At 68.8% G+C, this 57,671-nt stretch carries 42 protein-coding genes, 2 tRNA genes and 2 pseudogenes; 35 read left to right on the top strand and 11 right to left on the bottom strand.

Features of this window, described 5'->3' with window-relative positions; all coding sequences use genetic code 11:
* Positions 1-134 precede the first annotated feature (134 nt).
* From HND91_RS20805 to HND91_RS20795, 3 genes are all read left to right on the top strand, one after another.
* A complete protein-coding gene (locus tag HND91_RS20805; protein WP_181708526.1) occupies positions 135-560 on the top strand; it encodes an acyl-CoA thioesterase in 426 nt (141 codons plus the stop codon).
* An 84-nt stretch (positions 561-644) separates the two neighbouring features.
* Entirely contained in the window at positions 645-1,055 is a 411-nt protein-coding gene (locus HND91_RS20800) for a ketosteroid isomerase-related protein (RefSeq protein ID WP_181708525.1), read from the top strand.
* Between the two features lie 73 nt (positions 1,056-1,128).
* A complete protein-coding gene (locus tag HND91_RS20795) occupies positions 1,129-2,055 on the top strand; it encodes a carbon-nitrogen hydrolase family protein (RefSeq protein WP_181708524.1) in 927 nt (308 codons plus the stop codon).
* A gap of 23 nt (positions 2,056-2,078) precedes the next feature.
* Here the strand turns inward: HND91_RS20795 and HND91_RS20790 are convergent, their stop codons facing one another.
* Both HND91_RS20790 and HND91_RS20785 read right to left on the bottom strand, forming a co-directional pair.
* Positions 2,079-2,810, bottom strand: coding sequence for an SIMPL domain-containing protein (locus HND91_RS20790; RefSeq protein ID WP_181708523.1), 732 nt, complete (start codon positions 2,808-2,810; stop codon positions 2,079-2,081).
* Positions 2,811-2,871: 61 nt separating this feature from the next.
* Positions 2,872-4,098: an MFS transporter gene (locus HND91_RS20785; RefSeq protein WP_181708522.1), complete on the bottom strand. Its 1,227-nt coding sequence runs from the start codon at positions 4,096-4,098 to the stop codon at positions 2,872-2,874.
* 268 nt (positions 4,099-4,366) lie between these two features.
* On the opposite strand from HND91_RS20785, the gene HND91_RS20780 reads away from it, so the two are divergent.
* From HND91_RS20780 to HND91_RS23265, 4 genes and pseudogenes are all read left to right on the top strand, one after another.
* Positions 4,367-4,442: transfer RNA gene (locus tag HND91_RS20780), tRNA-Ile, on the top strand.
* A 589-nt stretch (positions 4,443-5,031) separates the two neighbouring features.
* Complete coding sequence (locus HND91_RS20770) at positions 5,032-6,606, top strand: recombinase family protein (RefSeq protein WP_181708520.1); 1,575 nt, start codon at positions 5,032-5,034, stop codon at positions 6,604-6,606.
* Positions 6,598-6,703 (top strand) — tRNA-Ser (locus HND91_RS20765). Before HND91_RS20770 ends, HND91_RS20765 begins: the two co-directional genes overlap by 9 nt.
* A 346-nt stretch (positions 6,704-7,049) precedes the next feature.
* A pseudogene (locus HND91_RS23265) lies at positions 7,050-7,190 on the top strand (SDR family NAD(P)-dependent oxidoreductase); the annotation flags it as partial.
* A 93-nt stretch (positions 7,191-7,283) separates the two neighbouring features.
* On the opposite strand, the gene HND91_RS20755 reads toward HND91_RS23265, so the two are convergent.
* Complete coding sequence (locus tag HND91_RS20755) at positions 7,284-7,952, bottom strand: GntR family transcriptional regulator (protein WP_210272818.1); 669 nt, start codon at positions 7,950-7,952, stop codon at positions 7,284-7,286.
* A 132-nt stretch (positions 7,953-8,084) separates the two neighbouring features.
* Between HND91_RS20755 and HND91_RS20750 the strand changes: the two genes are divergently transcribed.
* The 16 genes and pseudogenes from HND91_RS20750 to HND91_RS20675 all read left to right on the top strand — a co-directional run bounded on the left by HND91_RS20750 (position 8,085) and on the right by HND91_RS20675 (position 31,723).
* Entirely contained in the window at positions 8,085-9,392 is a 1,308-nt protein-coding gene (locus HND91_RS20750) for an FAD-dependent oxidoreductase (RefSeq protein WP_181708519.1), read from the top strand.
* Positions 9,393-9,446: 54 nt separating this feature from the next.
* Positions 9,447-11,045: a CoA-transferase gene (locus tag HND91_RS20745; RefSeq protein WP_181708518.1), complete on the top strand. Its 1,599-nt coding sequence runs from the start codon at positions 9,447-9,449 to the stop codon at positions 11,043-11,045.
* A gap of 104 nt (positions 11,046-11,149) precedes the next feature.
* Positions 11,150-12,193: a TRAP transporter substrate-binding protein gene (locus HND91_RS20740; RefSeq protein ID WP_181708517.1), complete on the top strand. Its 1,044-nt coding sequence runs from the start codon at positions 11,150-11,152 to the stop codon at positions 12,191-12,193.
* Positions 12,194-12,274: 81 nt separating this feature from the next.
* Positions 12,275-12,772, top strand: coding sequence for a TRAP transporter small permease subunit (locus HND91_RS20735; protein ID WP_181708516.1), 498 nt, complete (start codon positions 12,275-12,277; stop codon positions 12,770-12,772).
* Positions 12,762-14,075, top strand: a complete 1,314-nt coding sequence (locus HND91_RS20730; protein ID WP_181708515.1) for a TRAP transporter large permease subunit — start codon at positions 12,762-12,764, stop codon at positions 14,073-14,075. The genes HND91_RS20735 and HND91_RS20730 overlap by 11 nt, the downstream gene beginning before the upstream one ends.
* 24 nt (positions 14,076-14,099) lie before the next feature.
* Entirely contained in the window at positions 14,100-14,843 is a 744-nt protein-coding gene (locus HND91_RS20725) for an enoyl-CoA hydratase/isomerase family protein (protein ID WP_181708514.1), read from the top strand.
* Between the two features lie 23 nt (positions 14,844-14,866).
* On the top strand, positions 14,867-16,006 hold the full coding sequence (locus HND91_RS20720) for an acyl-CoA dehydrogenase family protein (RefSeq protein WP_181708513.1): 1,140 nt from the start codon (positions 14,867-14,869) through the stop codon (positions 16,004-16,006).
* Positions 16,007-16,158: 152 nt separating this feature from the next.
* A pseudogene (locus HND91_RS20715) lies at positions 16,159-17,326 on the top strand (transposase); the annotation flags it as partial.
* A 200-nt stretch (positions 17,327-17,526) separates the two neighbouring features.
* Positions 17,527-17,838 (top strand): Rossmann-fold NAD(P)-binding domain-containing protein, encoded by a 312-nt coding sequence (locus tag HND91_RS20710; protein ID WP_246329617.1) that lies wholly within the window; start codon positions 17,527-17,529, stop codon positions 17,836-17,838.
* Between the two features lie 326 nt (positions 17,839-18,164).
* Positions 18,165-19,235: an NAD-dependent epimerase/dehydratase family protein gene (locus tag HND91_RS20705; RefSeq protein ID WP_181708512.1), complete on the top strand. Its 1,071-nt coding sequence runs from the start codon at positions 18,165-18,167 to the stop codon at positions 19,233-19,235.
* 140 nt (positions 19,236-19,375) lie between these two features.
* Positions 19,376-21,037 (top strand): caspase family protein, encoded by a 1,662-nt coding sequence (locus tag HND91_RS20700; RefSeq protein WP_181708511.1) that lies wholly within the window; start codon positions 19,376-19,378, stop codon positions 21,035-21,037.
* Positions 21,038-21,096: 59 nt separating this feature from the next.
* Positions 21,097-21,795 carry an SUMF1/EgtB/PvdO family nonheme iron enzyme gene (locus tag HND91_RS20695; protein ID WP_181708510.1) on the top strand — a complete coding sequence of 233 codons (699 nt, stop codon included), beginning with the start codon at positions 21,097-21,099 and terminating at the stop codon, positions 21,793-21,795.
* Positions 21,785-22,630: a formylglycine-generating enzyme family protein gene (locus tag HND91_RS20690; RefSeq protein WP_181708509.1), complete on the top strand. Its 846-nt coding sequence runs from the start codon at positions 21,785-21,787 to the stop codon at positions 22,628-22,630. The genes HND91_RS20695 and HND91_RS20690 overlap by 11 nt, the downstream gene beginning before the upstream one ends.
* Before the next feature lie 133 nt (positions 22,631-22,763).
* Complete coding sequence (locus HND91_RS20685; protein WP_181708508.1) at positions 22,764-23,162, top strand: hypothetical protein; 399 nt, start codon at positions 22,764-22,766, stop codon at positions 23,160-23,162.
* Positions 23,163-23,589: 427 nt separating this feature from the next.
* A complete protein-coding gene (locus tag HND91_RS20680; RefSeq protein ID WP_181708507.1) occupies positions 23,590-26,832 on the top strand; it encodes a glycosyltransferase family 2 protein in 3,243 nt (1,080 codons plus the stop codon).
* Positions 26,825-31,723, top strand: coding sequence for a glycosyltransferase (locus HND91_RS20675; protein ID WP_181708506.1), 4,899 nt, complete (start codon positions 26,825-26,827; stop codon positions 31,721-31,723). Before HND91_RS20680 ends, HND91_RS20675 begins: the two co-directional genes overlap by 8 nt.
* 26 nt (positions 31,724-31,749) lie before the next feature.
* Here HND91_RS20675 and HND91_RS20670 read toward each other — a convergent pair whose 3' ends face one another.
* The gene (locus HND91_RS20670; protein WP_181708544.1) at positions 31,750-33,087 is read right to left on the bottom strand and encodes a TadA family conjugal transfer-associated ATPase; all 1,338 of its coding nucleotides are present in this window, start codon (positions 33,085-33,087) and stop codon (positions 31,750-31,752) included.
* 420 nt (positions 33,088-33,507) lie between these two features.
* Here HND91_RS20670 and HND91_RS20665 point away from each other — a divergent pair, with 420 nt between their 5' ends.
* From HND91_RS20665 to HND91_RS20615, 11 genes are read left to right on the top strand one after another with little or no spacing between them, the layout of a single operon-like run.
* Positions 33,508-33,711 carry a hypothetical protein gene (locus HND91_RS20665; protein ID WP_181708505.1) on the top strand — a complete coding sequence of 68 codons (204 nt, stop codon included), beginning with the start codon at positions 33,508-33,510 and terminating at the stop codon, positions 33,709-33,711.
* An 8-nt stretch (positions 33,712-33,719) separates the two neighbouring features.
* Positions 33,720-34,280, top strand: a complete 561-nt coding sequence (locus tag HND91_RS20660) for a prepilin peptidase (protein ID WP_181708504.1) — start codon at positions 33,720-33,722, stop codon at positions 34,278-34,280.
* Positions 34,281-34,286: 6 nt separating this feature from the next.
* Positions 34,287-35,096: a TadE family protein gene (locus HND91_RS20655; RefSeq protein WP_181708503.1), complete on the top strand. Its 810-nt coding sequence runs from the start codon at positions 34,287-34,289 to the stop codon at positions 35,094-35,096.
* Positions 35,093-36,784, top strand: a complete 1,692-nt coding sequence (locus HND91_RS20650) for a pilus assembly protein TadG-related protein (RefSeq protein WP_181708502.1) — start codon at positions 35,093-35,095, stop codon at positions 36,782-36,784. Before HND91_RS20655 ends, HND91_RS20650 begins: the two co-directional genes overlap by 4 nt.
* Positions 36,756-37,433: a pilus assembly protein gene (locus HND91_RS20645; RefSeq protein WP_181708501.1), complete on the top strand. Its 678-nt coding sequence runs from the start codon at positions 36,756-36,758 to the stop codon at positions 37,431-37,433. Before HND91_RS20650 ends, HND91_RS20645 begins: the two co-directional genes overlap by 29 nt.
* A gap of 1 nt (position 37,434) precedes the next feature.
* Positions 37,435-38,358 (top strand): hypothetical protein, encoded by a 924-nt coding sequence (locus tag HND91_RS20640; protein ID WP_181708500.1) that lies wholly within the window; start codon positions 37,435-37,437, stop codon positions 38,356-38,358.
* On the top strand, positions 38,355-39,323 hold the full coding sequence (gene cpaB, locus HND91_RS20635; protein ID WP_181708499.1) for a Flp pilus assembly protein CpaB: 969 nt from the start codon (positions 38,355-38,357) through the stop codon (positions 39,321-39,323). Before HND91_RS20640 ends, cpaB begins: the two co-directional genes overlap by 4 nt.
* A gap of 23 nt (positions 39,324-39,346) precedes the next feature.
* Positions 39,347-41,245: a TadA family conjugal transfer-associated ATPase gene (locus HND91_RS20630; protein ID WP_181708498.1), complete on the top strand. Its 1,899-nt coding sequence runs from the start codon at positions 39,347-39,349 to the stop codon at positions 41,243-41,245.
* A 12-nt stretch (positions 41,246-41,257) separates the two neighbouring features.
* Positions 41,258-42,121 carry a type II secretion system F family protein gene (locus tag HND91_RS20625; RefSeq protein WP_181708497.1) on the top strand — a complete coding sequence of 288 codons (864 nt, stop codon included), beginning with the start codon at positions 41,258-41,260 and terminating at the stop codon, positions 42,119-42,121.
* A complete protein-coding gene (locus tag HND91_RS20620) occupies positions 42,121-43,017 on the top strand; it encodes a type II secretion system F family protein (protein WP_181708496.1) in 897 nt (298 codons plus the stop codon). The genes HND91_RS20625 and HND91_RS20620 overlap by 1 nt, the downstream gene beginning before the upstream one ends.
* A gap of 1 nt (position 43,018) precedes the next feature.
* The gene (locus HND91_RS20615; protein WP_181708495.1) at positions 43,019-43,921 is read left to right on the top strand and encodes an FHA domain-containing protein; all 903 of its coding nucleotides are present in this window, start codon (positions 43,019-43,021) and stop codon (positions 43,919-43,921) included.
* Positions 43,922-44,048: 127 nt separating this feature from the next.
* Here HND91_RS20615 and HND91_RS20610 read toward each other — a convergent pair whose 3' ends face one another.
* From HND91_RS20610 to HND91_RS20580, 7 genes are all read right to left on the bottom strand, one after another.
* Entirely contained in the window at positions 44,049-46,442 is a 2,394-nt protein-coding gene (locus HND91_RS20610) for a protein kinase domain-containing protein (RefSeq protein ID WP_181708494.1), read from the bottom strand.
* A gap of 87 nt (positions 46,443-46,529) precedes the next feature.
* Positions 46,530-47,735, bottom strand: coding sequence for a serpin family protein (locus HND91_RS20605; protein WP_181708493.1), 1,206 nt, complete (start codon positions 47,733-47,735; stop codon positions 46,530-46,532).
* A 21-nt stretch (positions 47,736-47,756) separates the two neighbouring features.
* Positions 47,757-50,195 (bottom strand): trypsin-like serine protease, encoded by a 2,439-nt coding sequence (locus tag HND91_RS20600; protein ID WP_181708543.1) that lies wholly within the window; start codon positions 50,193-50,195, stop codon positions 47,757-47,759.
* Between the two features lie 26 nt (positions 50,196-50,221).
* Positions 50,222-51,991: a caspase family protein gene (locus HND91_RS20595; protein WP_246329615.1), complete on the bottom strand. Its 1,770-nt coding sequence runs from the start codon at positions 51,989-51,991 to the stop codon at positions 50,222-50,224.
* Between the two features lie 31 nt (positions 51,992-52,022).
* The gene (locus HND91_RS20590) at positions 52,023-54,230 is read right to left on the bottom strand and encodes a DUF4384 domain-containing protein (RefSeq protein ID WP_181708492.1); all 2,208 of its coding nucleotides are present in this window, start codon (positions 54,228-54,230) and stop codon (positions 52,023-52,025) included.
* Between the two features lie 246 nt (positions 54,231-54,476).
* Positions 54,477-54,854 (bottom strand): hypothetical protein, encoded by a 378-nt coding sequence (locus HND91_RS20585; RefSeq protein ID WP_246329614.1) that lies wholly within the window; start codon positions 54,852-54,854, stop codon positions 54,477-54,479.
* A gap of 26 nt (positions 54,855-54,880) precedes the next feature.
* The gene (locus HND91_RS20580; protein ID WP_181708491.1) at positions 54,881-55,477 is read right to left on the bottom strand and encodes a hypothetical protein; all 597 of its coding nucleotides are present in this window, start codon (positions 55,475-55,477) and stop codon (positions 54,881-54,883) included.
* A gap of 193 nt (positions 55,478-55,670) precedes the next feature.
* Between HND91_RS20580 and HND91_RS20575 the strand changes: the two genes are divergently transcribed.
* Positions 55,671-57,284: a hypothetical protein gene (locus tag HND91_RS20575; protein ID WP_181708490.1), complete on the top strand. Its 1,614-nt coding sequence runs from the start codon at positions 55,671-55,673 to the stop codon at positions 57,282-57,284.
* Positions 57,285-57,671 lie beyond the last annotated feature (387 nt).

The raw sequence follows: 57,671 nt of genomic DNA, 5'->3' as shown, positions 1-57,671 counted from the left end.
GCCTCCCGGCCCCGCCCGAGCCGTGCTATCGTGCTGCCCATGAACCCGCTTGCCGTCACCGCCGCCGCCGACCGTCCCGCTTCCGGCGCCCCCGCCCGGGCCTGACCGTCGGCCGCCGCCAGAGCCGAGCCTCCATGTCCGATCACACCATGCCCGTCGCCGAGCAGCCGTACGGCGACCTCACCGTCCGGACCATCGCCATGCCGGCGGACACCAACGCGAACGGCGACATCTTCGGCGGCTGGGTGATGAGCCAGATGGACCAGGCCGGCGGCATCGCCGGGGTGGAGCGCGCCCAGGGCCGGGTGGTGACCATCGCGGTGGACGGCATGACCTTCTTCCGGCCGGTGAAGGTGGGCGACGTCCTCTGCGTCTACACCTCGGTGGACTCGGTCGGCCGCACGTCCATGAAGATCCGCATCGAGGCCTGGGCTCGCCGGTTTCGCACCAACGTGCGGGAGAAGGTCACGGCCGCCACCTTCACCTTCGTGGCGATCGACGACGAGGGCCGGCCGCGGCCCGTTCCGCCCCCGCTCGAGGCGCCGCTGCGGCCCGTCTGACCGGCGCGCCGGGGCTGCGGCCTCCCGGCCGCCCCGAGAGCCGCCTCCCGCCCGTTCCGCCGACGCCGCCACAGGAGACCCGCCATGGACGACGCCGCCATCCGATCCCTGATCGACCGCTACATCGCCGCCTTCAACGAGGGCTCCATCGCCGGCATGCTCGCCTGCGTGTCCGACGACGTCGTCCTCGACGTCAACCAGGGCGGGCGGCGTGTCGGCCGGGAGAAGTTCGAGACCTACCTCATCCACATGGCGCGCTGCTACCGCGAGCGGATGACCGACGTGGTCCTCCTCACCGCCGGGGACGGCCTGCACGCGGCGGCGGAATACACGGTGTCCGGCACCTACCTGGAGACCGACGACAACCTGCCGCCGGCGAACGGGCAGACCTATTCGGTCCGGGCCGGCAGCTTCTTCGAGGTGGAGAACGGCCGGATCAGCCGGATGACCACCTACTACGACCTGGACGACTGGATCGAGCAGGTCGCACGTTGACGGCGGACGGCCGGCGCCTCCGGAACATCGGGTGGAGGCGCTGGTTGCAAGGGGCCTGCGAGGGAGAGCACCCATGAGACACTACAAGGTCGCGGCCGCCCAGTATCCCATCGACCGCCTGTCCAATCTCGACGCCTACGAGGCGAAGATCGCCGACTGGGTGGACAGGGCCGCGTCCGAGGGGGCCAAGCTCCTGGTCTTCCCCGAATATGGCGCCGTCGAGCTCACCGCCCTCTCCGGCGATCGCGCCTCGGACCTTCGCGCCAGCATCGAGGCCCTCGACCGGCTGATGCCGGAGATCGATTCCCTGCACCAGTCGCTCGCCCGCCGGCACGACGTGCACATCCTGGCCGCGAGCGCGCCCATCCAGGGCGGCGACGGCCTGTTCCGCAACGTGGCGCGCCTGTTCGCGCCCTGCGGCAAGACCGGCCGGCAGGAGAAGATCATGATGACCCGCTTCGAGCGGGACACCTGGGGCATCGTCGCCGGCGGGCCGATCACCGTCTTCCGCACCACGATCGGGGTGATCGGGGTGTCCATCTGCTACGACGTGGAGTTTCCGCTGATCGCCCGCGCCCAGGCGGAGGCGGGCGCGGAGATCATCCTCGCCCCGTCCTGCACGGAAACGGTGAAGGGCTACTGGCGCGTGCGCAACGGCAGCGCCGCCCGCGCCGTGGAGAACCAGTGCTACGTGGTCCACGCCCCCACCGTGGGGGCGGCGCCCTGGTCGCCGGCGGTGACGGACAATCACGGCGCGGCCGCCATCTACGGCCCGCCCGACCGGGGCTTCCCGGACGACGGCGTGGTGGCGATCGGCACCTACGACGTGCCGTCCTGGGTGATGGGCGACGTGGACCTCGACAAGGTGGCCGCCGTCCGGGCGGACGGCGACGTTCTCAACTTCCGGCACTGGGCCGAGCAGGGCGTGGTCACCGCCCCGCTGGCCGAGACCGTGGACCTCACGCCGGACGGCCGGAGCACCGTGACGCTGGCCTCCTGACCGGGGCGGCGGCGCCGCGCCGGTCAGGGACTCGGCGTGATCTCGAAGGTCACCGACACGCCGGCGCGGATCTCCTGCTCGCCGACCGCGATCGGCACGCTGTCGGCCGCCTTGGCCGCCATGGCGACGCGCGGCTGGAACTGCTCGGCGAACGGCATGACGCCGCCGGTCTCGCTGACGCTGACGATCCGGCCGATCCCGAACCCGCCGGCCTCGCCGTAGACCTTCGCCCGCTTGAGCGCCGTCCTCATGGCCTCCGCCCGCGCCCGGTCGAGAAGCGCCTCGTCGTCGTCCACGGTGAAGCGGACGCCCTGCACGTTGTTGGCGCCGATCCGCACCACCTGGTCGAGGAGGTCGCCGGCCTTGGCGATCTCGCGGATCCTGACGGTGACCTGGTTGCCGACCCGGTAGCCGGTGATGCGCGGCGGATCCTGGGTGCCGTCCTCCTTCGGCTGTGGATAGACCATCACCGGATCGATCGAGAAGCCGGACGTGCCGACGTCCCGGTCGGCGACGCCCGCCGCCTTCACGGCGTCGATCAGCCTGCGCATCGCCTCGTTGTTGGCCGAAAGCGCCGCCCCGGCCTCGGGCGCCTCGGTGACGACCCCGGCGGAGACGATCGCGGTGTCGGGCGTCGCGGTCACCACGCCTTCGGCGGTGACGGTCAGGGTCGGCGGGCCGCGGTCCTCCGCGGCGGCGGCAGGGGCCGCCGCGAGGAGACACGCGAGGGCGACGACGCGGGAGACAGCGAGCATGGGGTTTCCTTCCCTGCCGAACAGACGACGGCAGAGGGCTCGCACCGGATTGGGGCGCTTTTCAGGAACGGCCGCGCCCGCGCTCGAGCAGGTGGCCGACGAGGAGCAGCGCCGAGAAGCCGAACGAGATGAACGCCCCGACCATGAACATGCCGGACAGCCCGACCGCGTCGGCGATCGGTTGGGAGCCGAGCGGCGACACGAACTGGCCGATGAAGACCGCCGTCGTCATGGCGCCCGTCGCCCGTCCGCGGAACCGCGCCGGAACCTGCGCCATCAGCCAGGTGGAGTTCGACGGGAACATCAGCCCGAGGCCGGGGCCGCAGAACACGAGGCCGAGGATCGCCATCGGCAGGGAGTCGGCGCTCGCCACCACGACGAAGCCGATGCCGATCATCACGAAGGCGCCGACCAGGATGGCCTGCGGCCCGAAGGCCGCCCGCACGCGCCGGAAGTTCAGCGACGCGATGGCCGAGAGCGCCGTGTTCACCGCCAGACCCGCCCCGGCGAGCCACGGGCTCGGCTCGCCGAGCTCGCGCAGGAGGAAAGGCAGCTGCACCGGCAGCGTGTAGAAGAGCGCCATGCCGACGAAGGCGATCAGCGACACCAGCGCCGTCAGTCCGGTCGGAAACGGGCCGGCGTCGAGCGCGGCGTCGGTCGAGGCGACCCCGCGCGGCGCGTCGCGCAGCACCGACACGGCGAACGGCAGAAGGAGGATCGGGAGCACGTAGACGAAGAACGGCCCCCGCCAGCTGAGCTCGGCCAGGAAGCCGCCGAGCGGCAGGAAGACCACGCCTCCGCCCGCCATGAAGGCGGCCTGGATGCCGAACGCCCGGTCGCGCGCCGGCCCGTGCCAGAAGTCCGCGATGAGGGCCGTCGACGTGGGCAGGAGTCCGGCGACGGCGAGCCCCAGCACCAGGCGCGACAGGATGAGGGCGCCCAGGCTGTCGAGCACGAGGCCGGCGCCGCCCGCCAGGATGTAGAGCACGATCGACGCGATGATGATGCGCTTGCGCCCGAACCGGTCCGCCAGCCAGCCGGCGAACGGCGCCGCCACCGCGATGGCGAGGCCGGGAATGGTCAGCACCAGGCGGACCAGCGTCTGGACGCCCTCAACGTCGCGATAGTGGTCCACGAGGCCCGGCAGCGACGGCGCGATGGTGGCGCTCGCCATCACGGTCAGGCTGGAGACGAGGAGGATCACCGGCAGCAGGAAGCGCGACAAGGGTTCGCGGCCGGGTGGCGCGCCGCCCGCCAACGCGGTCGCGGCCGTTTCGCCCGTGCTCATGTCCGGCCTCCTTCAATCGCCCCCTGGCACCGCGGCAAAGCCCCGTTCCCGGTCCGCGACGGACCGTGACGGGCGTCTCCGCTCCATGGAGGCAAGCGCCGCCGCGACGCGCGGCTCGCCCCTCTTCTAGAGACCGCCACCCCAAATCGCCAGCCGAAACGACCGCCGCCCCCTCCCCGCCACCCCGACCCGCCGTCTCCCCGCTTGAACCGCTCGCCCGGTCGGCTATAGGTGGAAGCGACGGAGTTCCCCCGCGCGGGGAATCGGTGGGCCTGTAGCTCAATGGTTAGAGCCGACCGCTCATAACGGTCTGGTTGCAGGTTCGAGTCCTGCCGGGCCCACCACAAACTCCGCGCCATATGCCGCTTTTCCGTTCTCGGCAGAGACGCCCAACGGTTCAGGCACTTAGCCCAAATACCCCATTTCGTCCTACTCTCTCTAGGCCACCTCAAAGGGCAAGATCCGGGCTACTTCGGCTGCTTTTCTCCAGCCGGATGGATGCGTTTTCCAGCCTTTCAAGACTGCCCCACCAGAGACCAGTTTGCATCATTCCGGAGACAGGTTCGCATGCACACCGGCGCTCGCAGGCTTTCATCGGTCCGCCCAAGAAGGACTGGACTTTCGTCCCGTCCAGAGCGGTGATGCTGCCGTGAGCACTTCCGCCTGGGACAACAGTCCCGCCTCGCTGCCCGCCGCAGCGGGGCTTCAGGTGGTGACGGCACAGGCCGTCGCATCACCTGAGGTCCACCATGCCGCTCACCGACATGCAGCTCGTTCTGCTTTCCCGCGCCGCTCAGAACGACGACGGTCTGATCAGCCCGCCCGAAACGATGCCCGCCAGATCACCGGCACGCGCTGGAACGGGCCGCGATTCTTTGGTCTGTGGGAGGGCTCGCCCACACGGGCGGGCGTTGTGGGTGATGAGAGGGCGTCATGACCGCAGCCCCCCGCAAGGCGCTCCGCTGCGCCATCTATACCCGCAAGTCGACCGAGCACGGTCTGGAGCAGGAGTTCAACTCGCTCGAGGCGCAGCGCGAGGCCTGCGAGGCATACATCAAGAGCCAGGCGCACGAGGGCTGGCGGTGCTTGCCCGAGCGCTACGATAATGGCGGCTTCTCCGGCGGCTCCATGCAAAGGCCCGCCCTTCAGGAGCTGCTGGATGCAATCCGGGCTGGTAGGGTTGACGTGGTGGTCTACAAGGTGGACCGGCTTACCCGCTCGCTGGCCGACTTTGCCAAGCTTGTCGAGACGTTCGATGCTGCGGGCGTAAGCTTCGTTTCGGTGACGCAGGCCTTCAACACGACATCGAGCATGGGGCGGCTGACCCTGAACGTGCTGCTGTCGTTTGCGCAGTTCGAGCGCGAAGTCACGGGCGAGCGCATCCGGGACAAGGTAGCCGCCAGCAAGAAGAAGGGCATGCGTATGGGCGGACCTGTTCTGCTCGGCTACGAAGTGCGGGACAAATGCCTCATCCCATACCCGCAAGAGGTCGAGACGGTGCGGCTGATCTTCAGCCGCTACCTGGAATTAGGCTGCCTCACGGCGCTGGCCCGGGATCTTCGTGAGCGGGGCATCGTCACGAAGGTGAGCGGGCGGCGGGACGGCACGACACGGGGAGGCATTCCCTTCACCAAGGGCCCGCTCGCCTATCTTCTGCGCAACCGGGTTTATGTAGGCGAGGTGATTTACAAAGGGCAGCACTACAAGGGTGAGCACAAGGGGATTGTGCCCGCAGAGCTGTTCTTAGCCGTGCAGGAGGCGCTCTCGTCCAAGGCTCGCAGCAGCGGTGGGAGGCAGTATCCTGCCTCGCCTCTGGTGGGCCGGATCTACGATGATCGCGGGAACCGAATGACGCCGACCGGGGCCAAGAAGGGCGGGGTGCGCTACCGGTACTACACCTCGTCGGCACTGGTTCAGGGTGAGCCCGAGCGGGCCGGCAGCGTGCCGCGGGTGCCTGCCCCTGAGATCGAGGGGACCGTCCAGGAGGCACTCGCACGGGCTCTCGCCGTCACAGCGAGTACTCGGGAAGGAACGGCAGAATCCGAGCTTTACCTGGCGTGTGTCGAGCGGGTGGTGGTGCGACAGGGCGAGCTGGAGGTTAGCTGGCGGCTTGAGGGGGAGGCAAGCCCGTCAGGTCTGGTTGTGCCCTGGTCAGCACCAACGCGTCGACCGCGCCGGGCTTTGCTTGGGGCTGAGCAAGCGAGCCTGCCCGCCCGCCCAATCCGGTCTGAGACACGGGCGCGGCTTGTGGAGGGGATTGCGAAGGCTCGGGCTTGGGTGGATGAACTGGTCACGGGTAAGGTGACGGACACGCATGCGATCGCCCGCCGGGAGGGGTGCTCCGAACGATCAATTCGCATGGCGCTGAACCTGGCGTTCCTGTCACCTGAGATCGTCAGGGGGGCTATCGAGGGAACTCTGCCGCACGGTGTCGGCCTCTGCAGCCTAAGCGAGTTGCCGGCATCCTGGGCTAAGCAAAATGGGTCGTACAAGTTCTCAGGAGGATAGCTGCGCTGAGCTCCGGAACCGGGCCAGGCGAGTAACGCACTCGAAATGCGGCATGCTCGCAAGGGCATCGGGGGTTCGAATCCCTCTCTCTCCGCCATTATCTCCGCTTGAGGTATTATAATTGCGCACGTTTAGACGTTTCAAACGGCTGTTACCCTAGCTTTTACCCCAACGCCGATTCGATATCCGAAACTCACCGCAAAAATTGCCTGGCGATCTGTCGCTCGTTCAAGCCGGTTGTCTGCTACTGACCCAGAGCGGCTGTAACGTGCTACTCAAGCATTCCTGCGCTGAGTTTCGGGGATGTCGTGTGCAGTCGGGCATGAGGGCCCTACCGGCCCTAAATTTTGCGGTCGATCACGGTATCTCGTTCCGCCGCGTCTTCGGCCACGTGCGGGGAGCCACCAGAAGGATCGAGGACGGCGACCACTCTTAGCGGGGAGATCGCGCTGGTCACCGGCGCCACGAGCGACATCGGCGCCGAGACCGCCGCAAAATTCGCCGAAGCCGGCGCGAATGTCGGCATCGCAGCCCGACGCACCGGAAGTCTCGAGGACCTGAAGGCGCAGGATCGAAGCCAAGGCGACCTCTCGGACCGCATGGCCCAATGGCGCTCCCTACGTGACGGTGCGGTGCGCACGCGCCCCATTCCGACCAGCCTAGATGGTGGGGATTACCTAGAGCTTCCGCTCGATAGCCAGTCGGGTCAGCCGCTCTAGAAAGTCCAGGAGGGCTGTCGCACCTTGCGAAGCGGCGTTCTTGTCGCCGGTCGCGATCGCCGTCAACACGGTGCTGTGGAGACTGGCAGCTTCGGAGCGGCGCTCGTCCTCGATGTAGGTGTACCAGAACCGCCGGGAGAGGCCGTGGATGACGCCGATCGTGCGCGCCAGCATCGCGTTCTGCGTCGCGGCGGCACAGAGCAGGTGGATTTCCCTGTTGGCGGCGAAATAGCGCGACATCACAGGATCGTCCGCCGCCTTGAGGATTTCCGCCGCCAGGACGGTCATCCGATCCCTCTGCGCCCGCGAGGCTCGCTCGGCGGCGAGGCGCACCATCAGGTCCTCCAAGGACCGACGGACCTCCAGCAACTCCAGCTGCTTGCCGGCGTCCACCGTCGTCACCTGCGCCCCACGACGCGGGTGGATTTCGACGAAGCCTTCCAGCTTGAGCCGCTGCAGCGCCTCGCGAACCGGTGTGCGGCCGCACTTCAGATCATCTGCAAGCTGGTTCTCCGAAATCATCGATCCTGGCGGAAGAATTCGGGTGACGATCATGTCCTCGATACGCCGATAGGCCTCTTCCGACAGAGACGGTGGCTGAGTGGTGTCGAGAATGCTCGCCGGCATCACGTCTCCCGAGACTTTGACGAGTCCAATCCTATCGGTTGACGGGTTAGTCATCAACTGATATGTCAGATGTCGACCAGTAGGGAGGAGGAGCCGGTGATAAACGGTTCAGCGGTCGACAGCCGGCCGGTCATGCGGTTGGACACGGACGTTCTGGTGGTAGGCGGCGGTGCTGCCGGCCTCGCAGCCGCTGTGACGGCAGCCCGGCAAGGCCTCGATGTCACGCTCGTGGAGCGCTACGGCTTCTGCGGCGGCGGTGCGGTGGCGGGCCTCTCGGGCACGGTCTGCGGCCTTTATGAAGCAACCGATAACCGGGATGCGCCGCCACGCCAGGTGGTGTTCGGCTTCGCCGACGAGTTCGTCCGCGCCATCGAAGCGCGCGGCGGACTGGCGGAGGCGGTGCCCTACGGCAAGACCTACACACGCGTGCACGACCCGCTCGTCTGGCGGGAGACGGCAGATGCGCTTCTCCGGGATGCCGGCGTGCGCGTGATCTTTCATGCGATGGCGACCGGCGTCCACCGGGAGGGCGACCGCATCGAGGGTGCCTCGGTTTTCACCAAGGAGGGCCCGCTCGACATTCGCGCCCGCACCACAATCGACGCTTCGGGCGACGCGGACCTCATCGCCATGGCGGGCCTCCCATCCTTCGTCGGCGACGACGGCCGGGTGCAGAACCCCACGATGATCTTCCGCCTTGGTGGCGTCGACGTCGAGCGGTTCGTCGCCACCTACGGGCGCGACACCATCATGCCGCCGGCCGTGTCCGAACAGATCATCGCCGCTGGCGCGTCGGGCGCCTATCGTCTGCCGCGCGCGAAGATCTGGCTTTTCACCACAACGCGGCCGGACGAACTCCTCTGCAACTGTACGCGTGTCGTCGGCGCGGACGGGCGCGAACTCAACACCCTCTTTCATCGCGATTTCACCGAGGCGGAGATCGAGGGCCGCCTGCAGATGCGCGAGTACGCGCGCTTCTTCCGGGGGCATATCGCCGGCTGCGAGCACTCCTTCGTCAACGACACGGGCGTCCAGGTCGGTGTGCGGCAGACGCGGCAAGGCGAGGGCATTAATCGCCTCGCCAACGCCGACGTGGTCTCCGGCGCGAAGTTCGCCGACGGCATCGCCCGCTCGCCCTGGCCGATCGAGCTGCATGCGGGTCAGAAGCCGCGGGTCGAGTGGCTGCTGAACGACGTCTACGAGATCCCCTACGGCTGCTTCGTGCCCGCACGCGGCGAGGGCCTTCTCTTTGCCGGCCGCTGCCTCTCGGCGGAACACGAGGCGGTGGCCTCCGCCCGCGTCACCGCCCAGTGCTTCGGCTATGGACACGCGGTGGGCCATGCGGCCGCGATCGCCGTCCGCGAAGCGATGCCGCCGCGCGCGATCGCCGGACGCGATCTGCGCCTGCTGCTCAATCGCGACGGCGCCCACCTCGACTGAGCCCCCGCGCGGGCGCCTCGCCCGGAAATCTTCGTTCAAGAACACGGACTGGACATGGCCACCATCACCACCGCAGCCGACGCCGTCGCCGCTATTCCGGACCGCGCCACGGTCGCGTCCGTCGGCGTCATCGGCTGGATCACGCCCGACGCCGTGCTGAAGGCCCTGGGGGACCGCTTCCGCGACACGGGCGCTCCGCGCGACCTCACCTTCTACTTTCCGTGTGGCACCGGTGACGCACAGGGCATCCGCGGCATGGACCACGTGGCGCAGGAAGGGTTGATGAAACGGATCGTTTCCGGGTCCTACATCAACCCGGTCGATCCGAAGACGGGCCGCCGGCCCGAACTGATGCGCCTCATCCGCGAGAACCGGATCGAGGCCTACAGCTGGCCCATTGGCGCATCCATGCACTGGCTTCGCGAGGTGGCGCGCCGAAGCCCCGGGTATTTCACGCGCGTCGGTCTCGGTACCTACATCGACCCGGAACTCGGCGGCGGCCGCTTCACCGAGCGGGCCGAGGCGGACCTGGTCCGTCGCGTTTCCGTCGGCGGGGAGGACCTCCTCTGCTATCCCACCTGGCCGATTGACGTCGCCATCGTCCGCGCCTCCAGCGCCGATGAATTCGGCAATCTGTCCTGGGAAGACGAAGCGCTCGTCTCCGCCAACATCGGCCTCATCTTGGCCACCAAGGCATCTGGCGGCCGGGTGATCGCCCAGGTCCGGCGGATCGTCGGCCGCGCCCGGCGCCCGGCGTCCGCGGTCGGAATCCCGGGCTATTTCGTCGACGAGATCGTGGTCGAACCGGAGATGATGATGACCACGGATGTGGCCTTCGACCCGGCTTACTATTCCGGTGCCCGGCGCCCTATCGCGGACCTGCCGCGGCCTGAGATGTCCGCCGACAAGGTGATCGCCCGCCGGGCCGCGCGCGAAGTGCGCCGCCGCGAACTCTCCATCTTCGGCTTCGGCGCGGCTGCCGACATTCCCCTGGTGATGGCCGAGGACGGCCACTTCGATGGGGACGGTCTCGACGACTGGTGGTTCACCACCGAACACGGATCCTACGGCGGCGTCGTCATGTCTGGCTGGCAGTTTTCCGCCAACATCAATCCCTCGGCGATCATGGACGGGCTCTACCAGTTCGATGTGATCGACGGCGGCCTTTGCCGGTTTGCCGCGCTCGCCTTCGCCCAGTTCGACGCCGAGGGCGTGGTCAACGTCTCCCGCTTCGGCGCGGCCAACCCCGGTGCAGGCGGCTTCATCGACATCGCTGAGAACGCGCGCCGCCTCGTGTTCACCGGCACTTTCACAACCGGCGGTCTCGACGTTCGTTTCGAGAACGGACGTCTGCACATCGTCCGGGATGGGCGCATCTCCAAGTTCGCCGAGAAGGCCGAGAGCGTGACCTATCGGGTGCGCGATGGCGTCCGCGATCGCGGGCAGACCGCGCGGATCGTCACTGAACGGGCGGTCTTCGACGTCACCGCCGAGGGTCTCGTTCTCGCGGAAGTAGCGCCCGGCGTCGACGTAAGAACCCATATCCTCGACCGGATGGACTACGCCCCAGTCCGCATCGCCGAGCCGCTACCTCTGATGGATGCGGCTCTATTCCAGACCGGTCCCGTCCCCCTCGATCGGACCGGGAGCTGACGGCACCGCCCGGACGGGCGACTGGACTGAATTTTGAGGGCGCACCAAGACGCCGACACGAAGCCGCCCGTCAAAGCGGGCGAACCATAACGGGAGAAAACGTCATGATCGATCGTGCACGCCGCCGCTTGATGAAAGCCGGGCCCGCCGTCATCGGTGCGCTCGCCTTCGGACTTCTGGCTAGCCCTCTGGCTGCGCAGGAGACCTACACTTGGCGGATCCAGACGCTCTGGCAGCCGGGAACCGCCAACCAGGCTGCCTTCGAGCGGTTCGCCGAGAACGTCAAAGCAAAGACGGACGGCCGCGTCACCATCACCCCGCTGCCGGTCGGCGCGGTGGTGGGTGTCAACGAGACACTCGACGCGGTCACCCACGGCATCCTCGACGGCCACCACCCGGCAACCGTCTACTGGACCGGTCGCGACCCGGCCTTCGCCGCCATCGGCGACCTCAATGCCGCTTACGACGATCCGCGCCAAGGCATGGCCTGGTTCTACGAGCACGGCGGTCTGGAGCTCCTGAAGGAAGCTTACGCCCCGCTCGGTCTTTATCCGATCGGGGTTGCCTACTGGGGCGTGGAGGCCTTGCCGACCACGCGCCGGGTGGCTGGCGTGGCGGATCTGCAGGGTCTGAAAGTCCGATTGCCACAAGGCATGGCGTCGGACCTCTTCGGCAAGTTCGGCGCCATTCCGGTGAACCTGCCGGGATCCGAGGTGTTCAGCGCCATGGATAACGGCACCATCGAGGGCACCGACTGGGGCACGCTCGGCATGAACGCCGAGCTCGGCTTCCACGACAAGGCGAAGTTCACGATCTATCCCGGGATCCACTCCATGCCGGCGGGTGACGTGTCCATCCGCCTCGACGTCTGGAACAGTCTCGATCCGGAGCTTCAGACAATCCTCACCCAGGCGGTGAAGGACTTCAGCATGGATATGATCGAGTCCCTGGAGAAGCAGAACGCATCGGTGGCCGACGAGCTCCGCAGCGAGGGCGTCGAGCTCGTCGACTGGCCGGCGGAGGACCGGCGCAAGTTCCGCGCCGCAGCCGTCGAGACCTGGGACGCCTACGCAGCCAAGAACGACCTCACCCGGCGTGCCGTGGAAAGCCAGAAGGCCTACTTGAAGGGCATCGGCCTGCTGGACTAACCGCCTTCCCGCGAAGCCCCCGCCCGTGCGGCGGGGGTCCTTTTCTTCGCATGTCCGAACCCTAGCGAGGGAGGCCGTCCCATGGGCGCGATCACCCGTTGGATCGAGACTGTGAACCAGTCGGTCGGCAACTGGTCCAGTCTCGTCTATCTCGTTGTGTTTGCCGTGACCGTCTACGACGTGGCAGCCCGGTATTTCTTCAACGCACCGACGATCTGGGGCCTGGAACTCGTCATTGCGCTGGCCGGCATCCACTACATGCTTGCCGGCGCCGCGGCGGTGAAGAACGACGCGCATGTCCGGATCGACTTCATCTACCGGTTATTGTCCCCGCGCACGCAGCTGGTGATGACCTTGCTGGCTCACCTGCTGAGCCTGCTCTTCCTCGGCGCCATCGTCTACTACGGCATCCAACAGGCCGAGACGTCCTTTATGGGCGGCGAGCGCACCGGCGCAGGCTGGAACTCCCGGGCCCCGATGTGGATGAAGCTCGCCATTCCGGTCGGGGCGGCGCTGATGGTCCTGCAGATCCTCATCAACTTCGCCAGAACTTTCCGGGAGCTCCGCCGTGTCCGGTGAACTCGTCAGCCTTGTCACGGTCGGTCTGCTCCTCCTGCTGATCGCCACCGGCATCCCGCTCGCCTTCGCGACCGGAACCACCGCCGTCATCCTGAGCGCCTGGCTGTTCGGCCCGCAGTCGCTTTACCTGCTGCCCAGCCGCATCTTCACGTTGATGAACAACTACGCGCTGATCTCGGTGCCCTTGTTCGTCCTCATGGGCTGCATTCTGGAAGGAGCCGGCGTGGTGGAGCGGTTGTTCCACGCGCTCCACGTCTGGTCGGGGCGCCTGCGCGGCGGCCTTGCCGTCGGCACGCTCGTCGCCTCCACCATTCTGGCCGCCATGGTAGGCGTCATCGGCGCCGAGATCGTCGTCCTCGGCCTCGTCTGCCTGCCCGCCATGCTGAAGCGCCAGTACGACCAGCGTCTGGCAGTCGGCGTCATCTGCGCCGGCGGATCTCTCGGAACCCTGCTGCCGCCGAGCATCGTGCTTATTGTCTACGGCCTCGTCGCGCAGGTCTCGATCGGCGACCTCTTTCTGGCGGCGGTCCTGCCCGGCCTTCTGCTTGTCGGTATCTATCTCGTGTACGTGCTCGTCCTCTGCTACCGCAATCCGGCTCTCGGGCCGCTCGCGCCGGAAGCGGAACTGGCCATGAGCATGGGCGAGAAGCTACTTCTCGGCCGTGCTCTCATCCTGCCGCTCGGGCTGATCGCGACCGTGCTCGGCTCGCTCTATCTCGGGATCGCGACGCCCACGGAAACGGCGGCAGTCGGCGTGCTCGGCGCAATGCTGATCGCCCTTGTTCACGGCCGCCTCTCCTGGACGATGGTCTACAAGTCGGTCCAGACCACCGGCAGCACGGTCGCCATGCTGACCTGGATCTTCTTCGGCGCTTCGGCCCTCGTGGCCGTCTACACCCTCGCCGGCGGGACCACGTTCCTTCAGGGCGCGATCAGCGGACTGCCGATACCCCCGCTCGCCACCGTCGGGCTGATGATGCTCATCCTGATCGTGCTTGGCTGCTTCATCGACTGGATCGGCATCGTTCTTCTGACCATGCCGATCTTCGTGCCGGTGATCCGCGAGTTGGGCTTCGACCCGATCTGGTTCGGCATCCTCTTCACCATGAACATGCAGGTCTCCTATCTGACGCCGCCTTTCGGTGCCGCCGCCTTCTACCTGAAGGCGGTCGCTCCGCCGGAGATCGAGCTTTCTGAGAAATTCCGGGCGGTCATTCCTTTCATCGGACTTCAGCTCATCGGTCTCGCCCTCGTGCTGCTCTTTCCGCAGATCGCACTCTGGCTGCCGAGCCTCCTGAAGTAAGCCCGCGCCTCCAAGGATCGTCCTATGATCAAGATCACTGAAAACGCCGGGGTGGCCGTCGTCACTCTCGACCGGCCCGCCCGTCGCAACGCCCTCGCGGCGGACATGATCGAAGCGCTTGACGACGCGTTCCGCCGCCTCGATGCCAACGCAACGGTCGGCGCGATCGTCCTTACCGGGGCGCCGCCCAGTTTCTGCGCCGGCAGCGACCTCAAGGAACTAGGTCGGCTCGACATCGACGGCATGCGCCGGAACGAAGCCGACACCGCGGCCTTCGCCCGCGGAATCGCACTCCTCGGCACACCGGTCATCGCCGCCGTCGAAGGGCATGCGCTTGGCGGCGGTTTCATCCTGGCGGTCTCCTGCGACCTGGTCGTTGCCGCCTCCGACAGCCGCTGGAGCTTGCCGGAGGTGCCGAACGGCTGGCTGCCGCCCTGGGGGTTGAAGGCCCTTGCGGCGCGGGTCGGACCCGTGGTCGCCCGCCGGCTGGTGTTCGGTCACGACACCTTGGACGGCAGCGCCGCGGTTCGGGCGGGCATCGCCGACTATGAGGCGTCCCCGGGGGGCGCGCTCGACACGGCCCTTGCCCTTGCGGCGCGTCTCAAATCCCTGCCGGCTCCGGCCGTGCGGTCCACCAAGGAAGCGTTCCGCACCGCCGTCGCTGGCGACGCGGAGATCTGGGACGCTATGGCGTCGGACGCCTTTGGTCGCAATTGCCTGGAAGAGACCGCCGCCACCACCCTCGCCCGGTTCGCCGCCAAGAGCTGACCCCCATCCCGAGGAGCTTCACCATGCTGGACCACACCGAAGACGAAGCCATGCTGGTCGACGCGGTGGAGCGTTTCTGCCGCGAACAGCTGGCCGACGCCTTGCCGGCCCACTCCCGCGAGCATCGGTTCCCGACGGAGCTTGTCCGCGCGTTCGGCGAACTCGGCTATCTCGGCACGGCCTACGACCCGGCCTACGGCGGTGCCGGTCTCGGCACCCGGGGTGCCGCCCTCGTCGCGGAGATCCTGGCCCGGACTGATCCGTCCTTCGCAGCCGTCTTCCTCTGCAACAGCGCCCCGGCCTCGCTGATCGCTCGCTTCGGCTCGGATGAGCAGAAGCGCGAATTCCTTGAGCCCGTCTGTGCCGGACGCATGATCGGCTCGTTCGGCGTCACCGAGCCCCACGGCGGCTCCGACGTCGCCAACATCCGGACGAAGGCCGTGCGGGACGGCGACGACTGGATCCTCTCCGGCGCGAAGATCTTCTCCACCAACGCCGGAACGCCTCTCCACGGTTTCTCCACCGTCGTGGCCGTCACCGATCCGGACAAAGGGCCGAAGGGGCTCACGAGCTTCGTCGTGCCTGTCGGCACGCGCGGCTTCTCGGTCGGCCGGCCCGCCGCGAAAATCGGCTGGCGTTTTGCGGATTCGGTGGAGCTTTACTTCGACGACGTCCGAATCCCCGACCGCTATCGGATCGGCGATCCCGGTGACGGTCTGAAGCAGGTTCTCAGCGTTCTCAGCATCGGTCGCGTTCTCGTGGCGGCAACGGGCCTCGGATTGGCCCGGCGCGCCATCGACCTCTCCATCGCCCACGGGCGCGATCGTCGCCTGTTCGGCAAGTCCATTCTGGAACACCAGGGGCTCGCCTTTCCGCTCGCCGACGTGCTGACCGGCATTCACGCGGCCGAACTCATGGTCCGTCACTCTGCCATGCTCGTGGACAGCGGTCGACCGTTCCGAAACGAGACTAGCAAGACCAAACTGTTCGCCAGCCAGCTCGCCGTCGACGCCGCCCTGAAGGCGGTGCAGGTGCACGGGGCTCTCGGTGTGTTCGAGGACTGTCCAGCGGCGAGCCTCATCGGCGAAGCGAAGGTTTTGGAGATTGTAGAAGGAACAAGCGAGATACAGCGAATGGTGATCGCTCGCGAACTGCTGGCATGACGGGTATTCAGCGCGGCTGGTACAGCTTAAGGATCGGCCGTCTCATTTTTTTGATTATCAAGACCGCTTTTGCCGGATTCCGTTGAGAAACTCGGCGTTGCTGCGGGCCTGAAGTCCTGATTCACTTGGCTTCCGAACAGGAGGGCGGAGCGATGATGGGCGAGCGCGGCGGGGTGCAGGAGGCGCTGTTCTACGAGTTCAGCCTTGAGCGTCACGTCCCTGCCGGCCACCTCGTCCGGGCGATCGACCGCTTCGTCGACCTCTCCGGCATCCGCGCCCACCTGAAGCCGTTCTACAGCTCCACCGGGCGTCCCTCGATCGACCCGGAACTGATGATCCGCATGCTGCTCGTGGGCTACTGCTTCGGGATCCGATCGGAGCGGCGTCTCTGCGAGGAGGTCCACCTCAATCTGGCCTACCGCTGGTTCTGCCGCCTCGGACTGGACGAGGCCGTGCCGGACCACTCCACCTTCTCCAAGAACCGGCATGGTCGCTTCCGCGACAGCGATCTCCTCCGCGAGTTGTTCGAGGCGACCGTGCGCCGCTGCATGGAGGAGGGGCTCGTCGGTGGCGAAGGGTTCGCGACGGGCACCAGCCTGATCCGGGCCGACGCGAACCGGCAGCGGTCTGCTGAAGGCTCAGAGAGCGTCGACTGGAATGCTCTGGCGGCCACGCCCGCTCCGTCCGGGAGTATCTCGACACCCTGGACGACGCCGCCTGGGGCGCGGCGAGCGAGTCGAAGCCGAAGTTCGCCTCCAAGTCCGATCCAGCGGCGCAGTGGACGGGGCCAACAAGGGCCACGCCTTCTTCGCCTATGCCACCAACTATCTGATCGATGTCGACCACGCCGTCATCGTCGACGTCGAGGCGAGCCGCGCCATCCGGCGGGCGGAGGTCGGCGCGGCCTGCACGATGATCGAGCGCACGCAAGACCGCTTCGGGTTGTGGCCGGCGAAGCTCGCCGCCGACAGCGCCTACGGCTCCGCCGAGATGCTGGCCTGGCTGGTCCATGAGCGCGGGATCGAGCCGCACATCCCGGTGTTCGACAAGTCCGAGCGGAAGGACGGGACCTACCAACGTGCCGACTTCGCCTTCGACCACGCCCGGGACCTCTACACCTGTCCGGGCGGCAAGGAGCTGAAGCGGTACCGGCGGGGACCGAAGGATCCGCGCGACGGCGTCGACCCGGAAGGGTTCATGCGCTACCGGGCGAGCAAGCTGGACTGCGACGCCTGCGCCCTCAAACCACGATGCTGCCCGCGAGCCCCGGCCCGCAAGATTCTTCGGTCGATCCATGAAGGCGCCCGCGACATGACCCGCATAGCGGGCGAAGCGCTGCCGAACGCCGACTTCGTGCGCTTCTCCCTTGATATCCGAAACAGCGCCGACCGCGTGATCTACAGGGCGCACCTGCAGTTCGGATCCGAGACGCTCGACTGATCGGCTGTTGCCGCTCGTCTGCCGGGGCTGTCACGGTCGCGACGTGCCGATCAGTCCCTTATTCGGTGACCAAGACGGCCATGCTCGGTCTCGGCCGATCGCTGGCGGCACTCACCCGCGGTACGTCGGTCCGGGTCAACAGCTACATGCCCGGCACAACGGCGTCCGAGTCGGTTGCGACCTACTTCGAGGATCTCGCCCGTGAACAGGGACGCACCGCGGAGGAGGCTCTGGCGCGCTTCTACAAGGAGGTTCAGCCGTCCAACCTCACCCAGAAGCTGATCGATCCCGCCATGCACGGCCGGGGCGTAGTGACGCTCGCCACCAACACCGCCATGAACGGCGTCACGCACCGGGCGGACGGCGGCACCATCCGATCGATCTTCGGCTGACGACGATAACACACCCGGAGGCCGGATCACGGGGACCGGCCTCCGCTGGTGGCGGCGCGCGCGGCCGACCATGTAGCCGTGAGGAGCTGCAGCGCCGACCGCGCCGCGTCCGCGGAGTCCGTCCAGGCCTCCCGCCAGAGCCGGACGCCGAACCGGTTCGACCGATCGGCTGATCTCCTCGAATGAACATACTTTAGTGTTGACGGTCACTACTTTCGACCCAGCACCTTGAAGCCGTCTCCGAGCTGGACTTCGCAGGGGTGAGCAGGTGAAACTCGGATGAGCGCTTCTAACCGCGCCCGTTCCTAGCTGGAGGACACAAACTCATGCGGCTGGCCTTGGTGACTGGTTCCCTCGGCCTCGTCGGTTCGGCCGTCGCTCGCGCATTCGCCAGAAACGGGCTCCTGGTAATCGGAATGGACAACGACATGCGCAGACACTATTTCGGCGCAGACGCGTCGAATGCTTGGCAGCGACAGGTGCTGGAGGAGGAACTTGGTTCGCTGTATCAGCACCACTCGATCGATGTTTGTGACGGCCGTACTGTGCATGCCCTTTTAGCCAGCGTTGGCCGTCAGGTCGCGGCCGTCGTGCACTGCGCCGCCCAGCCGTCGCACGACTGGGCGGCCCGATCGCCGCTGGTGGACTTTGCCGTCAATGCGAGCGGCACGCTCAACCTGCTGGAAGCCGCCCGTCTGGCGGCTCCGGAGGCGATCTTTATTCACATGTCCACGAACAAGGTCTATGGCGACCGGCCGAATGCCCTGCCGCTGATCGACCGCGGATCGCGCCTGGACCTCGCGGAGGAGCATCCATACTGGCCTCACGGGGTCGACGAGTCCCTTTCCGTCGATGCGTGCGTCCACTCGGTGTTCGGCGCCTCGAAGCTGGCGGCCGACGTGATGGTGCAGGAATACGGTCGGTACTTCGGCTTGCGGACCGTCGTTCTGCGCGGCGGCTGCATCAGCGGCCCGGCCCACGCCGGCGCCGAGGCGCATGGATTCCTGTCGTATCTCTGCAGATGCGCGGTAACGGGCACGACCTACCGGGTCATCGGGCATGGCGGCAAACAGGTGCGCGACAATATTCATGCCGACGATCTGGCGGAGGCGATATACCGGCTTCATGAGACGCCGCCCTCGCCCGGCGAGGTCTTCAACGTCGGCGGGGGGCGGGACAACGCTGTCTCCGTGAACGAGGCGATCGACATCGTGGAGACGCTCCTCGGCGGAACCGTGTCGAGGGAGCCTCTTTCCGAGCCGCGCCTCGGCGATCACAGATGGTACATCACCGACAACCGGAAGCTCGCGGCTGCGCTGCCGGGCTGGTCGCCAGCGACATCGGTGACTGATGTCATCGAGCAGAATATTGCCGCGATGCAGAAACGCTGGCTGTGATGACATCCCGAACACGCGGGCACCAAACTGTTTGGAGGCCATCCTCCATTCTGTGCTGTCCGGAATGCAGCCGCCTGCGCTAAACTCCTCGGCGTGATCTTCAACGCGATCAAGTGTCCGAGGCTGCCATGACTCTTCGTATGTCGGCACATCGGTTCTGGTTCAGGCTCGTCGCCACGCTTGCGGCGGTTCTGCTTCTGACCGTTGCGGGCCACGCTTCAGGCCGAAAGGTCGCGCTGGTTCTCGGCAACGGCTCCTACGCCGCCGCGCCGGCGCTGCCCAACCCGCTCAACGACGCCCGAGCGGTCGCCCGGATGCTGAGCGATGTCGGCTTCGAGGTGACCACGGGCTACGATCTCTCCGCCGACCAGATGCGGCGGAGCGTCCGGGACTTCGAGCAGACCGTGTCGGGGGCGTCCATCGCGCTGGTCTACTATGCCGGGCACGGCATCGAGGTGGGTGGGACGAACTTCCTGATCCCGGTCGACGCCGAACTGAAGCGCGACACCCACGTGGAGGACGAAGCCATTCCGCTGACGCGTATCCTCGACGCGGTAGCGGAGGCCGAGACGCTGCGTCTGGTGCTGCTCGACGCCTGCCGGGACAATCCGTTCGCCAACAGAATTCAGAGAAGCGGCGCAAAGCGGTCGATCGGACGGGGCTTTGCGCCGATTGAGCCGGCCACCTACACGCTCGTCTCCTATGCGGCGGAAGCCGGTTTTACCGCCGAAGACGGCGACGGAGAGCACAGCCCCTATGCGAGGGCCTTGCTGGAGACGCTCCCGACCCCGGGCCTGGAGGTGAACTTCGTGTTCCGACGGGTGAACGCGGCGGTGCGCGAAGCGACCGGCGGGCGCCAGCAGCCGGTGTTCTACGGCTCGCTCGGCACCGAGGAGGTCTATCTCGTGCCGGGCGAGCCGAAGACCGTGGCGCGTGACCCGGCGGCGGACTTCAAGGCCGCCCAGGCCGTGGGGACCGCGGATGCCTACCGCGCCTTCCTGGAGCATCACCCGGACGGCTTCTTCGCCGACCTCGCCCGGGAGTCCATGGTCAAACTGGAACGGGTTCAGGTCGCCGCCGTCACGGCGGATCCAGCGGTCGCCAACGATGCCCTGCCGGAAAACGCCTCGCTGGAGGAGATCTACTGGCGCACGATCCGCGACAGCGTGCTGGCCGACGACTTCCGCGCCTATCTGGCCCGCTTCCCGGACGGCGCCTTTGCGGACCTTGCCAAGGCGCGGCTCGACGCGCTGTCCCGCGCCGACGAGGTCAACGCCCTTGCGGGCGCGCCGGCCGGCACGAGACCGGAGAAGGCGGCGCTGCGGCAGGCCGCCATGGCGCGGGCGGACCGGCTGCCGGTCAACATGCTCCAATACGGCCTGATCGCCCTTGGCTTCGAAGTCGACACCGTGACCGGCGTGCTCGACCGGAACACCCGCAAGGCGGCGCGCAGCTATCAGGCGTCGATCGGGGCGGAGCAGACCGGCGTGCTGACCGCCCAGCAGAAGGTAGACCTGCTGCTCGCCGCCGCGTCGGTTGGCGACAGCCACGCGCAGACGGCGGTGGGCTTCATGACCGCCCAGGGGGTGGGGCTCGACGTGGACTACCGGCTGGCCCGGATCTGGTTCGAGCGGGCGCGCCGCCAAGGCAATCCCTATGGGGCGCTCAATCTCGGCGTGCTTGTGCGCGACGGACTTGGCGGTCATCCGGACAGGTCGCGCGCGCGCTCGCTCTTTGCGGAGGCGGCCGAGAACGGCGTCGAGGAGGCCAAGGTGGCGCTGCGTTCGTTGGAGGGCGGTTGATGTCTCGTCGCCCGTTTTCCTGGTTGGTGCCGCGACGGGTATGGCGGATCCTCGCCGCGGTGCAGGCTGTCGCGATCGGGCCTGTCGCGCTCGCGCCGGCGGCGGTCGCGCAGGACTTGGCGCTGCCACGCGCCGTCATCGAGAGCTTCGCGGACTGCGCCAACTGCCCCGAGATGGCCATGCTGCCGAGCGGCCTCGCCATGAGCCGACGCCATGTCACCGTCGGGCAGTTCAAAATCTTCGCCCGCGAGACAGGCCTCCAACAGACCGGGTGGGGATGCGTCTGGCAGGACCCGAAGGTGCCGCAGGACGACGAACACCCGGTCGTCTGCGTGAGCTACCAGGATGCGAAGGCCTATGCGGACTGGCTCTCCGACCGGACGAAGGCGCGCTACCGCCTGCCGACGCTGGGCGAGCTGCGCTACGCCCTCCAGGCGGGCGAGATGGGCAACTACTGGTGGGGCCAGGATGTCGGCGAGGGCCGGGCCAATTGCAAGTCGTGCAAGACGCCGTTCGACGGCAAGGGAACGTCGCCCGCGGGCAGCTTCGCGGCTAGCCCCTACGGGCTCTACGACCTGCCGGGAAACGCCTGGCAGTGGACCAGCGACTGCAAGGACGACGCGTGCGCCGAGCGCATCCTCGCCGGTGGAGCCTGGTCGAGCCGCCCGGCCGACCTGCGTCCGACCGCCACCATCTGGAACGACGTGACGCTGCGCTTCAACACCTATGGAATCAGGGTGGTCAAGGATGTCGACTAGTCTTGCCACGCGCGGCCACATCGCGGTCGTCCCGTCCGTACCCGCCTTGGCGCTCGCGATCCTCGCCGGGGCGTTGGTGGCCCCTGCCCTCGCCCAGACGACCGGCGAGGCAAGTGGCGGTGAGGCCGGCGAGACCGTCACGGACTGCGACACCTGCCCGACCCTGGTGCGGCTGCCGGACGGCAGCCTGATGGGGCGGGACCTCGTCACCCGGGCCGAGTTCGCGGCGTTCGCGAGCGCCACGGGCTTTTCCGGCAAGGGCTGCCACGTCAGCGACGGCAAGCGCTGGTCGCTCAACAAGGAAGCGGACTGGCAGAACCCCACGTTTCCTCAGGGCGACGATCACCCGGTCGTCTGCGTCAGCTGGGACGACGCGAACGCCTATGCGGATTGGCTGTCGGAGCGCACCGGCAAGAGCTGGCGGCTGCCGACCGTGGAGGAAAGCCAGGCGGCGACCGCGGCGGGCTCTACCTCGGCGTTCTGGTGGGGCGAGGAGGCCGAAGACATCTGCGCCCGCGTGAACCTCGCCGATCAGTCCTACAAGGCGCTGTTCCCACTGGACGAGCGCAAGATCGAGGCCTGCGACGACGGCTTTGCGCACACCGCTCCCGTCGGCAGCTTCCCGGCGAATGCATGGGCCCTCAACGACATGGCCGGTAACGTCTGGCAGTGGACAAACAGTTGCCTGAAGGGCGACTGCGCCAATGCCGTGTTCCGGGGCGCCGGCTGGAACGTGGCGCCGGTGAAGAACTTCACGACCGCCCACACCTGGGGCGACCGAGTGGTGGTGCGCAGCTTCGCCCTCGGCTTCCGGTTGATGCGCAACCCGGACTGACTCGTCCGGCACCTTTGATCATCGCCCAAATGGATGATGTAAAAGCAAATATTGTCGTCGCCATGACTGCTCGTCGACTTGCGACCGGTGCGCCGTCGAGTATGATGGAAGTAGCATATGTCGGAGTTTCGCCATGGAGCAGGATCGCGACAAGCTTCGCGCACTGACGCGTGCGCTGATCGTCGGTGTCGCTGTGGGAACTCCCGCACTCAGTCTGTCCGGCTGCGTGACCCCCATGTCCGTGCAACGACAGGGCGACAGCGCCGAGGCACGGTCGGCCGCCTTCGCGGCCGTCGCGTCCGGGTCTCCACGCTCCGTCGAGCGCGTGATACGGGAGTATCCGAATGCCGGCAGCACCGTCGACATGTTGAACGCTCTCCCGGCGTCCGTTCTCGTCCGGGTGTCGCCGGCGGCGGTCCGCAGCCTGCCGGCCGCCAGCCGGAACCAGCTGTCTCCATCGGTGCTTCGCGTTCTACGGATCCGGCCGGCGCCATCGGAAGCTCGGTCCGCGTCCGCGCATGGCGGCTATTGAGGCACGCGGCCCGGCGTCGGCGGCCGCATTTGCGCTCCAGACACCCTGCCCGCCCGAACCGCCAGTCCTTTGCCTCGTCACGACCAACGAATGGCCCGTGGACCCGAACGCCATCGTGGTGGCGCTCGCGGGGCGCGGGGTGGTCGCATCGGCAGGCGCGAACGGGCTTCCCGGGGCTACCTCCGACGCGACAGCGACCGTCGAGCCATCCATCTTCGACCAGCGTGTCGTGGTCCGGTACGGATCGTCGTCCGACAGTCTTTGGGTGCGCCTCGCGAGGGCCGTCGACCCGGACCTTGCGGCGGTCGCCGCCCTCGTCCGCCCGCCCTTGTTTCGTCGGACGCGGTCATCGGACGGCCGAGCCGTTGCGCTGACGGGCTGCCGTCCCGATCTGGAAGCCGAGCTTGCGCGCTCCACGGCGAGGCTGATGCCAGCGCGCGCGACGACCGAGTTTCCGACCGAGGCCGATATCCTCATCGTCGACGGGCGAGCGGCCAGTCGTGCGGACGAAGCCGGCAGCGCCGGCACGCTGGATCCGTCCTCCGCCGTCCGCCGCCTTGAGGAAGCCTTGATCGCCCTCGCGGCCGGGCTGGAGGTGCTGTGGGTTGGACCGGCGCCGGTTTTCGGCACGGATCTCCTCCACCACGTCGCAAACGTCGACAAGGCTCTTCCGGCCCTGGAGACGGCTCTCGACGCGGTGGCCGCCGGCGGGATGCGGAACGACCGCGACCGGAGCCGGCGTCTTGCGGCGGCCTATGGGCTCTTCGGCACCGTCGCCGCCACGCCGGAGGCGGTTGCCGACGCGGTCATCCGGACGCGGCCGCCGCCCCGGCGCGCGGAGCCGACGATCTCCATCATCATCGACACATACAATTATCTACGCTTCCTGCCGGACGCGGTCGCCAGCGTACGGGCCCAGACCTCGCCGGCCGACCAGGTGATCGTGGTCGACGATGGCTCGACCGACGGAACCGACCAGTGGCTCGCCACCGAAGGCGATCTGATCGCGATCATCAAGAAGAACGGCGGGCAGGCTTCCGCTTTCAACGCCGGCACCGCGGCAGCGACAAGCGATGTGGTGATCTTCCTCGACGCCGACGATCGCCTGCTGCCGGACGCCCTACGCCACATCCGAGCCGCTTGGACCGAGCGCACCACTCACCTGCAGTTCGGCCTGGAGCTGATCGACGCCCACGGCCGGCCTTGCGGCGTTTACCCGGAGACCCGGTGGCGGAGCGGCGGCGACGGCCTTCCGCGGCTCCTCGCCGACGGACAGGTGCTCTTCATGCCGACCAGCGGCAACGCCTTCTCCAGGGCGGCGCTGAAGGCCGTCATGCCGATCCCGGAGGAGCGCTGGCGCATCTCGGCAGACCTCCATCTCGTCACGATGATGCTTGCGCTCGGACCGGTCGATCACTGCAACGCGGTGTTGGGGCAGTATCGCGTCCATGGGCGGAACCTCTGGTACGGGCCGTTCGCCCGCGAACCGGCCCATCGCCCGGCCCTTCTGAAGGCCCGCGTCGCCGCCTGGCGTGATCTCCTCCGGCGACTGCCGCGCCTGCGGCCCGGTCCGTTCTTGGGCATCAACCGTCTGCGGCTGCATCGCCGGATCGTCCGGACCGCGATGTCGGCTGACGGAGCGCCCGGCATCGTCGCAGACGACCGTGTTTTGTTTCGGCGGATTGGCGTCAGAATCCGGCGCGGCGCGAGCGTCCTCGCGCTCGTCGGCGAAGCGGCCCGGCTTGCGGTGGCGGCGACGGGCGCGCCCCTGATCGCGCGCGCCGCCCACCTGGGGTTCGTTCTGACGAACATCGCACAGGCATGGTTCGGCCGTTCCAGCCTGCCCGCTGCCGTGGACCGCGACCCCTGGCCCTTCCCGGCCGCGTGGTGCGACCGCGACACCGTCGCCGGACCGTCGCTTCGGCCCGTGCTCGACCACGGCGACCGGCTGACGGCAGACAGCCGACCGCGGCTGGGTGACGCCCTCGGCTGGGGATGGGTGGACCATGCCCCGGCGGGGGCGGCCATGGCAGACGATGTCGCCACCCTGGCGATACGGTTCGGCCGGCACGCGCCCGGATGGACCGTCCGGCTCGGCCTCGACGGCCCGTCCCGGGCGGCCGTCGCCGGCCTGGAGGTGCGCTGCAACGGCCGGCCGGTGACGTGGCGGCTCGAAGGCGGCGACCTTCTCGTTTGCGTGCCGGGGGCGGTGCTTTCGCCTGAGCCGGACGGCTTCCTGGCGGTGCTCACCCTCACCCGCCCGGCCGCGCCCAAAGCCGCGCGAGCAAGGACGCGACCGGCGATCATGCTCTTGAGTCTTGCGGCGGGAATCGCCCCCATGGGCTTCGCGCGTCCGGCGCCTCTGGTCGCGGCGGACGGGGGCTTGAAAATCGAGCCCAGCGACAGGGTTGATGCCATCCTGCTGTCCGGATGGGACTGGCCTGGACCGGGCGGTGCACGGGCGGTGGACCGACGGCTCGACATCGCCGTGTCCGTCGACGCGGCATCCGGTTGGACGATCCTTCTGCTCGGCCTCGACTGCCGGACGGCTTCCGGATTGCTTGCGCTGCCTGAGGCGCGGGCCGGGGCTTGCGACCTGGAAGTCTATCCGGTCGACGGCGGTCGGAGTCTGGCGCTGCTGCTGCCGGCCGTCGCCTTCGACGCCGCCGGGGCGACCCGTGTGACCCTTCTGCTCGTTCCGGAGGCCGAGACCGGGCTCCTCCCCGCGGACGCGCGCCTTCACTTCGTGGCGGTCGACGGGCGCGGAGAACGGGATGGCCTGCGGCCACCCGTTCCCGACCGCCGGCACCATCCGGTCGAGATTCTGGCCCTGGAGGACGTCGCTGCGCTCGACGTGCCGGCGGCGGGCGCGCCGGCGCGGATCGTCCGGCCGGTGGTGGATTTTATGGTGCAGCTTCCGTCCGGGGCGGAAACCGGAGCGGTCGTGACGCTCTACTGCGGCCTTGAAGGGCCAAACCACTGGGTGGCGGACGGCGTCGCGACGGTGAGCGACGCCAAGGTGGCGGACATCGCCGCGACAGTGGACGGCGTGCGGACGGGGCTTCGCCTGTCGGACGTCAACACCCTCCGCCTCTGCCTGCCGGGCCGGGAGGGAGACACCGCGTCGGTGCGCCTGGAGGTCGGTAACGCGGCGGTCTGGATCGGGTGGATCTCGGTTTCACCTTGCGGCGCGCAGGCGGAGGACGACCTGCCCGGCCTCGGCGAAGCGCCGTTGGACGCGGAAGCGCTCCACCGGTTAGCGGCGCGGCCGGCCGACTGGCATGTCCCCAGCGACGGCGCGCTCTGGCTGGCGGTGAACCGGGCGACGTTGAGACTGCGCGTTCCGGCCGGACCGGCCGGCCGCGTGCTGACCGTGACGACGCTGACGCTTCCTGGACACGACCAGCACCTGTCGATCACCGGCCCTTCCGGAACGGCTCGGAGCCGGGACGGCGGCCGAGACACCCTGGTGCTGGACCTGCCGGTGATGGCCGAGGAGGCCGTGGTGCCACTGCGGATCTCGACCGACCGCCTTGTCAACCTGGGGATCGCGACGGGCGAGCCGGCTGCCTCGCTGATCGGCGGGGCGGTGGTGTCGGTGTCCCTCTCTGACCGGCCGCCGGTCCGGCTTTCGGAGCCGCCGATGCAGGGAGGACAGGGCCATGAGTAGCCGGTCGCGATCGACACGGCGCGATCCGACGGTCAGCGTGATCGTCACCAACCACGACTATAGCGGATTTCTGACGGACTGCATCGAGAGCATCCTCGGCCAGACCGCGCCGCCGGACGAGATCGTGGTGGTGGACGACGGGTCGGCCGACAACTCGCTCGCGCTCGCGCGGCGCTTCGGGTCGCGCATCACGGTCGTCGCAAAGCCGAACGGCGGGCAGGCGTCGGCCATGAACGCCGGGTTCGCCCGGACGTCCGGCGACCTCGTGCTCTTCCTCGACAGCGACGACCTGCTGCGGCCGGAGGCGCTGGAGACCGTGCTCCTCCATCATCATCCGGACTTCTCCGCCTATGCGTCGCTGCTGGAGATGATCGACACGGCGGGCCGGTCGCTCGGACTCTATCCGGCGAGCGCGGCGGCTGTGACGGGCGACAACAGGCGGTCGCTGCTGGCGCGGGGCGTGTTCGCCTATCCGCCGACCTCCGGGAACGTGTTCCGGCGCGAGGCGGTGGCCTGGGTCTTTCCGCTGCCCGAAGCGCGCTGGCGGATCAGTGCGGATGCCGTGCTTCTGGGCGCGGCTGCGCTCCACGGGCCGACGCGGGCGATCCCGGCCGTTCTCGGCGGCTATCGCGTCCACCGGGAGAACAGCTATTTCCGGCAGGGCGCCGGCCGGCCTTTCACCAACGCGCGTGGGCTCGCCGACATGGCGGACACGCTGGACCTGCTGGCCGCGTCGCCGGCCCTGCCGGCGGCCGACCCGAAGGAGCGTCGCGCCCTCAAGGCTCGCCTCGCTATGACGGCGGCGGTCGTGCGCGCCCGCCGGTATTCGGCGACCGGCGACCGAGCCGGTTTGATCGACGACCTGACACGGGCGTCGGCCCGGGCGCGCGCCGCCGCCCCCTCCCTCCGCGGCAGCGCCGGTTGGACGTTGATCGGGGCGGCCGCCCGGTCCGGACGCTCAGTGGAGCGGATCGCCGGCTGGCTGGCCGATCCGCGCACGCTGCCGCGCGCTGTGCGATGGATGCTGTCGCCGGACGGCGCCTCCTCGCGCCTGGACGAGCCGCGCCGGCTCGCCCGCCTTCGGCCCGGGGACGAGCTGATCGCAGGGGAGAGCGCCGGCTTCCGCCCGGTGTTGGCCGGCGGGTGGATCGACGAGACCTGGGGCGGCTTCTTCAGCAGCGGACCCGACGCGGCGCTCCGCTTCCTGATCGAGACGGAGGCGCGGCCGATTGGCCTCACCCTGTCGATCTCGCTCCCGGCTGGGCGCCACCGACTTTCCGTCCGGCGGAACGGCAGACTCGCCGACCAAGTGGAGGCGGAGGACCGGGTCGACCTCCAGCTGCCGCTGGCGGCCTCCACCGATCCGGTGACGGACGTGCGGCTGGACCTTTCGATCGCGCCGGCCGTTGCAAAGGGCCGCATTCGGGGAGCCTTCACGCCGGCCGGCTGGTTCGGCCTGGAGCGGCTCGCCGTCACGGACGCCCGACCACAAGCGGCCATCCTGGCGCCAACGGCCCTTTCGGAGCGCGAGGCGGCGGCGAACCGGCCAGCACTCGCCGCCGTCCTGCCGTCCGCGCCAGACTGGGCGCCGGCGGGCGACGGCGGGATGACGCCGACCGGGTCCTACGCACGGCTCTCGATCGACATCGCCGCGCGGCCTGGACCCGTCGATCTCGTCCTCTCGGTGGGACGGCGGGGCTTCGACGGCTGGGCCCGGATCACGACCGACGGCATGACGGCGTTCGAAGGGCAGTTCGTCGAAAACGCCGACATCATCCTGCCGCTTCCACCCGGTAGTGGGCAGGCCCGCACCATCGCCCTGGGGTTCGACCTGGAGCCCCTCGAGCCCCGGCGGTCCGAGGGCGCCGCGTGGCCGAGCTTCGCCGGCATCGCGGTTGCCTCCGCGTCGGACGAGGCCGAGGGACGGATCCGCCTCAACCTCGGCGAGACCCGGAGCCTCGGCCTTTCCGCCGGCCGGTGGGTGGATCCGGGTGCGGACTGGACCGTGGTGGAGGACGGCCTTTTGGCCACCACGTCGGAAGCGCTGCTGCGGCTGGCCCTTCCCGACCAGCCGGGCGAGCGGACGTTGCACCTGGACCTTGAGCCGGCGATCGCGGCGCCGGATCGGCGCGTGGTGGCGGGCGTGTCCGTGGACGGCGCGATGCGGGCGACGGCCGATCTCGACGGCGGCGCCAGCCTTGCCGTGCCGGTCGGCATTGGACCGTCGACGGTGGTGATCCACGCCGTCGCGGTGGGTCCGGACGGCACCGATCCTGCGCCTGCTCCGGTGCGGCTGGGACGTCTCTCGCTCTCTGGAACGGTTGCCGACCGTCCGCCTGCGACAGCGGATGTCCGGTGGGCGCGGCCGCCGCTGATCCAAGCCGCAGAGGCCTACGCCGCCGCCGCCGACGCCATGGCGCTTGCCACCGACACGGCCGCGATGGACCGGCTCTGCGATGCCCGCCGCAGTCTGGCGGACGGCATCGCCGGCGCGAGCGGCAAGACGCTGCGCGCCCTCGTGGCCGCCGACGGCTGGATGGGGTCGCTGGTGCGCGCCTGGCCGGCCGCGCGCCTTGCGCCGCTCTCGGCCGCCGAGGCCGTTCACCTTGACGCGGCTGGCGGGCTCTGGCGGAGCGGCGCCGAGCTCGACAGACTGCGGGCCTTCCTGCTTGTCGCCCTCCATAGCACGCCGCGCGCGCTCGGTGAACCGGTCGAGTTGGAGGACCTGCCGCAGGCGGTCGTTCACCGAACGGCTGAGGTCGCGGCCGTGCTCGTCCGCGAACCCGCCACTGTGACCGACGAGGCGGACGTCGATGCGGCGGTCGCCGCCGCCACCCGGCTCTACGAGAGCGCGGCATCGGCGTTCGCGGCAGGCGAAGCGGGCGACTACCGCTTCCGTCTTGCCGGGGCGGTGCTCGACGGCCAGCGCAACCTCGGCGTCCTATTTGGCTCCGGCTCGCTCGCGCCAATGGCCGCCGCCATGGCGGACGCGGTAGAGCGCCGCCTCGCGCGGGCCGGGCACGACCTTGCCGGGCCGCCCCGGACGCCACGGATGCGCGCGCGGCTGAAGGTCGGCATCCTGCTCTACGACGTCGGCCCCACGCCGGAGGGACGCCTCGCGTCGGGCCTTGCGGAAGCGCTCCGCCGCGGGCCGTTCGACCCGGTCGTCGTGACGCTGGCAGGGAGCGGCGCCGGCTGGCGCGGCGCCTTCGAGCCACCGCCCGTTGTCGACGTGACGGGGCTTTCCACCGAGGACGCGGTGGCGTCGATCCGTGCGCTCGACCTCGACGTCGCCGTGCTCGGCTCCTACGTGTCGCAGGCGAACCGGGCGGCGGAGATCGTCGCGCACCGGCTCGCGCCGCTCCAGATCGCCATGGCGGCGGTCAGCCCGCAGCCCGTGGGGTTCCGCAGCGTCGACGCCTTCCTGTCCGCCCCGATGACGGAGCCTGCGACTGGATCGACCGGCCACCACCTGGAGCCCCTGGTGCTTGCCGCCGATCCCTTCCAGTGCTTCGACCCGCTCGGCTGGACGGCAACGACAGACAGGATGGCCGCCCGGCGGCGGCTCGGCATCCTGGACGAGCGCGTAGTGCTGGTGAGCGGCGCCATGTGGGGGAAGATCAACGATCGCCTGATCGCCGCCTGGACGGCCATCCTGGCGGGCGTGCCCGGCAGCGTCCTCGTGCTCTATCCGTTCGCCCGCAACTGGAAGCGGTCGCACGCGCCGGCGCGAATTCGCGACCGGTTCGCGGACGCGCTTCGCCGGCAAGGTCTTTCGCCGGACCGGATCGTCGTGGAGGAATCCCTCGACGCCGAGGGCGTGCGCGTCTGCCTGGCGGCGGCGGACCTCTACCTGGACAGCTTTCCCTATGCGGGCGCCACCACCGTGGTGGAAGCGCTGGCGGCCCGCCGTCCCGTGGTGGCCCTCGCCGGAACAACGCAGCGCGGGCTGCAGGGCGCCGCCTGGGCCCGCTCGGTCGGGCTGGAGGATCTGGTGGCGGACACGCCGGAGGCCTACGTCAGGATCGCGATCAGTATCGCCGGCTCGGCAGACCGGCGGGCCGACCTGGAGGCGAGGCTCGACGCCGCGCTCGCCGAGGTGATGCCCTTCGCCGACCCGGACCGGTTCCGCGCCGCGCTAGAGCCGGTCCTTCTTCGGCTCGCGGCCGAGCGGGGCGTCGCCTTCCGGCCGGACGATGATGCGGCGCGCCTCGACCGCGGCGACGAGGCGGTCCGGTTCCATGTCTTCCACCACCTGCCGAAGGCGGCCGGGACGACCTGCAATGCCGTCTTCCGGTCGTGGTTCGATCTGGTGCGTGACTACAGGCCGGGCTGGGACGACGCGGAGACGCCGCCCGCGCAGGACCTGTCCACCCTGACGCCCGCCCACATGCTGGCCGGCCACTTCGACACCGACCTCTTGGCGCTGGAGAACCGCTATCCGGAGATCCTGGAGGACCGGCGCTGCCGGATGGTCACCTTCTTCCGGGACCCGGTGCAGACGGCCTTGTCGGCCCACGCTTTCGAGGACGAGAGGCGGCGACACGAGCCCGGCTACGAGCGGATCAGCGTCGACGTCTTCCTGGCGCGCTGCGGCAGCGTTTTTCTCCACCACATGCGCTGCGGCCCCGACAAATGGCGCGACGCCCTGGACCGCTACTGGTTCGTCGGCACGGTGGAGCGGCTGCCCGACTGCCTTGCCTGGCTCGCCCGGCGACTCCGCAAGCCGCTGCCGGACATCCCCATCCTCAACGCCACCGACAGAGCCGCGCCGCCGAGCGCTGCGGCCGTGGACGACTTCGTCGCCCGCAACGCCATTGACTACGAGATCCTCGCGGAGGTGAACCGCCGGCTGGACGTGCTGTTCACGGCGGCGGCGGAGCGGCGGTAAGGACGGCTGGTCAGGACGGGGCGGCGTCACGGGTGACGGCCGGTCACCCATTCCGGCAAGGGCTCGCCGGGCTCGAACACGTCCTCGGCGGCTTCGGCGGCAAAGGACGGGACCGCGCCGGTCCAGGCGAGCGGACCGTCGAGGCCGGGCTGGCCGTCGACGCCGACCCGGTAGAGGCTGTTGATCACATACTGGTCGTCGTCGTTGAGGCCCTTAACCTCGGCGATCTCGATCACGCGGCGGCGGCCCGAGCGCTTCAGCCGGGCGATCTGCACGACGACGTTCACGGCCGAGGCGATCTGGGACCGGAGCGGCCGCAGCGGCATGTCGATATCCGACATGAGGGCGAGCGTCTCCAGCCGGTGCAGGCTGTCGTAGGGCGTGTTGGCGTGAACCGTGGACAAGCTGCCACTATGCCCGGACGTCATGGCCTGGATCATGTCCAGCGCCTCGCCGCCGCGGCACTCGCCGACGATGATGCGGTCCGGCCGCATGCGCAGCGAGGCCCGGAAGAGTTCGCGGATGCTCGCGCCACCGCGGCCGAAGCGGTCCGGCTTGGTCGTCTCGAAATAGACCACGTGGTCCTTGCGGATCTGCAGCTCGGTCGTGTCCTCGATCACGATGACCCGCTCGTGGTCCTCGAAGGCCTCCGACAGGGCGTTCAGCATCGTCGTCTTGCCGGTGCCCGTGCCGCCGGAGATGATGACGTTCTTGTGCAGTTTCACCGAAGCCTTGAGGAGCGCCAGCGTCGGCTCCGTGAGGCTGCCCTGGCGGACGAGGTCGTCGATCGACCGGTGTTCGCGCAGGAAGCGCCGGATGGAGATGCACAGGCCCGAGCGCGCGGCCGGCGGCTGGACGATGTGGACGCGCGAACCGTCCGGCAGGCGCGCCTCAATGCTGGGCTCCTCGGGTGTCAGCCGCTTGCCGGAGAACTGCGCGATGCTGCGCGCCGCGGCGTCCAGGTCGTCGCGGGTGGCGAAGCGCGCGTCCGACTTCTCCAGTTTGCCGCGCCGCTCAACGTAGATGTCCGCGACGCCGTTGATCAGCACCTCCGAGACCGCCGGATCGTCCAGGAACGGCCGGATCGGCGCGAGCAGCTTGTCCAGCGCCCGCACGAGCACCTGGAAGGTGGCCTGTTCGGTGGCGTCGCCGGCCGGGAGCGTCATCAGAACGGCATCCCGATGAGGGCCGAGCTCATGCCGAAGAGCGCGATCATCATCTCCAGGCCGGTGCGGAAGAAGGTCATCAGCGGGACGAGGATGAGACCGAGCACAAGAACGTGCGTCATCATCTCCATAGGCGGGCCCTCCGGGGCGGCTGACAGAACTTGGATCGGCGCGACGCCGTGCCCGCCGTCGCGCCATATCGTGCAGAGTAACGCAGCCGCCAAGTCCATACCATCCGGGTGGGGAGTCGAATATTTGATCGACCGGCTCCTCGGCCGCATGTCCGCCAGACGAAATGCCCGTGCATGTACCTGAAATCGCTGATACTCTTTCCCTCATCCGAATAGATGACGCGCGTCCGCGCGAAGGCTCCAAACTCGTTGGAACCCACCCGCTGGGTTGCTTGACGGGTCCCTGTTCAGGCCGGTCCGGTTCGGTCAAATTGAAGTCGTCAGCGCAACGTTGGCTTCAAAGACCCGACCATCTCAAGAGAAGATATCAAGGAATTTTGGAGCATTACAGAGCGCAGCGACAGTCGGACTTAAGTCACCGTATCGAGTTCTTGAAGTTCCGAAACACAGGACCGAAACCATTATCCCGATCTTGAAAGGAACGACAATGATCACGTCTCTTAAATCTCTCGCCGTGGCGATCCACAAGGACGAGCGCGGCGACATGGGCCAGATCGTCCTCGCCGTTGCCCTGATCGTCATCCCGCTGCTCCTGATGCTGCTAGCCTTCGGCAAGCAGATCGGCGACTGGTTCAAGAACCAGAACAGCGAGTTGAAGGGCAAGAGCACTAGCGTCCCCAAGGCTCTCTGACGGTCGCCATGGACTGGCTCCACGCCCCCATTCTCGATCCTGCGGCGGCGGTCCTCGCCGTCGCCTGCGCCTTCGCCGCGGCGGTGGTCGACCATCGGCACGGCGTGATCCCTAACCGGCTGACCTACAGTGTCCTCCTCGCCGGTCTGGCGCTGGCGGCGGCAACCGGCGGGATCGCGGGTCTCGGGTCGGCGACGGCCGGTCTCCTCGCCGCCGCTGCGGTGTTCGTGGTCGCCTTCGCGGCCGGCAGCTGTGGCGGCGGAGACGTGAAGCTGATGGCGGCGCTTGGCACCGTGGTCGGCTTTCCGGTGGCGGTGGACTTGACCCTCGCCGCCCTGATGGCCGGCGGCGTACTGGCAGTGGCCGCCATGCTGCGCCGGCTCGACCTCGCCTGGCTCGTCAGGTCAGTGAGCCTCTTCGTGCTCCTGATGCCGGCGGGCCTCAAGACTGCGGCGTCGTCCATGGCCCCGGCGGAACGCCGCACTATCCGGTTCGGCGTCGCCGCCGCGGCCGGACTCGTGTGGATCCTGCTCCTTCCGGAGCACACACCCCTCTCCTTCGTCAGGTGACCGGTCATGACCGCCGCGGATAGCCCCTTCCTCAACACGGAATTTTGGGCCGTCCTGGCGCGGTCCCGGACCTTCTGGATGCCGGACAACGCCGCCGCCCTAGCCGGCACGGCCGCCCTGGCAGCGATGGCACTCGGCGGCGCGGCGGTTCTATTGCGGTCGCTGCCGGTGCGCAGGCAGGCGACCGCTGACCTCGCGGGCGACGAGGCGGGCAGCGTGACGGTGCTCGACCTCGTCCTGGTGACGCCGATCTTCGTTCTCTTCATGCTGTGGGTCTTCCAGTTCGCCATCCTGGCGAAGAACCACCTGTTCACCCACTATGCGGCCTATCAGGCCGCCCGGAGCGCACGCGTCTACGTCTGCCCGGCCTTTCCGATCAGCGTCGGCGAATTCCTGGACCGGCAGTTCAACATCCAGGCTTGCGACGACTACGCCGCGCAGGCCAAGGCCGAGACGGCGGCCCGACTGGCCCTGATCCCGGCCGCGCCCTATCGCGACGTGCGGTGCTATTCCGGCTGTCGGTATCCGGAAGCGGCGATCCGCGCCATGGCGGAAGCGACAGGCCTCACCAATCGGATGCGGCCGCTGTCCCGGCAGGCCCGCTACATGTTCGATCGCGCTAACGTGAAGGTCGCCGTGCGCCGCGCCCAGATGGCGCGCTTCGCCGCCCTCAGGCGGACGCCGCACGTGCCGGTGATCGCCACGGTGGAGACCCGTTTCCTGCTGCTGGAACTTGGCGGTTGGCTTTTCGCGGACGGCCGCCGGAAGGACGGCAACTATTACACCATCTCGCGCGCGGAGGTTCAGCTGCTATGACTGCCCGCTTTCTGTGCCGCCTGCACCGCGACGACCGCGGCTTCATCTCGCCGCTGATCCTCTTTCTGACGATCGGCCTCGCGTACATGATCCTCTGGATCCTCAACACCGGCCAGATGATCGCCGACAAGCAGCGCACGCAGAACACGGCGGACGCTGCCGCGCTGGTCCACGCCGAATGGGGAGCCCGCTATCTCAATGTGATGGCCATGAACAACGTAGCCGCTACCCAGGCGACCGTCGTGGCCGTAACGTCGACCGCCTACGCGGCGACGCTTGTCGAACTCGGCCTGCGGTCCGCCACCATCGCGGCCAAGCTGACCGAATACAGCGTCAAGGAGGGCTGGGGAAAGCCGGCGCCCGCGCTGCCGACGGGCGCACCCCACTGCCCGGGTTACCAGAAGATCCCGCTCGTCGGTGGCTTCATCTACGGCGCCTGTGTGGCCTTCCAGGCCTTCCGCGGGATTGGCGCTGCCCGGGCGGCCGCCTACGTGGTGCGCGCCAACATCCAGTACAATCCCGTCGGCGTGGCCATGAAGTCGGCGAACGTCATTCGCGCCATGAATGCTATGAACGACTACTTGGTGAACAGCTATCCGGAACGGGTCGCTAACGAGGGCTTGAACCTCGTCCGGCAGAACGGCGCGGACCATCTGGTCTATCACCCGGCCTGCGACCGCGGCCGCGCGACCTCGTGCCGGCAGGGCACCGAAGGCATGGGCGGCAACCTGCCGGTGGAAGGCGGCGCGCTGGAGCGCGGCGTGGCCTTCGCCGAGATGTGCCTCGCGGCGACTTCCGGCACCCAGGGCTTCGGCGCAGGCCCGCTGCAGATCCAGGTGCGCGGCGAGTTCGCCAAGCGCGGGTTCCCGATGGGCAAGGGCCCGCTGACCGCCGGCGGCATCGACCGGCGCCATATCCGCAACTTCGTCAACGACGCCGGCGAGACCGCGGTGGAGCTGCCGTTCTTCTACATCTGGTACGAGAGCCTCGGCCCCGGCTACTACACCAAGGTCCCGTTCAGCGCGATCATGAAGCAGTTCGCCGGCACCCGTAAGATCAAGGTGTTCGGCTTCGAGGTGGACGTCACCGGCGCCTTCCTGGACATCGCCATGGGGGTCCTCGGCAAGTTCTTCGGGGTCGACCTCGGGTTCGTGAACCCCTTCCAGCTGCCGATCGACGAGCCGTGGCCGCGCTATGGCGACAGCCAGACGGCGACCACCAACGACTTCACCCGCAAGTTCGACAAGGCCTGGAACGCGGTCTGCCCGGGCGGAGCGGTGGCGGCGGCGCTGAAGGTGCCGGTGCTGCCGACGCCCTACTGGCTGAAGGGTCGCCCGTTCTACGCCCACGACCCGGTCACCACACGCACGATGGCGGACCAGATGACCGACTACCGGTCCCTTGCCCTGGTGTCGCGGACGCCGAAGGCGCGGCTGCAGGCGCGCATGTTCAAGGACAAGTCGCCGGCCGCCTACGCCTTCGCGGAAAGCTGGCTGCACAACTACACCGCCTTCGACCTCTACACCCAGGACTGGCTCGCCGCCCTGGTGCCGGCCAAGCACATGAACAACGCGAGAGCCGTCTCCCAAACTGTGCAGAAGAGCCCGGTCGCCAAGCATTTCAAGGCCCTGACGACCACCATGGAGAAGGGAGGCAACAATGCCTGGACCCAGGTCAACATGCACTGATCGTCCCCCGTCGGGCCTGATCGGCGCGCTTCGCCGCCTCCACGGCGACGACCGCGGCCTCGCCTCCATGGAGTTCGTGCTCGCCGCCCCGGTGCTGCTGCTCCTGGTGGTCTTCCTCAAGCACGCGAACCTCATCTCGCTGAAACGCATGGACACGGTGACGGAGATCCGCAGCGCCGCCTTCGCGGAGGCGCACGGCCTCTTTTGCACCACCGATTTCGAACGGCTCGTGCCGATGCCGCAGATCCTGCCCGACCCGCTGCCGGCCGGCTGGGGACCGGAGCGGCTCACCTGCTCAAGCCGGCAGTCGCACCAGGGCGGCGGCTCGCCCAAGCGCACCTTCGTGTGGGACGACTTGAAGAAGATCGCCAAGGACAAGAACGCCTCGTCCGACATCACCCGCGACCAGCGCAGCCAGAAGCCCATGCTGGTCACCGCCAAGGCGACCCGGATCTACCGCTACGCGGACGGGGCCCTCATCCGGTCGAACCGCTGGGGGGACGAGTTCACGGTCGGGGATTCCACGCTGTTCGCCTCGACCAACGACGTGACCCGGCGCGGCTGGGACAAGGTGCTTCGCCAGGAGATCCGCGGCGTGGCGTCGAAGTCCGGCGATCTCTTCGACGGCGTCTTCCCGGGAGCGAAGTGACATGGCCGCTCGTCGCCGCCTCGCACTCCTCGCCGCCGCCGGCCTGGCGCTCGTCGCCGGCGCGACCTTCTCCGCCAGAGAAGGGTCCGCCGAGGTCTGGCTCGGCGTCCAGGTCTCGCCAGGCGCCAGCCTTGCGGCCATCCTCGGCGCGCCGGAGCGCCGCCCGCGCGACCTGGTGATCAACGGCCAGCCGCTGCGCTTCACACCCTACCGGAGCGAGCGGCCGGTCATCGAGATCGCGGATGAATGGGCGGCGACGCTGGCGGCGGGCATCCGGCCGGCCATCGTCGTCGACACGGACCCGCATACCGCGATCGCCGCCGTGGCGGCCACCAGCTTCCTGGTGCCCCGGGTGATGAAGGTGTCGGACGAGTTCGCCACCGTCGTGCACTTCTTCGACGGGGACGGCCCCGCCGCCCTCGCCTACTTCGCGGCCCGGACGAGCGCCGAGGCGGAGGCGTTTCTGCCGCGCGGCAGCATGCCCGGCGTCGTGGTGACGATCCGCCGCCCGGCGGGGGCGGACGCCACCGACGTGCTGATGACGCGTTTGGAGGAGGCGCCGGCGGTGATGTCCGCCTTCATGGAGCCGGTGGCGGCGGAAGCCCTGCCGATCATGCTCCAGCCGCCCGGCGGAGCCGAGGTTCTTATGGACATGAGCGACGAGGGTGGCGGCCACCGGTCGCGCTCGGTGGTGACGAGCGGACGGTTGGCGCCACGCCTCTTCGCGGAGAGCCGCGCCGCCCTCTTGGCGGCCTCCGACTTCGACATGGAATACGCGCCCGCCCGGGGCGCCGCCCTCGCGGCGCTGCGCGGCCGCAACGGCCCGCTGGAAGTGGACGTGCTCTACACGGCGGGCGAGCAGCCCTCCGAAGTGCTGGAGGTCATCCACCTGCGCGAGCCTCTCGCTGGAAGGAACTTACCATGAACTGGAAGCTGATCGTCGCCATCATGGCCGGCCTGGTGACGGCAGGCCTCCTTTACTTGTGGACCGAGAGCGTCAGGAACGAGCAGACCGCCTATGGCTTCCTGAAGCTGCGGGCGGACGTAGCGGTGGCGCGAGGCCAGGCCGTCACCGACGACATGCTGGACGACCCGGTGGTCCTGCCGGAAAGCTTCGGCACGCTCGTCAACCTCGCGGTCCCGGACGCGGAGGCCCACCGCCAATGGCTGCGCGACCGAACCGCGGCGGCCGACATCCCGGCCGGCGCCGTCCTGTTGTTCCAATATTTCGACGACAGTGACGGCGGCCGTCTGACCAGCATGATCACCCCTGGCAAACGGGCCCTCACTATCTCGGTCGATGCCGCGGAGGCAGTCGGCCACTTCGTCGAGCCGGGCAGCTTCGTCGATGTGCTCGGCACCGTGGACGAGCCGGTGAAGCCGGCCGCCCCGACGTCGCCCGCGCTCTCCGGGCAGACCGGCGTGCCGCCGGGCCAGCCCGCCCCCCAGACGCAGCCCCCGACGCAGGCGACCGCGCAGACAGCGACACCGGCGGCCGGCCAGGGCCCGCAAGCCCCGCTCTCGCCGGAGAACGCGCTGATCTCGGAGATGCTGAAGCAGCTCGCGCCCGCGGACCAGGAAGCCATGGAGGCTTACATGCAGCAGAGCCAGGACTTCCAGGTCGGCATCAGCCGCCGGACCCGGGTGGTGACGCGCACCTTCCTGCAGAACGTGAAGGTTCTCGCGGTCGGCACCGCGACGACGCCGGAAGGGGCAGCTGCCGCCCGCGAGACCGCCTACAGCCACGTCACCCTGGAGGTGACGCCCGCGGAGGCGGAACTCCTGATCTTCGCCATGGGCCAGGCCAGCGGCCGGCTCAACCTCGTGCTGCGCAATCCCGGCGACAGCAAGGTCGAGGAGCTGCCGAGCGTGAACTGGACCCGGATGTGAGCGCCGCCGGAGGACAACCCGCCATGGAGCTGAAGATCTCCTACGACGACCGGCCCGGTGTGGAGCGGATCGCGGTCTCCGCGCCGGAAACGCATTTCGGCAGCGCCGACGGGCCGGCGGACGCCCGGCCGGGACGCCAGACCATCGTACTGAAGAGCAACCTGGTCTCGCCGCTCCAGTTCGTGCTGCGCAAGGGAACCGGCGGATTCGAGGTGCTGCACTACGGACGCAACCCAACCCGCCTTAACGACAGGCCGCTGCGGGCCGGCGTCGCGGAACGGGTCGCGCCCGGCATGCAGCTCTGGGTGCCGGGCGTCACCATCGAGGTGGTCGAGGAGGAGAAGGTCGCCGAGACCGTGACGCTTTTCCCCGACCAGGAACGCGTGATGGCCTTCCAGACCGAGATCCACGAGAAGCTTCTGGAGGACACCCAGTACGACCGGCTGGTGAAATCGTCCGACTTCGGCCGCGACGAGACCCGCCAGCGCATCCGCGAGCGGCTGGACATCTTCATCGGCGCCGCTCTCGCCAATGCGCCGCCCGATCTCATCCTCCTCGTCGTCAAGAACGCCGCCTACCGGTGGCTCGCGCGGCGGATCGCCCGGACGACGCGGCGCGCCGGCCCAGCCGACGTCGCGTCGGTGTCGCGGGAGGAGAGCGACCACCGGCGGCTGTTCGAACTCGGCCGCGCGCTGGCGACGGGCCTCGGCCTGAAGCTGACCTTCGAGACGACGCGCAGCGATTTCCGCGAGCTCGACACGCGCTTCGCCGCCCTGTTCCAGGCCCGTCACGCCATCTTCACCGCCAACGACCGGCTGGAGATCGCCCACAACCATCTCAGGTCCAACATCGAGGACATCATGTACCGGTGGGGGCCGATTTCCGAACTGATGGACCTCGACATCATCTCGGAAATCATGGTCACCCGGTTCGACGAGATCTACGTGGAGAAGTTCGGCCTTCTGGAGCGCTATCCGTTCGCCTTCGCCAACGAGCGGCAGCTCATGAAGGTGATCGAGCGCATCGCCGCCGACAGCCACCGCTCCATCAACGAGAGCCAGGCCATGGCGGACTTCCGCATGCCCGACGGCTCCCGCGTGAACGCCGTGATCCCGCCGCTCGCCGTGAAGGGCTCCTGCCTGACGATCCGCAAGTTCGGCGGCAAGTCGCGCATGGACATGCGCAAGCTGGTGGGTGCCGGCGCGCTGAGCGAACCCATGCGGGCCTTCCTGGAGGCCTGCGTGAAGGCGCGCAAGAACATCGTCGTGTCGGGCGGCACCGGCTCAGGCAAGACGACGCTGCTCAACGGCCTCTCCTCGTTCATTCCGGCCGGGGAGCGCGTGGTGGCCGTGGAGGACACCTCCGAACTCCAGCTCGACGGCATCCATGTCGTCTACCTGCAATCGCGGCCGAAGACGGCGGAGTCCGACACCAGCGTGACCATCCGCGACCTCGTCCGTAACGCGCTCCGCATGCGGCCGGATCGGATCGTGGTCGGCGAGTGCCGCGGCGAGGAGGCCATTGACATGCTGCAGGCCATGAACACCGGCCATGCCGGGTCCATGACCACGGCCCACGCCAACACCCCGCAGGACATGATGACCCGCCTGGAGGTGATGGTGCTGCAAGGCCAGGCGTCCCTGCCGGTGATGGCGATCCGCCAGCAGATCGTGGCGGCCGTCGACATGGTGGTCCAACTGAACCGCCTGCCGAGCGGGCGCCGTGCGGTGACGGAGATCTCCGAGGTGATCGGCATCGACCCGGACACCCAGATGGTGATCGTGGAGCCGATCTACCGGCTCGCCGTCAACCGCGGCGCCGACGGGGAGCACGCCTTCACGGGCTATCTGCCGAGCTTCATCGCCGAGATCGCCCCCGTAGGGACCGACGGCGCGGCCGAAGCCTTGGACATGTTCGCCTGAGGAGGCCCGACGATGATGACCACCGTGCTGCAAGTCGCCATCCCGGTGCTCGGCGCCCTCGCGGTGGCGCTTCTCGTTCTCGGCGTGCCACTGCGCTGGCCGGCGCCGCTTCTGAGGCTGACCGCCCGGGACACCGAACTCGCTGGCGAGGCGGCGGAGGTGTTCGGCTGGAACGAGGTGTCCCCGACGGCGATGATCCTCGCCTACGTGGGATCGGCGGCCGTGATCGTGCTCCTCGCCTGGCTGGCGACCGGCAGCGTGATGCTGGGGCTCGTCGCTAGTCCGCTCGGGGCGCTGTTGCCCAAGATGATCATCCGATATCTCCTCAAGCGACGCTGGAAGCAGATCGAGGCGCAGCTTCCCTATTCGGTCGACCAGATCGTCTCGGCGGTGCGCTCCGGCAAGCCGCTCGGCACCGCCATCGGCATGGTGGCCGACACAGGAGTCGCCCCGGCCTCGCGCGAGTTCGAGCGCATCGCCCGCGAGCAGAAACTCGGCATGGGCCTCGTCGACGCCCTCGACCGCCACGGCCGCAGCGTTACCAGCCTGCATTTCAAGATGGTGGATGCCGCGCTCGGCCTGTTCGCCCGCCAGGGCGGCGACATTTCCGAGCCGCTTACGGAGATGTCGAAGTCATTCAAGGAGATCTGGAAGCTCGACCAGAAGATCACGACCTCGTCGTCCCAGGCGCGGATGAATTTCACCGTCGTTAATGGCGGGGCGGTGTTCATGCTGGTGATGATCTTCCTCGGCCAGCCGGAGCTGATCGACAAGGTGTTCAGCTCCATGATCGGCATCATCGTCTTCATCATCGGGCTGGTGCTCTACGCCATCGGTTTCTTCTGGATGCGCTCTATGATGAGGATCTCGGTCTGATGCCCGCCCTCCTGCTCGCCCCCATCCTGGCCGTCGTCGGCGGCTCCGCCGTCGCCCTGTTCGTGTGGTGGATTGAGGATTTCTTCGCCTGGGTGCCGGCGGCGCGCCGGACGGCCGGCGGCGAGGGACCGCCGCCCAACATCGTCGACAGCCTGGGCTTGCGGACCCCGGTGGAGTTCGTCATGGCGTCCACCGGGACGGCGCTCGACGACCTCGCCGCCAAGGTGGACCAGAAGCTCGTCTACGCCGGTCGGCCGTTCGGCGGCGTGACCGGACGGGAATACGTGGCGCTTCTCCTGGTGACGAGCGCGATCGGGGCGCCCATTCTCGGCGTCCTGTTCGGGCTCGCGTCGGGCAATCTCCTGTTCGGCGTCATCGGCGGCCTCTTCTTCGGTCTCATGCCGGCGATCTACTTCTGGGTCTATGCGGACGACCGGATGCAGAACCGCAAGGAGCGGCTATCCCAGGAGTTTCCCTATTTCCTCGACCTCGTGGTAATGACCCAGCAGGCCCAGGCGACGCTGCCGGAGAGCCTGCGGCTTTACGCGGAAGCTGCGCCCGGCACCGTTATGGCCGAGGAGATCGACCAGACCCTGAAGGACATCGCCCTTGGCACCGGCGTCATCGAGGCCCTGCAGCGCCTGGAGCGGCGGGTCGTCGCCGAGGAGGTGGTGCGGGTGATCCGGGCCGTCATCCAGGGCGAGATCGAGGGGAGCAACCGGCTGGAACTCCTGCGGGAACACGCCCGGGACCTGCGGTTCCGCCGCTGGGAGCGGGCTGAGCGCGCCAGCGAGGTGCTGAAGGCCAAGATCGTGATGCCGGCCATGATGATCGTCGTGGCCATTCTCCTGCTGGTGCTCGCACCGGCCCTCGTCGAAATGACCGGGATGTTCTGACGTGGCGCTCTTCTCCTTTATTTCCGGGTCCAAGCCCCGGCTGATCCAGACCGGCCCCGGCGGCAAGGTGCGGGCGCACGCGCTCGACAGACCGGTGCTGACCATCGGCCGCTCCGCGGAGGCGGATATCGCTGTCGACGACCCTTATCTGGCGCCGATCCACGCGCGGATCGAGCGTCAGGCGGACGGCGCCCACATCGTCCGGCGCATGGGTCTCAACCCGATCGTGCTGCGCAATGAGACGGTGCTGCAGACCGCCACCATGGCGCCTGGCGACGTGATCCGGCTCGGCCCGGCGGTGTCCTTCCAGTTCGTCACCAAACCCGCCGGGAAGGACGAGGCGGAGAAGGACGCAACCGTCGGCCCGAAAGGCGGCAAGGAGGCGGCGAAGGGGGCGCCTAAGAAACCGCTCCTTAAAAACCCGGTGTTTCTCGGCGCGGTCGGCGTCGTCTACCTGGCGCTGACCGGCGGCGTCGCCTATTCGCTGCTCCAGGGCGACGGCGAGGATGGAGCGGAGGGTCCGACAGCCGCCAGGGTCCAGGCGGAGGCCGGCCAGATCGCGTCCTGCCTGGAAAGCGCCCGACGGCTGCGGGCGCTCTCGCCGGCAAGCTTCAGGGGATCGGTCGGCGGGCACACCACCCAGTCGAGCACCACGGGCTATGCGGCGCTCGCCATGTCGGACGAGCCGGTCGGCGACGCTCTGGCTGACGCCGTCGCGCCGATCGCCGACGCCTACCGGCGCGCGACGCTGGCCGGCCTTGCCGCCGAGGTGCGCGGTGTGAAGCAGGAAGCGAGCCGCTTCTACGTCCAGGCCTTCAACCTCGTGCCGGATATCAACTGTTCCGCCGCTCAGTTCGTCATGGAACGCCGGACCGTCGTGGAGGCGGTGCCGGAGGAGGAGTGAACGGCGCGCGCACTCCTGGGCTTCGGTCCAGCCCGGCCAATTTTTCAAGAGCACGGCAGGCCGGGCGCGGCACCCGGCCGCCTTCGATCCGCCCCCGAACCGGGACGGCGATCAGAGGAATCCCGCGTCAGCGTACCTCCGACACGAGCCTGAACACACCTCCGGCGGCCGGATCGGAGCAGACGCCGAAGGTGCTAGCGGCCTGCTTCAGGAAGGCTATGTAGCCGCCTTCGCAGGGGGTCGCTGTCCATTCCAGGATCACGTCCGTCTCCGAAACGGGCGGCGCGGGTCGGCGGGCCGCATCGACCAGCCACTCGGCGGCCGTCGGCAGGCGGACGGGTACGCCGAGGCGGGACGTCATCCAGGCGGCATAGTCGGCCGCCGTATCGAACGGGACGTCGTCGGCCGTTGCGGCCGGATCGGAGGCATAGCCGGCAGCCTCCTCCGCGCCGGCGCTCGCGGTCAGGAAAGCCGCGACCTCGCCGCGGCTGACGACCCGCGGCTGAACGCAGAGTGGCTTGTCGATGCGCACCTCCTTGCCGGCGACGCCGAGCATGGGACCGAGTTCGGAGAGCGACGACGTGATGAGTCGCGCCTGCCCGAGCGAGTAGGCGCCCGCGTCCATCCGTTCGAAAGCCGGATCGCCGGCCGCGGGGCAGAAGCCCCGGGCGGCGATGGCGTTGAGCTCGTCGCGGATCGGCCCATAGGCCGCGATGGCGATCTTGTAGGCCTCGTCGGCAAAGCGGCCATCCGCCTCACCGATGCGCGGCGTGATCGCCTGGAAGGCCGGGTCGGCCGGGCCCGCGCGGGTGGCGACCGACGCCGCGAGGCTCGCCACCTCTGCCTTGAGGGCGGCGGCGGACTCCTTGGCGGCGCGAATGTCGGCGATCACGGCGTCCATGCTGGCGGAGGCCGTCTCGAACGACGCCGTGGCGGGTTTCAGCGCAAAGGCCTTCTCATCGGTCTCGGCTTTCCGGAGAGCCATTTCGGCGTCAGCGAAGCGGGGGTCCTGGTCGGCGCCCATGCGCACCGCCGTATCCCGGGTCTCCGACGCGCGCGCCTTGGCGGTAGCGACCGCGGACAGGTCGGTCGCGAGCGCGTCGAACCCGGCCTTGGCCGCCTTGAAGCTCTTGATCCCCGCGCCGAGTTCGTCGGCCGCCACGCTCTTGCGCGCCCGCTCGACGAGCGCCGTCGCCTCGCCGTAGGCAGTGGCGCTCTCGCCTCCCGCCGCCTTCGCGGCCTCGCCCGCCTTCACGGCGTCGTCCTCGGCGATGCCGACGAGGGTCCGGCCGTAATCCTCGGCGGCAGACTGGAACTGCGGGAGGGCCGCCTCGTAGTCGTCTTCGGTCACCTTGGCGTTGCCCTCGTCGAACGCGGCGCTGCCCTCTTTGAAGGCGAGGAGCGCGGCGTCCCCGGCGGGACGCTCTGGCGCCTTGGCGGCGATGGCCTGGGTGCGGCGGCTCTCGGCCTCCGCGCGCCAGGCCTCCACGCTCGCGACCAGCTCCGGGTCGGGTCCGAGGAGCATCGGCACCGCAACCACGGCGACGCCGCCCCAGACGGCGACGACCGCCGCCGCCACGGCGATCTTGCCCGCGGTCCAGCGCTTCGGCTTCGTGGGCCCGGACCCCGGCGGCGGCTGCGGCGGCATGGGGGCCACCATGCCGAGGCCCATGAAGCGGCGATAGCTGCCGAGCGCCTCCACGGCGTCGCGCGGACGGGCGGCGGGATCCCGCTTCAGCATCGTTTCCACGAAGGTGGCGAGATCCGCCGGAAAGCCCGGCACGAGCGTATCGAGCCTGGGGAAGACGATCGCCGGATCGCTGTGGATGTTCTGCCAGGCCTGTTCGCGCTGATGGGCCATCTCCCACTCGAAGACGCCGGAAAAGACATCCTGGTAGGTGCGCCGGGGCAGGAAGAGCTTGTAGGCGATTATGCCGATCGAATAGACGTCCGCGGCCGCGGCGGCCTCCACGGTGCCGGACCGGTAGACTTCGGGCGCGGCGAACTCCGGGGCGTAGGGCGGCACGATCGGCTCGCCCTGGCGGGCGATGAGATAAAGGTCGCCGATCCGGACTGACAGGCCGGAAAAGTCTTCGGCCGCGTAGACGCACTGGTCGGTGAGGGCGTTGTGGGCGAAGCCGGCGCCGTGCAGCGTCGCAGCGCCCTCCAGAAGCTGGCCGACGACACCGATGGCCCGGTCGAAGGACACGATCTCCTGTTCGTCGAACACCTCCTTCAGAGTCTTCGCCGGGCGCTTCTCCACGATGTAGAAGGTGTCGTCGCCAGGGACGGGCGGCAGGAGGTCCACGATCTCCACGAGGCGCTGCTGCTGCAGCCTCTGCGCCTCCTGGATGGACGCGAGCACGCGGTCGCAGCGGGCCCGGTCCGCCTTCAGGCCGAGATCCGGCGCCACGATGGACACCGACCAGCCGGTGCGCGTGTCGGTGGCCGGATAGACGACGAACTCGTTCTCATGGACCGGTTCGCCGATCGTGTATCGCGTCGTCAGGTCGCTGCGCATGGAAAGCCCCGAGAGATGGGAAACTGCTGAACGGACAAAAGGCGGAAAGGCGAATGGGGCGGCGCGCCCGTGCGGTTGTTGTAGGTCTCAGTCGACGCCTCCGGGATCGCCGACGAGGCCGACGATCAGGAGGAGCCCGGTGGAGCGGTCCCGAAGAGCGACGAGAAATGGCGCGTCGGCGACGACGTGCACGAAGGCGGGGTCGATGCTGCGCTCGGCGATGACAGCCGTGGCGGCCGCCGCCGTCGTTCCCGCCTCATCCACCTCGAGCGCCGTCTTCTGGACGATGCGGCGGATTTCCAACGGCTCGCGCGTGAACCCGAAGAAGGCGTCCGGCTTCAGCCGCGCCGGCGAGAGGCCGGCGTGGTCGAGGGCGGCGAGGAGTTCACGCCCGTCCGACAGCCGGAAGCGCGGCATCATGACATCGCCCTTGCGATCCTCAAACCCGGCGGCGGCGAGCCAGTCCTTCAGGTGCGGCAGGTCGGCCGCGGTCACGCCGGCCTCGTTTCGGCCGGCGACCAGCACGAGGCCGTAGCGCTCGTCCGAATAGGGCAGGTCGACGGCAACGAAGCGGTCGTCCGTCCGGAACCACCCCGGACCGGGCGCGAGCCTCATGGTGGGCACCGGATCGGCCGCGCCGTCCGCCCGGCGGAACGGCAGCGCACGGGTTTCGGCGGGATCGAAGGCCGTCCGCCACTTGGCCTTGAAATGGAGCGCTCCCAGGCTGACGAAGCCCGGGCCGGTGGGCGCGTCGAGGATCGTCGGGATCGCCCCGCGCGTCGCGCCCGCCACCCAGGCGTTGATCCGCTCGACCGCCGGGGCGGTGGAGAGGTCGTCGACCCCATGGTCGGCGCCGCGGGACTCCAGCTTGCCGGCCGCGTCCGGCTGGAGGGCGAGGCTTCGGTCGAACACGATGCGGACCGCCATGGCGAGCGGATCGGCATCCGAATTCGGCAGATCCCGCATCGACTGCAGGATATGATCCGGGCCGTCGGCGCGGTCCTTGAAACCGAGGGTGCGGGCGATCGCGGCCCGCCCCTCGTCGGACGCGCCGATCGCGGCCACGGACAGGGCCGCGGCGACGCTCGCCGGCGAAAGGACGAGGTTGGCCGACGGGTCCTCGGCGGAGAGGCGGACCAGGAGGTCCACCGCCAGGGCCGCCTGCGCGGCCGATACAGCGGCAGCGTCCAGCGACCCGGCCGTGCTGGGCGGAGCGGGTGCCTCAGTCGCGCCGAGGAGGCCGAGCGGGATCGAGGCGGCGAAAGCGGCGGCGATGAGCGTGCGCGTCAACATGGTTGGGCCTCCCCTGTCCGGTCAGCGGACCCGGTAGAATTGCGCTTCGAACGACCAGCTGGCCGCGTCCCCGCCGTTGTCCTCGCCGACGATCCGGAGGTTGCGGGCGAGGTCGTAGACGTAGTTGAAGGCGGCGCGCTGCCCGGCGAGGGTCGCCGGCACGTCCGGCAGGTCCAGGACCTCGATGGGCCGATCGCTGAGCACCGCCACCACCATGCCGACGCCCGCCGGGCCTTCGGCCCTGAATTCGAAGCCGGTGTAGGGATTGCCGTAGTCCGGCACGGTGACCGGCCGCGCCGGGTCGAGCCTGTTGCCGGCCCCCTTGGTCTTTTCAGCGAGCGCCATGGACCGCTTGTTCGGATAGACCTGCGTCAGCTTGCCGGTGCTGTCGATGTCGACAAGGATCAGGTAGCCGGGCTTGCGGGCCGACACAGTGAGGGCGATGCGGTCGCCGGGCTTCAGGGTCGGGCCGGGCTTGATGGCGACGCTGACGCCCGCCGGATTGTCGGTCTTCAGGGTGCTTTCCGCGGCCGCGATGGTGCTGCCCGGATCCTCGCCGGTGATGACGTCGCGGCCGAGCGCCTCCGGCTTGCCGTGAAGCTGCGGGACGAGGCCGAACGCGCAGGCGTCGGGGTCGGTGCGGCAGAATTCCGCTGACTTTCGGCGCACGAGGTCAAGGAGCGCGGCGTTGCTGAGGGCGGGTCGGCCCTTGGCGCGGGCCGCGCCGCCTTCGACCCCGTCGATGAAGCGACGGGTGAAGACGCCGAGCCGCGGCGACGCGGTGGTGTCGACGAGCGCCAGCTGGCCTGCGTCCACCGCCGACCAGACGACCGCGGTCTCGCCGCCGAAGGCGAAGCGGGCCGCAGGCCCCGACGGGGTGGCGGCGGTCTCCTCCGCGAGGGCTGGTCCGAGGCAGCGGACCGAACCCGGCACCTTCGGCGGGATCGCGTTGCGGCTGCCCGGGCCGACGTGACAGGCGTCGATCACGAGCGTGACCTTGCGGTCCTTCAGGCCATTGAGCCGGGCGGCGATCTCGGTCTCGCGGATCTGGCCGCTGACGTCGGTCACGGAGCCGGACAGGTTGCGGACGATGGCCGCATCCGCCGGCACCAGGGTGGCGCTCGCCACCGGGCCGGGGCCGACGATCTCCGACCCGTGGCCGCTGAAGTAGAACAAGATGCGGGCCCCCGGCTCGGTGCCGCGCACGAGCCAGTCGTCGACAGCGGCGAGAATGGCCTCGCGGCTCGCTCGCCGGTCGACCAGGGTGCGGATCTGCTCCGGCTTGTAGCCGAGCGTGCGGACGGCGAAGTCGCGCATGGCCTCCACGTCGGCAGCCGAGCCGTCGAGCTTGGCTTCCGGGGCCATGTAGTCGTCGATCCCGATGAGGAGTGCACGGTCGCCCGCCTTGCCGGCGACGGGCGTCGGGCTTACGGGGTTCGGCGCGGCTGCGGGCGCGTCGGGGGCGACGTCCTGGGCGACGGCGGCCTCCTCCTGCTGCTCGCCGCCCGCCGGCAACATCGCGGCGATCGGCGCTGCGGCGCGGCCGGCCGGGACCGCGCCCCGGGTGGCCTCGGCAATCCAGTCCCGGTAGGCGGCGACGCGGGTGTAGACGCCGTACCGGTTGGCCTCGGCGCATCCGGCGCCCCAACTGACCACGCCGACCTGGGCATAGCCGCCCTCCGGATGGCGCACCACCATGGGGCCGCCGCTGTCGCCCTGGCAGGCGTCCTTGCCACCTTCCGGATAGCCGGCGCAAAGATTGCGCTCGTCGATGCTGTTCGTCCGCATGGAGCTGTCGCGGTAGGCGGCCCGGCAGGTCGGCCGCGAGACGAGCGGCACCTCCACCTCCTGCAGGTCGCTCGGAAGATAGCGGTCGTCCCAGCCGTGGTTCGCCTGGGTGTAGCCCCACCCGGTGACGGTGGCCACGGTGCCGGGCACTTCGAGAACCGGGCCGTCGTCGGGTCCGGCGAGGCCGACTGGCTGCGCCGACGATGGTTCGGCGAGCTCGATAAGGGCGATGTCGTTGGCGAAGACCTTGCGGTCGAACTGCGGATGGAGATGGACGTCGGCGACCTTGAGCGCGGCTTCGTCGTTCGCCCCGACGGTGATGATCTTGTCGACGCGGTTGCGTCCGGTCACCACCAGGAGATCGCGGGCAAACAGGTCCTGCTGGCCGCTCCGCGTGCCGGAGAAGCAATGGGCGGCGGTGAGGATCCAGGTCGGGGCGATCAGGCTGCCGCCGCAGTGGCCGCCGAACCTGCCGCGCTGCTCCGGGTCCGGCGCGAACACCTTCACCTGCCAGGGCCACTCGCCCTTGCGGGCCTTCTGCCCCCCGACGACCCGGGCACTGTTCTCCTCGGTCGGCTGGGGCGGCAAGCCGCCGTCCGCCGCATGCGTGACGGTGGACGCGGCGACGAGCGCGAGAAGGGCGGCGAGGCTTGGGGCGACTGCGGGCGGCATGGCGCGCACCTGGCGGTTCATGGGGTTCAGGGACCGGGGGATGGGGCGGAGGACGACGGATCGGGCAGCGACGGGTCGGGCGGTGGCGACCCGGGCGGAACGGGGGCGGTGTAGAGGGCCGTGAAGCCCACCCGGGCATCCGGCGGCAGAAGCGCCGGCAGGCGGGCCGGCAGGTATCCGGCCGCCCGACGGCCGTCCACGTCCACCAGATAGGCGACGAGATCCGGCATGGGCTCGGCCGCGCTGACCGCCACCATGGTGTCGGCCCCGAAGGGCGCCACCACCCGGAAGCGAACCGAGAACGTGGCTTCGCTGCTGGGGTCGACGTCGTCCGGTCCCGGGTGGAGGGATTGCACCGTGCCGTCGCCGGCAATGTTGAAGAGGATGAGATGACGATCTGCAACGTCGTCCAGCTCGACGCCGACCGTCTCACCACTCACGTGGACGGTGTCGGACGGCAGGGTGCGGACGGTCTGCGGGCGGTCGCCGGACAGGTGTTTCAGGGCGTTCACCGCCGCCGTCCGGTCGATGACGAACGGCAGGTCGTCGAGGGCGACGCCGGTCGCCACCACGTCGCCGTGGGCGAGCGCCTCGCGCCGCGCCGGATCGTAGATGATATCCGCCTCGGCGGGGTCCGCCGCCACGAAGGCGGTGAGCGCCGGCCGCAGGTCCTGGAGCCGGGCCGATCCGCCGAGAGCGGCGATCCGGATCGGTTGCGCCGTTGCGGGCGCGCTTGTTTCGGCTTTGGTGGCGGCACCGGACGCGGCGGCGTCCTTGGCCAGCACAGGGTTGCCAGGCGTGATCGAGACGGCCGGACCGCTACCCGCCAGCGGCTCGGCGCCCGCCGGCAGGCTTTCGGCGGTCTGGCTGAAGGCGAACTGGATTGCGCTCTCCAGCGAACCACCGCCGGCGCTCCGGGTGACGACGTTCTGGCGCTGGTCGGTGAACTGGTAGACGCTCTGGCGGACGTATTCGAAGAGTTCCCGGCGGGATACCCGACGGTCGGCGTCCCGGTCGGCGGCGCCCTCGATGGCCCGCGCCACCGCATAGCTGAGCGCGCCGCGCACGCGGGGAATACCGGGGATGCGAACCTCGGCCACCTTGGACTTCTCGTCGACGGCGGCAAGGAAGGTCAGCCGCTCGAAGTCGAAGTCGGAGGCGACCGCCTCGGCGGGGGTGGAGATGGGCGCAAGGTCGTCCTCCTCGATGACGTAGGCCGGCGCCTGCCGCCAGGTGCCGCCCGCCATCCGGGGATCGAAGCGGCGGGTCAGTCCGCCCGCGTGGCAAGTGTCCGCCACGAAGAGGACGCTCGCGCCTTTCGCCTCCACGGCACGGATCAGGGCCTTGAACTCGTCGCCGAAGATCCGCTGGCGGGAGCCGGGCAGCCGCGTGTCGAAACCGGCGAGAAGATAGACCTCGTCGCGTCCGCCGGGCTTGGACCCCTTTACCCGTTCCGGCTCGCTGGATCCGTGGCCAGCGACCGCCAGCACGACGAGGTCGCCCGGACGGGCGCGCGCGGTGACGGCCTCGATGGCAGCGAGGATCCCGTCGCGGTCGGCGGCGCCGTCGAGGAGCACCGACACATCCGTGACGCCGACCTTTCTGAGCGTGAGCGACAGGTCCTCCGCGTCCGCGACGGCTCCCTTCAGCGGAGGAACGTTGCGGTAGAGGTCCACGCCCACCACCACCGCCCGCACCTCCCCGCCCTCCGGCGCGACCAGCCTGTCGACCGCCCGGGCGGCGCCCGGAGCGAGCGCCAGGCCGGCGGCGAGGAGAAGGCGGGGGACCATGCGCATCGGCCTGTCCTTTCCCTAGCGGGAGGGTCGATCACTCGCGACGCCACTCGACGCGGCGGTTGAGGGCGTCCAGATCGTCCTCGGTGAGATTGGTGATGTCGGCGAAGCGGATCGGCTCGCTGAAGCCGCGGCCCGCGGTCTCGATCGTCGCCTCGATGCCGTTGTCGCGCAGGAATTCGGCGACGGCGGCGGCGCGCTTCTCCGATAGGACCTGATTGTAGCCGGCGGAGCCTTTCTTGTCGGTGTGACCGACGAGGACGACCTTGTCGGCGCCCTGTTCCTTGATGGCTGACAGAAGTTCCCGCGCTGCCTCAGCGCCGACGGATGTGAAGCTCGTCTGGTTGAACTCGAACGTGATCGGCACCGGAACGGACGTCACCCCGAAACCCCGTACCGTCGGCGAGTAGACGCCGCCGAGCATGCCGCTACGGTGGTCCTTGCCGGCCGGCACGAACTCGCCCTCCGGCTTGGCGGGCGTCGGGTTCGCGGCGAGGATCCTGGCCTGGGACGCGCGGTCGAGAAGGCCGCGTATGTCGTCCTCCGACGGCGCCTTGGGGGTGCGGGACTCGTTCTTGACGATCTCGATCGCCCGCTCGTAGGCGGCTGCCGCCTCCGCAAACCTTCGATCGGCGAAGAGCACTTGACCGACGGTCGCCGACGCCTGCCACAGAACCTGGGGCTTCTCCGCCGACAGGAGCAGCGGGCCGTATTCAGCGACCGGCGCGCCGGCGCCCATCCGCTCCTGCGCCGTGGCGAGGCGCAATGCCGCCAGCCGGCGCTGGGCCGGGATCTGGTACTGGCCGCAATCGGCGTCGACGGCGATCGCGTCCGCGCCGACGGACGCCTTATTGATGTCCCGGGCCGCGACGGCGGCATTGAAGGCGTCGAGCAGGGACTTGCAATCAGCCCCTGTGCCGGCGGCGGCGGCGACCTGGAATTCGTCGGTCGCCGACGCTTCCGCCGAGCGGCCGAACGGCAGCTCGATCTGGGGCATCTGGATCTGGGGCATCTGCACCTGGATCCCGCCGGGCAGCTGGATCTGCGGCATCTGGATCTGGGGCATCTGTATTTGAGGCATCTGCATCTGGGGCATCTGCATCTGGGGCATCTGCGCCTGAGGCATCTGTGCCTGAGGCATCTGTGCCTGAGGCATCTGGTACTGGGGCATCTGGAACTGCTGCACCTGCCCCTGAGGCAGTTGCGCCTGCATCTGAGCCGGCTGCAGTTGATAAGTCTGCACCGGCAGCTGAGCCTGCTGCGGCCGACCGGCCGGCACCTGAACCGGCGGGCGCGCGCCCGTGGGCCGCGAGGGCCGCTCACCGCCATCGGTCTGGAAGCTCTGCATCTGGCCTATCAGAGGCCGATGGGGGGACGCCGGAGCGGCTTGCGCACCGGACGGGTGCATGGTCGACGGCTCCGCCGCCGCCTGGGCCTGCGGCTTCGGCTTTTTCGCCGCCGCGGCCGGGCGGTTCGCCGTCTCCGGTATTCCCGCCGACGGTTTCTTCTCGGACGGCTTCGCTTTGGAGGGCTTCGCTTGGGCGGGCTTCGCCGGCTTTTCGGGGGCTTCGTCCGTGAGTGCCGCGACCACCTCTTTCGTCGGCTTGGCAACAGCGGCGGGCGGCGCAACAGCAACGGGCGTTTCGGGCACTGCGGCGGCGACCGGCGTCTCCACCGTGGTGAGCACCACATTCTCCATGGCGATCTTCGCGCCGGCGGCCCTGGCCTCGACGAGGCTGCGCGACAGGGTGTCGACGCCGCCCGTCACCGAGCGGAACATTCCGCCGCCCTTGAGGTCGACGTCGGCGAAAATGGCCAGCGGCTTCGGCGAGGAGAACATCTTCAGGAGCTCGCGCCCGACCGGCCCCGATACCTGGAGCCGCGCCCCGCTGGCGGGGTCGGGCACTTGGAGCGTCTGGCCGGCGCGAAGGAAGCCGTCCGACTGCGCCTTGTTCGGAAAGAGACGGACGACGGAGCCGTCCGGCCCAACCGACACAATGGTCACGTAGGTGTCCCGCGCCGCCTCGACAAAGAGCCCGACTGTCTCGCCGATCCCGTAGACCGGGTCGGCCCTGTCGAAGCGGATTCGCACGTCCTGGGCGGGCGCAAGGTCGGTCCCGGCCCCGGCGGCCTCGACTTGAGCTTCCGTGAGATTGCGCGCCGGCATCGCGTCCTCCGCGTACAGGCTGTTCGTCAGGATCAGTACAACACTTGCTAGAAGCAGGGTCTTGCGGACAACCATGGCGCCGTTCCTCCGACACCGATCACCAAACATGTCGTGTGCTGAATACTAGCACTGTTTTCGCGCGGCTCGACGACCGGTGGCCCCTTCTCGCCGGGAAGGTTCCAATCCGATTGGAGGGATCAGCTCAATCCTTCTACGGCTGTCACCTTTCTCAAGGAACCGGTCGGCCCGACCCGCCGAGCGCGCCCTGTCAGCCGGCCCGTGACATCCACGCGAGCCCCGCGGCCAGCCCCCCTTCGCTGCTCAGGTCTTCGGCTTCTGACCGGCCGATTTCAACAGCGAGATCAGGTCGTGCATGCCTTCCGGTGCCGAGTTGTACAGCCACAGCACGTCGGGATTGCCGGGCGTGAATTCACGACCGACGTCCGGCGCCGCGCCGCGGGCGACGGGCCGACTGTCCGGCGGCGGGTCTGCCGGATCGAGCCCGGCGGATGTCTGCGCCTCGGCGATGAGTTCAACTGCCGCCTGGAACGCGGAAGGGTCTTGATCGCGCAACTCGGCAAGGGTCGGGTTGCGGGCCGCGATCGCGTCCGCCACGGACTGTTCGAGCGCGCCCGCGCCCGAGGCGCCCGACAAGGAGGCGACCATCGCCAAAGCCGCCAATCGTCGTGCCAGTGTCATTCCGTCCCCGCCCTTTCTCCTTACGGTCAGCTGTTCGACAGACCTTCGACGTCCCGTCTCAAGTCGCGCAGCATCTGCCCGAATAGATCCTCGATGCGCCCCTTGGACCAAACCAGGATGGTACCATAGGCCGACCGCTGACGCGCCACGAACCCGCCAAGCTCCAGGTCGATCACCACCTTGCGGCAGGTCTCTGTGGACATGATCGTCACCAGGAACCGCGCCAGGTTCGACTGGTCGATGGCGCCCGGGCGGTCCGCCCAGTTCTGCAGAAGCCGCGGCTTGGTGTCGGCCGTGAACATGGCCGCGAGGGCGCGTTCCTCCGTCAGGCCAAGCCGCGCCAGCTTGGCCCGGTCCCGGGTGAGAGACACGATGTAGTCGTTGTGGATCTCGGCGAAACGCTCCAGGTCCTCCACGCTCACTATACCGTAGGCCTTCATGGAGAACAGGAACTCGGCCATCTGGTAGACGGCCTCGGAGCGCAACTGCTCGATCAGCTTGGGGTCGGGCCGCTCGCAACTCTGGCAGAGCCGGTCCGAGAACATCAAACGAGCCAAACGGACGCGCTCCAGGAGACCGGTGTCCAGTGCGACCTCGCGCGCGTCCCAGTCGTACGTCTGCATCGCCGTCACCCCGGGCCCTCGGCACACGGCCGTGACGCCTCATAATGGATCGGTTTTGGCCCGACCGCGATGCTACCAAAGTCCCTGCCGGGCCGCCAACGGGTTTGGAGGGCGACTTCTTGTTCCATGTCACATGCGGACCTAATGTTTTGATTACCCGGTCCGACCGGGCCTCCTCGATGGATACACGCCGATGCGCTCGCTCGCATGTCTCGCGTTTGCCGCTTTCGCGGCGGCGGCCTGTCCTGTCCTCGCCGCCGAAGCAGATGCCGTGCTGCTGCAGTTCAAGAATGGCGACAGCGCGCGCGAGGTCGGGATCGTGCCGCCGAGTGCCGACGTGGACGTCTCCGGCCCTTTGGCGTTAACCGTTGGCGACGACGGCACCATCTACGTGCTCGACCAGCACAACGCACGCGTGCTGGCAGTCAGCCCGGAACGGGCCGGTCTCGCGCCCCAGGTTTTGACCCTGCCCGCGGACACGGCCGCCGAGGACCTCGCTTCCGTTCGCAACGAACTGTTCCTGTGGTCGGATGGGGTTGTCCGGTTGGAGAAGACCGGACACCCTGACGCGAACGAGCGGGCGCTGCGGTTCGTGACCGGCGGGGACGTGGACACCTATACGCGCTCGGTGTTCGCCGCCATGGGGTCGCAGGCACCCGGCCCGCTGAACGACATAGTGGAGGCAGAGGGCCGCAGCGTGGCGCCCGACCGGGAGCGCGGGCCTGTCATCCAGTACGTGCCCAGCCGAGGCCTTGGCGACATCGTGGCGGAGGTCGCGGTTCGGGACGGCCGCCGCGTGGAGGTGGCGCTCCGGCGGGGCGGCGAGGAATTCGGATTTCTCATGCTCGCGGTGTCCGTCCGTGATCCGGTCGGCACGGTGGAGGTTCTCGACGTGGACTCGACCGGCCGCCCATTCGTGCTGATCGAGACCATTCCGGCAGGCGGCGGCACCGCCGGCACGCTGATCGCTCGCTTCGCGCCCGACGGGACGCCGGATCGGCTTTACGAGGTGCCGATCGATTCGGGCGTCGCCTTCTCGCGCCGCTTCGTCGCCGTCGGGCCGCGCGGAGACCTGCTGTTCCTGAAGACGACGGAAGCGCGAGCGGACGTGGTACGGCTCGCCGGCAGGGCGATCGCCCCGGACGAGTCCCTGTCCGTGGCGAGACCGATCGACGTCCGGCCGCCGAAGGCCAAGCGACCGCCGAAAGTCGCCACTAGGGTGACCTCGCGCGAAGCGGTGGTGGAACGCGCGATTGCCTTCGAGACCCTCCGCTGGCGGGTGGACGCTAGCGCCTATGGCCCGGACCCGGCGCCGCGGTGCCCGAACATGAACCGAGCCCAGCGACCGCAATATCTTAACGGAAAACTCGGCACAGAAGTGAAAGGCGTGCCGTACTGCTGGGGCTGTAAGACGTCGCCCGAAGCGTTCGAGGCCGGCCTCGACCGCGGGCTCACGGCTGGAAACGTGTGCACCCGAAGCGAGATCCGCAAGCGCGTGGTGGGGGTGGACTGTTCCGCGTTCGTGAGTGAAGTCTGGGGCCTTAAAGCCCATGTGACGACGGCGGCTATGCCTGCGATCACTCGTCCACTTAAGAATCCGTGGTCGCTCCGCCCCGGAGACGCTTTGAACAAACCGGGCGCGCACGTAATGTTGTTCCTGCGGTTCACGGCTGATCGCAAGGTGGAGGTTATGGAAGCATCGCCGAACGCATGCGCCGGGCGTGTTTGTCGTAATATCTACCCGCTCAGCGTGCTTCTGCGCCGAGGGTATCAACCAGTGACCTTCTCCGTCATTAAGTCTGACTAACCACCGTCAGGTTGGCGGCACCGGGTCAACTTTGCGACGGCGAGACGTAAGTGCGCCGCGTATCTCCCCAGGTTAATGCCGCTCTGCCGCTGCAATTTCCGCTACGTATCGTAAGTCTCGATACCCGTTGATCTAGCACGCAGCAGAATGTTGGAAGCAGTCTGCTCTGAGGACCGTACTGGAGACGCGCTTGCGCCAACCGGCCCACCGGCTCCGCTACAGTTTCAGACCTTCGATGCCAATCGTGCACAAACGTGCCACGCTCCGTTGTCTGCTGCTCCCGTTGCCGATCGGTCCGCCAGTCCCGGGCAAAGGCGGCAACTCGATTGTAAGACCCCATGTAGCCCAGCGCGACTAGGTCAGCATGCAGTTGCTTCACTGACCGTC

The sequence above is a fragment of the Chthonobacter rhizosphaerae genome (genome assembly GCF_013839525.1).
Taxonomy (GTDB): Bacteria; Pseudomonadota; Alphaproteobacteria; order Rhizobiales; family Pleomorphomonadaceae; genus Chthonobacter; species Chthonobacter rhizosphaerae.
The sequence above is the reverse complement of the archived record's forward strand: the minus strand, read 5'-3'. Positions and strand labels throughout refer to the sequence as shown.

What these genes read in the sequence shown, in the direction of transcription:
- HND91_RS20805 (WP_181708526.1), top strand. Translation starts at nt 135, where the DNA reads ATGTCCGATCACACCATGCCCGTCGCCGAGCAGCCGTACGGCGACCTC.
- HND91_RS20800 (WP_181708525.1), top strand. Translation starts at nt 645, where the DNA reads ATGGACGACGCCGCCATCCGATCCCTGATCGACCGCTACATCGCCGCC.
- HND91_RS20795 (WP_181708524.1), top strand. Translation starts at nt 1,129, where the DNA reads ATGAGACACTACAAGGTCGCGGCCGCCCAGTATCCCATCGACCGCCTG.
- HND91_RS20790 (WP_181708523.1), bottom strand. Translation starts at nt 2,810, where the DNA reads ATGCTCGCTGTCTCCCGCGTCGTCGCCCTCGCGTGTCTCCTCGCGGCG.
- HND91_RS20785 (WP_181708522.1), bottom strand. Translation starts at nt 4,098, where the DNA reads ATGAGCACGGGCGAAACGGCCGCGACCGCGTTGGCGGGCGGCGCGCCA.
- HND91_RS20770 (WP_181708520.1), top strand. Translation starts at nt 5,032, where the DNA reads ATGACCGCAGCCCCCCGCAAGGCGCTCCGCTGCGCCATCTATACCCGC.
- HND91_RS20755 (WP_210272818.1), bottom strand. Translation starts at nt 7,952, where the DNA reads ATGCCGGCGAGCATTCTCGACACCACTCAGCCACCGTCTCTGTCGGAA.
- HND91_RS20750 (WP_181708519.1), top strand. Translation starts at nt 8,085, where the DNA reads ATGCGGTTGGACACGGACGTTCTGGTGGTAGGCGGCGGTGCTGCCGGC.
- HND91_RS20745 (WP_181708518.1), top strand. Translation starts at nt 9,447, where the DNA reads ATGGCCACCATCACCACCGCAGCCGACGCCGTCGCCGCTATTCCGGAC.
- HND91_RS20740 (WP_181708517.1), top strand. Translation starts at nt 11,150, where the DNA reads ATGATCGATCGTGCACGCCGCCGCTTGATGAAAGCCGGGCCCGCCGTC.
- HND91_RS20735 (WP_181708516.1), top strand. Translation starts at nt 12,275, where the DNA reads ATGGGCGCGATCACCCGTTGGATCGAGACTGTGAACCAGTCGGTCGGC.
- HND91_RS20725 (WP_181708514.1), top strand. Translation starts at nt 14,100, where the DNA reads ATGATCAAGATCACTGAAAACGCCGGGGTGGCCGTCGTCACTCTCGAC.
- HND91_RS20720 (WP_181708513.1), top strand. Translation starts at nt 14,867, where the DNA reads ATGCTGGACCACACCGAAGACGAAGCCATGCTGGTCGACGCGGTGGAG.
- HND91_RS20710 (WP_246329617.1), top strand. Translation starts at nt 17,527, where the DNA reads ATGCTCGGTCTCGGCCGATCGCTGGCGGCACTCACCCGCGGTACGTCG.
- HND91_RS20705 (WP_181708512.1), top strand. Translation starts at nt 18,165, where the DNA reads ATGCGGCTGGCCTTGGTGACTGGTTCCCTCGGCCTCGTCGGTTCGGCC.
- HND91_RS20700 (WP_181708511.1), top strand. Translation starts at nt 19,376, where the DNA reads ATGTCGGCACATCGGTTCTGGTTCAGGCTCGTCGCCACGCTTGCGGCG.
- HND91_RS20690 (WP_181708509.1), top strand. Translation starts at nt 21,785, where the DNA reads ATGTCGACTAGTCTTGCCACGCGCGGCCACATCGCGGTCGTCCCGTCC.
- HND91_RS20685 (WP_181708508.1), top strand. Translation starts at nt 22,764, where the DNA reads ATGGAGCAGGATCGCGACAAGCTTCGCGCACTGACGCGTGCGCTGATC.
- HND91_RS20680 (WP_181708507.1), top strand. Translation starts at nt 23,590, where the DNA reads ATGCCAGCGCGCGCGACGACCGAGTTTCCGACCGAGGCCGATATCCTC.
- HND91_RS20675 (WP_181708506.1), top strand. Translation starts at nt 26,825, where the DNA reads ATGAGTAGCCGGTCGCGATCGACACGGCGCGATCCGACGGTCAGCGTG.
- HND91_RS20670 (WP_181708544.1), bottom strand. Translation starts at nt 33,087, where the DNA reads ATGGCGCGACGGCGGGCACGGCGTCGCGCCGATCCAAGTTCTGTCAGC.
- HND91_RS20665 (WP_181708505.1), top strand. Translation starts at nt 33,508, where the DNA reads ATGATCACGTCTCTTAAATCTCTCGCCGTGGCGATCCACAAGGACGAG.
- HND91_RS20660 (WP_181708504.1), top strand. Translation starts at nt 33,720, where the DNA reads ATGGACTGGCTCCACGCCCCCATTCTCGATCCTGCGGCGGCGGTCCTC.
- HND91_RS20655 (WP_181708503.1), top strand. Translation starts at nt 34,287, where the DNA reads ATGACCGCCGCGGATAGCCCCTTCCTCAACACGGAATTTTGGGCCGTC.
- HND91_RS20650 (WP_181708502.1), top strand. Translation starts at nt 35,093, where the DNA reads ATGACTGCCCGCTTTCTGTGCCGCCTGCACCGCGACGACCGCGGCTTC.
- HND91_RS20645 (WP_181708501.1), top strand. Translation starts at nt 36,756, where the DNA reads ATGCCTGGACCCAGGTCAACATGCACTGATCGTCCCCCGTCGGGCCTG.
- HND91_RS20640 (WP_181708500.1), top strand. Translation starts at nt 37,435, where the DNA reads ATGGCCGCTCGTCGCCGCCTCGCACTCCTCGCCGCCGCCGGCCTGGCG.
- cpaB (WP_181708499.1), top strand. Translation starts at nt 38,355, where the DNA reads ATGAACTGGAAGCTGATCGTCGCCATCATGGCCGGCCTGGTGACGGCA.
- HND91_RS20630 (WP_181708498.1), top strand. Translation starts at nt 39,347, where the DNA reads ATGGAGCTGAAGATCTCCTACGACGACCGGCCCGGTGTGGAGCGGATC.
- HND91_RS20625 (WP_181708497.1), top strand. Translation starts at nt 41,258, where the DNA reads ATGATGACCACCGTGCTGCAAGTCGCCATCCCGGTGCTCGGCGCCCTC.
- HND91_RS20620 (WP_181708496.1), top strand. Translation starts at nt 42,121, where the DNA reads ATGCCCGCCCTCCTGCTCGCCCCCATCCTGGCCGTCGTCGGCGGCTCC.
- HND91_RS20610 (WP_181708494.1), bottom strand. Translation starts at nt 46,442, where the DNA reads ATGCGCAGCGACCTGACGACGCGATACACGATCGGCGAACCGGTCCAT.
- HND91_RS20605 (WP_181708493.1), bottom strand. Translation starts at nt 47,735, where the DNA reads ATGTTGACGCGCACGCTCATCGCCGCCGCTTTCGCCGCCTCGATCCCG.
- HND91_RS20600 (WP_181708543.1), bottom strand. Translation starts at nt 50,195, where the DNA reads ATGCCGCCCGCAGTCGCCCCAAGCCTCGCCGCCCTTCTCGCGCTCGTC.
- HND91_RS20595 (WP_246329615.1), bottom strand. Translation starts at nt 51,991, where the DNA reads ATGCGCATGGTCCCCCGCCTTCTCCTCGCCGCCGGCCTGGCGCTCGCT.
- HND91_RS20590 (WP_181708492.1), bottom strand. Translation starts at nt 54,230, where the DNA reads ATGGTTGTCCGCAAGACCCTGCTTCTAGCAAGTGTTGTACTGATCCTG.
- HND91_RS20585 (WP_246329614.1), bottom strand. Translation starts at nt 54,854, where the DNA reads ATGACACTGGCACGACGATTGGCGGCTTTGGCGATGGTCGCCTCCTTG.
- HND91_RS20580 (WP_181708491.1), bottom strand. Translation starts at nt 55,477, where the DNA reads ATGCAGACGTACGACTGGGACGCGCGCGAGGTCGCACTGGACACCGGT.
- HND91_RS20575 (WP_181708490.1), top strand. Translation starts at nt 55,671, where the DNA reads ATGCGCTCGCTCGCATGTCTCGCGTTTGCCGCTTTCGCGGCGGCGGCC.